Here is a 54775-nt window from a genome sequence, read left to right on the forward strand (position 1 = left end):
GGGCGAGGCCTGGGCATCGCCGCGCTCGCGCGCACGCTCGTCGCCGCGCGACGGGGCAGACTGTTCGTCACGCGGCCGCGGCGGCCGGGCAGCCTCACGCGCGGCCCATGCGGGTGGCGCCTCCGTTGACCCCGCCTTGGGGCGTGTCATCAGCCAGGCTGCGGCCACCGAGATCAGCAACGCCAGCGCCTCGTGGGAACGGGGCACGGCCACCGCCTGCCGGCGCGCCGGTCGCTGGGCGGGCCCTTCGTCACCTGCCAGGGCCGCTGCCACCGCGGCGGTGCTGGCCTGCGCCGTCATGTCGTCACCCTGCGCGCGCGCCTCGGCCTTCAGGCCGGTAACGGCGGCGGCCGGCGGCGGCGTGGGCGCGGGCGAGAACTGGCCGTGCCGCTCGGCCATCACGCGCGCCACGCTGGCGGCGAACAGCAGCACCGCGGCGGCAAAGTAGATCCACATCAGCAGCACCACCAGCGAACCCGCCGCGCCATAGGCCGACACCACCGCGGCCGTCGACAGGTACAGCGCCAGCGCGTACTTGCCGACGCCGAACAGCAGCGCGCCCACCGCTGCGCCGCGCAGCAGGTAGCGCAGGCTCGGCTGCGGCCCGGCGCTCATGCGCATCAGCGCCACGAACAGGCCGGTGGTGATGAGGAACGAGATGGCCTGGTTCAGCGTCGCCAGCACCAGCTTCATCTCGAAGCGGCTGCCGGCCCATTGCTCCAGCAGGCTCAGCAGGCTGGCGATCACGGTGGACACCAGCATCAGGAAACCGAAGGCCAGGATATAGGCCACGCCGCGCAGCCGCAGCGTGGCGGTGTGCCACCAGGCATCCACGGCGTCCACGCCGGTGCCCTGCGTCCACAGGCGCTCCAGCGCCGACTGCAATTCGGCGAACACGCCCGTCGCGCCCACCAGCAACAGCACGAAGGCCAGCAGCGAGGCGAACAGCCCCTTGCCGGGCTCCTGCGCGCTGGCGATCGCGGCCTTGATCACCTCGGCCCCCTGCTGTCCGACGACGCCGCCGATCTGCGTGATCAGGCTCGTTTCCAGCATCTGGCGGTCCAGCCACCAGCCGAGCACGGCCACGATGAGCACCAGCAGCGGCGCCAGGCTGAGGATGCCGTAGAACGACATGGCCGCGCTCATGCGCAGTCCGTCGGCGTCGGACCACAGCTCGAACGCGCGGTACAGCGGGTAGAACACCCTGAGCCTGCCCTGGAACAGCTTGGGAACCACCGGCGCGGTGGGCGCTGCGCCGGTGGCGGCGGCCACGGCCGTGGCGGTAGCGGCATCGACGGGGGCGGAATCGGCAGCGGTGGTGACCATGCGGCCAGTCTAGGCGCGCGCCCCGGCCCACCCAGCCAGCGGCCACCGGCACACGCTGTCAGCCGACGCCGACGCGGCGCGTTCAGCGCGCACAGGCCCCCAATGCACGGCAAGCCTGGGTCGACACATGCGGGCCAACCCCGAGGCCAGTGCGCGCAGCCCTGTGGCATTCTTCTTGCAAGCCCCATCGTCGGGCGCCCACGCGCACCCCTTCCACCCCTGACCGGAGAACACCCATGCCCCTGTCCCCCCGCCAGTGCCTTGGCGCCGCCGCCCTGCTGACCGCCGCTGCCGCCGCCCCGACCTGGGCACAGGGCAGCACGCCGATCAAGTTCCAGCTCGACTGGCGCTTCGAGGGGCCGGCAGCGCTGTTCCTGCAGCCGGTGGCCAAGGGCTACTTCAAGCAGGCCGGGCTGAACGTGACGGTGGACGCTGGCAACGGCTCGGGCGGGGCGGTGACGCGCGTGGCCTCGGGCGCCTACGACATGGGCTTTGCCGACCTGGCGGCGCTGATGGAGTTCCACGCCAACAACCCCGACGCGCCCAACAAGCCGGTGGCGGTGATGATGGTCTACAACAACACGCCGGCCGCGGTGTTCGCGCTCAAGAAGTCGGGCATCACGAAACCCGCCGACCTGGGCGGCAAGAAGCTCGGCGCGCCGGTGTTCGACGCCGGGCGGCGCGGCTTCCCGATCTTCGCCAAAGTCAACGGCGTGAAGGACGTGGCCTGGACGTCGATGGACCCGCCGCTGCGCGAAACCATGCTGGTGCGCGGCGACGTGGACGCCATCACCGGCTTCGGCTTCACCTCGCTGCTGAACCTGGAGGCGCGCGGCGTGAAGCCAGCCGACGTGGTGCTGATGCCCTACGCCGACCACGGCGTGAAGCTGTACGGCAACGCCATCATCGTGGGCCAGAAGCTGCTGAAGGAGAACCCGGGCGCGATCAAGGCCTTCCTCGGCGCCTTCGCCAGGGGCGCGAAGGAGGTGATGGCCAACCCGGCCGCCGCCATCGAGCACGTGAAGGCGCGCGACGGCATCGTCAACGTGCCGCTGGAGACGCGCCGCCTGCAACTGGCCATCGACAGCGTGATCGCCAGCCCCGATGCCCGCGCCGAGGGCTTTGGCCAGGTGGTGACCAGCCGCCTGTCGCTGATGGCCTCGCAGGTGTCCGACGCCTACGGCACCAAGACCCGCGTGAACCCCGAGGCGGTGTGGAACGGCAGCTTTCTGCCGGGCCGGGCCGAGCTGGACGTGCTGCCCGCGGCCAAGAAGTAAGCCCATGGCCGAGCTTGCCGGCGCGGCCGCGCCCTTCATCGACTTCCGCGATGTCTGGCTGGCCTACAACGACGAGCTGCTGGCACAACGGCAGTTCGCGGTGGAAGCCATCGACCTGCAGGTGGCGCAGGGCGAGTTCATCGCCATCGTCGGGCCTTCGGGCTGCGGAAAGTCGACCTTCATGAAGCTGGCCACGGGCCTGAAGCGCCCGTCGCGCGGCAGCATCGTCATCGACGGGCGCGAGGTCGATGGGCCGCTGAAGATCAGCGGCATGGCGTTCCAGGCGCCATCGCTGCTGCCCTGGCGCACCACGCTCGACAACGTGCTGCTGCCGCTGGAGATCGTCGAGCCGTATCGCTCCCAATTTCGCAGCAAGCGGGCCGAATACGCCGAGCGCGCCCGCGCCCTGCTGCGCCAGGTGGGCCTGGGCGGCTACGAGAGCAAGTACCCCTGGCAGCTGTCGGGCGGCATGCAGCAGCGCGCCAGCATCTGCCGCGCGCTGATCCACGAACCCAAGATGCTGCTGCTCGACGAACCCTTCGGCGCGCTCGACGCCTTCACCCGCGAAGAGCTGTGGTGCACGCTGCGCTACCTGTGGCAGGCGCAGCGCTTCAACGTCATCCTGGTCACGCACGACTTGCGCGAAAGCGTGTTCCTGGCCGACACCGTGTACGTCATGAGCAAAAGCCCCGGCCGCTTCGTGGTGCGGCGCACCATCGACCTGCCGCGCCCGCGCGACCTGGAAATCACCTACACCAAGCACTTCACCGAAACCGTGCACGAGCTGCGCGGACACATCGGCGCCATGCGCCAGCCCGGCGCGGAGGTGGCGCCATGAGCACCCCACGCCGCAAGCTGGTCGAGCGCGCCTCGCCCTTCGTGCTGATGGCCATCATCGCCCTGCTGTGGGAGTTGGTGTGCCGCGTGTTCGAGGTGTCCGAATTCGTGTTCCCCGCGCCCTCGGCCATCTGGGCGCGGCTGGTCGAGTTCCACACCGTCATCGCCGCCCACGCCTGGCGCACCTTCTGGGTCACCATGGTCGGCTTCGCGCTGGCCATCGTGGTCGGCGTGCTGCTGGGTTTCATCATCGGCAGTTCGCGCCTGGCCTACACCGCCATGTACCCGCTGATGACCGCCTTCAATGCCCTGCCGAAGGCCGCCTTCGTACCCATCCTGGTGGTGTGGTTCGGCATCGGCGTCGGCCCGGCGGTGCTGACGGCGTTCCTGATCTCGTTCTTCCCCATCACCGTCAACATCGCCACCGGCCTGGCCACGCTGGAGCCCGAGCTTGAAGACGTGCTGCGCGTGCTGGGCGCCAAGCGCTGGGACGTGCTGACCAAGATCGGCCTTCCGCGCTCCATGCCCTACTTCTTCGCCTCGCTCAAGGTGGCGATCACCCTGGCCTTTGTCGGCACCACCGTGTCCGAGATGATGGCCGCCAACGAAGGCATCGGCTACATGCTGGTCTCGGCCGGCGCCTCGATGCAAATGGCCCTGGCCTTCGCCGGCCTGCTGGTCGTCGGCGTGATGGCGATGCTGATGTACGAGCTGTTCAGCTTTATCGAGAAGCACACCACTGGCTGGGCGCACCGGGGGTCGCAGGCGGGGTGACATCACACCCTTGGCGTGACCCGCTCGCACTCGATGGCTTCCATCTGGCGCGCCGACGAGACGCGCCCATTTGTTGGCAGCATTTCGCTCATGCATACTCTTTTTCATGCCAACCCATGCCGATCTGGACGCCCGCTCGCTGGCACTGCACCGCCTGGTGGCTGAGCGCCTGCGCCAGGATCCGGCGGCATTCGAACATGCACGGGACACATTGGCACGCTGGCGCCAATCCGCCGATGCCCGCGTGCAGCCCTATCTTGCAGCGTGGGAGGCCATCATGGCCAAGGGGCTGCAGTCCACCATCGTCGTTATGCTGGAAGAGTCGGAACGTGCCGCCGCGCTCAGGCAGGCTTCACCCTTCGCGGGGTTGCTAAGCCATGCCGAGCGATTCGCGGCGCTGAAAGCATGGCGCCAGGAACATCCCCATGCGTCGGCATGAGCTGGAGCACCTGATCCGCGCGGCCGCCGCGGTGACGAACGAATACGAGATCGTGGTGATCGGCAGCCAGTCGATCCTGGGCGCGGTGGCCGATCCGCCTGCCGCGCTGCTGCAGTCGATGGAGGCGGACTGCTATCCGCTGAAGCAGCCGGAACTGGCCGATCTGATCGACGGTGCGATCGGCGAGCTGTCGCCCTTTCACGAACGGTTTGGTTACTACGCCCAGGGTGTGGGGCCAGAAACCGCCGTGCTGCCCGCTGGTTGGCAGGATCGGCTGGTGAAGCTGCAGAACGAAAACACCGACCTCAAGATCGGTTGGTGTCTGGAGCCGCACGACCTGGCCGCTGCCAAGCTGGTGGCGGGACGCGAGAAGGACGGGCCTTTCGTGCAGACCATGCTGCGGCATGGCCTGATCCAGCTGAACACACTGCTTGATCGCGTGCAGGCGCTGCCCGTGGACGCCAACGCCAAGGCGCGGTTGGCGCGACACGCTCAGGCGCTGGCCTGAGCCCGCCACATCACAACCCCAGGTTCGGCGCCAGCGCGCGCTCCACCTCGGCCAGCGGCACGCCGCTGCGTTCAGCCATGTCGGCGGCCTGGGTCTGGTCGATCTTGCCGACGCTGAAATACGTGCTGTCGGGGTGGCTGAAGTAGAAGCCGCTGACACTGGCCGCCGGTGACATGGCAAAGCTTTCGGTGACCGACATGCCGATGTCGGCGGCGCCCAGCAGTTCGAACAGCGGCTGCTTCACGCGGTGGTCGGGGCAGGCGGGGTAGCCGGGCGCGGGGCGGATGCCGACGTACTTTTCGGCGATCAAGTCCTCGTTCGACAAGCCCTCGCCCGCCGCATAACCCCACCAGTCGGTGCGCACGCGGTGGTGCAGCCATTCGGCGCCGGCCTCGGCCAGGCGGTCGGCCAGGGCTTTCAGCGTGATGGCGCTGTAGTCGTCGTGCGCGGCCATGAACTCGGCCACCTTCTTGTCCACGCCGATGCCGGCGGTGACGGCGAAGGCGCCGATGTGGTCTTTCAAGCCATTTTGGCCTTCGGCGCCCGTCTGGCCTGCGCTAACAGCTTCTGAATCAATAGCATTGCGCGGCGCGATGAAGTCGGCCAGGCAGCGGCTGGGGCGCATCTGGTCGTTGGCGTCTTCCTGCTTTTCGGTTTGCTGGCGCAGGCCGTACCAGGTCAGGGCCACGTCGCGACGCGATTCGTCGGCGTACAACTCGATGTCGTCGTCGCGCACGGTGTTGGCAGGCCAGAAGCCGACGATGGCGTGCGCCGTCAGCCAGCGGCCGTCGACGATTTTCTTCAGCATGGCCTGGGCGTCGTTGTACACGCGCGTGGCTTCCTCGCCCACCACCTCGTCGGTCAGGATGGCGGGGAATTTGCCGGCCAGGTCCCAGGTCTGGAAGAAGGGCGTCCAGTCGATGAAGGGCAGCAGCTCGGCCAGGTCGATGTTGCGGATGACGCGGCGGCCGATGAACTTGGGCTGTGGTGGCTGGTAGCCGGCCCAGTCGATGCGGGTCTTGTTGGCGCGCGCCTTCGCCAGCGGCCACAGCGGCACCTGCTTCTTGTTGGCGTGCTGGTGGCGCACGCGCTCGTAGTCGGCGCGCACGTCGGCCCAGTATTGCGCGGCCTGCTCGCCCAGCAGGCCCTGCGCCACGCCCACGCTGCGCGAGGCGTCGGGCACGTAGAGCACCGGACCATCGTAGTGCGGCGCGATCTTCACCGCCGTGTGCACGCGGCTGGTGGTGGCGCCGCCGATCAGCAGCGGGATGGCGTTGTCGCGGAAGTGCGCGTCCTTCTGCATCTCGCCGGCCACGTGCTGCATCTCTTCCAGGCTGGGCGTGATGAGGCCCGACAGGCCCACGATGTCGGCGCCTTCTTCCTTGGCCTTCTTCAGGATTTCATGGGCCGGCACCATCACGCCCATGTTCACCACCTCGAAGTTGTTGCACTGCAAGACGACGGTGACGATGTTCTTGCCGATGTCGTGCACATCGCCCTTGACGGTGGCGATGACGATCTTGCCCTTGGCCTTGACGTCGGCACCAGCGTCAGCCATGGCCTTCTTCTCGGCCTCGATGTAGGGCAGCAAATGCGCCACGGCCTGCTTCATCACGCGCGCACTTTTCACCACCTGCGGCAGGAACATCTTGCCGGCGCCGAACAGATCGCCCACCACGTTCATGCCGTCCATCAGCGGCCCTTCGATGACGTGCAGCGGGCGGCCGCCGCCCTGCACCACCATCTGCTGGTAGGCCTCTTCGGTGTCTTCGACGATGAACTCGGTGATGCCGTGCACCAGCGCGTGGCTCAGGCGCTCGTTCACGCCCACCGGCTTGTCCGGCGTGCCGCGCCATTCCAGCTTCTTGCTGTCGTCCTTGGCGGCGCCCTTGGCGGATTCGGCGATCTCCAGCAGGCGCTCGGCGGCGTCGGGGCGGCGGTTGAGCACCACGTCTTCCACGCGCTCGCGCAACTCGGGCTCCAGGTCGTCGTACACGCCCACCATGCCGGCGTTGACGATGCCCATGTCCATGCCGGCCTTGATGGCGTGGTACAGGAACACGGTGTGGATCGCCTCGCGCACCGGGTCGTTGCCGCGAAAGCTGAAAGACACGTTGCTCACGCCGCCCGACACCTTGGCGCCGGGCAGGTTCTGCTTGATCCAGCGCGTGGCCTCGATGAAGTCGACCGCGTAGTTGGCGTGCTCCTCGATGCCGGTGGCGATGGCGAAGATGTTGGGGTCGAAGATGATGTCTTCGGGCGGAAAGCCGACTTCATCGACCAGGATGCGGTAGGCGCGCTCGCAGATCTCGATCTTGCGCGCGTAGGTGTCGGCCTGGCCCTGCTCGTCGAAGGCCATCACCACCGTGGCGGCGCCGTAGCGCTTGATCAGGCGCGCCTGGCGTTTGAACTCGTCCACGCCCTCCTTCATGCTGATGGAGTTGACGATGCCCTTGCCCTGGATGCAGCGCAGGCCGGCCTCGATCACGCTCCACTTGCTGGAATCGACCATCACCGGCACGCGGGCGATGTCGGGCTCGGTCGCCATCAGGTTGAGGAACTTCACCATCGCGGCCTGGCCGTCGAGCATGCCCTCGTCCATGTTCACGTCGACGATTTGCGCGCCGTTTTCGACCTGCTGGCGCGCCACGGCCAGGGCCTCTTCGTACTGGCCGCCCAGGATCATCCGCGCGAAGGCCTTCGAGCCGGTGATGTTGGTGCGCTCGCCGATGTTGACGAACAGCGCGCCGGGACCGATGACCAGCGGCTCCAGGCCCGAGAGCTGGAGCGGCGGCGGAGAAGAAGAAAGAGAAGCTGCGGACACGGCACTCACCTGCAAATCAAGTTTCAGGTGAGCGTCGTTGCAACAAAAGACCCGCGCCATTGATTCGAGATCAATAGCATTCGGCGCAAGCCTGACGCCGCTTGTGGCGCGGTTTCTTCAAAAAACCGCGCCGCTGGCGCTGCAACGCTCCTTGGCAGCCGAAGGCGCGATTCTAGGCCGTGCCAAAGCCCCTTGCCGCGTCGCGCCGTTGGGCCGCGGCGTCAGTCGCCGCGCACCGCGCGCACCAGCCGCTCGGTGTTGGTGCGCATCATGCGCACGTAGGTTTCGGCGTCGGCGCCGGGCGCGCTGAGCGCGTCGGAGTACAGCTCGCCCGAGGGCTTGACGCCGGTCTCGCGCCCGATCTGCTCGATCAGGCGCGGGTCGGAGATGTTCTCGACGAACAGCGCCTTGATGCCTTCCTTGCGGATCTGCCGCACCAGCTGTGCCACGCCCTTGGCGGACGCTTCGCTCTCGGTGCTGACGCCCTGCGGCGACAGAAAGCGCACGCCGTAGGCCTGGCCGTAGTAGGCGTAGGCGGCGTGCGAGGTGATGACCTTGCGCTGCGCGGCGGGGATGGGCGCCCAGGCGGCGCGGATGTCGGCGTCGAGCGTTTTCAGCTCAGCGGTGTAGCGCTCGGCGTTGGCGCGGTAGGCGGGGCAGCCGGCGGCGTCGGCGGTGCACAGGCCGTCGGCAATGTTCTTCACGTAGGTGATGACGTTGGGCACGCTTTGCCAGGCGTGCGGGTCGTGGCGGCCGTGGTCGTGCTTGTGGCCATGGTCATGGTTGTGGCCGCGCGTGCCGGCGATGGGTTTGACGCCTTTCGTGGTGACCACCTGCGGACCCTTGTAGCCGGTGCTTTGCAGCAGGCGCGGCATCCAGCCTTCGTAGCCCAGGCCGTTGGAGACCACGAGTTGCGCCTGCCCGACCTGGCGCGCGTGCGCGGGCGTGGGCTGGAAGACGTGGCCATCGGCGCCCGGGCCGACCAGCGTGGTGACGGCGACGCGATCACCGCCCACCTGCTGCACCAGGTCACCCAGCAGGCTGAAGCTGGCGACCACGCGCAGCGGCTCGGCGGCGTGGGCGGGCAGGGTGAAGGCGACGAGCGCGGCGGCCAGGGCGGTGCGGCGGGTGAGGAATGACATCTTGAGTTACTCCTTTGTTGATAGCTGTGTGCGCTTGCCAGACAAGCGTTAGCGGTTGATTCTTCTTGAATTTCGATTGGCTGCGGTGGTCCGCCCATCCAACAGGTCGTCCTCCCGGCGAAAGCCGGGATCCGTGCTGCGCTTCGCTCGCATGAACGTGGCGTTCGCTGGCGCGGCGGTGTGGATTCCGGCTTTCGCCGGAATGACGAGGAAGAAAACGTTCACGCCCGCAGATGCCGCTGGCGCCCATGCTGCCCACTGCGCCAGGCGCCGTGGCGGCCGACGAGCAGCGAGACGAGGTACACCGCGCCCAGGTTGAGCACGATGGTGGGGCTGGTGGGCCAGTCGGCGTGGTAGCTGATCAGCAGCCCGGCCACGCAGGCCGCCAGCGCCAGCGCGGCGGCCAGCGCCATCAGCGCCGGCACGCCGCGCACCCACAGGCGCGCGGTGGCGGCGGGCAGCACCATGATGCCCACGGCCATCAGCGTGCCCAGCGCATGAAAGCCGGCCACCAGGCAGATGACCACCAGCACCAGAAAACCGTAGTGCGCCAGCGCACTGAAGCGGCTGACGCTGCGCAGGAACTGCGGATCCAGGCACTCCAGCACCAGCGGCCGGTACATCAGCGCCAGCGCCGCCAGCGTGGCGACGGCAATGCCCACCAGCAGCGTCAGCGCCGCGTCGTTGAGCGCCAGCACGGTGCCGAACAGCACGTGCAGCAGATCGACGCTGCTGCCGCGCGTGCTGACGATCAGCACGCCCAGCGCCAGGCTGAGCAGGTAGAAGGCGGCCAGGCTGGCGTCCTCGCGCAGCACGGTGGAGCGCGCCACCAGCCCCGAGCCCACGGCCACCAGCAGGCCGGCGGCCACGCCGCCCAGCGTCATCGCCGTCAGCGACAGACCCGACAGCAGGTAGCCGATGGCCGCGCCGGGCAGGATGGCGTGCGCCATGGCGTCGCCGGTCAGGCTCATGCGGCGCAGCAGCAGGAACACGCCGACCGGCGCGCAACTGAGCGACAGCGCGATGCACCCCACCAGCGCGCGGCGCATGAAGCCGAATTCGGTCAGCGGGCCGACGAGCAGCGCCCACAGGCCGGTGTCCATCGTCTCGGGCGTCATGGGTATTGCTCCCTCGCCCCTCTGGGGAGAGGGCTGGTGTGAGGGGCCGGCGCGTGACCATGCGCATGCGCGTGACCGCTCTCGTGAACATGTTCATGCCCATGAGGGAGGACATGCATGTGCCCGTCGTGCCCCGTGCCTGCACCCTCCACCTCGCACACCGGCGCCCGCTCGTCGAACGCCTCCGGCATCGCCCGCAGGCGCTGCAGGTTGGCCGGCGTCAGCACCCGCGCCGTCGGCCCCCAGCCGACCAGCTCGCGCGCCAGCATCAGCGTTTCGGGGAAAGCCTCGCGCACCTGGTGCAGGTCGTGTAGTACCGCCAGCACCGTCTTGCCCTCGCGCTGCCAGCCTTGCAGCAAGGCCAGCAAATCGGCGCAAGTGCGCTGATCAATGGCCGAAAAGGGCTCATCCAGCAGCAAGATGGGCGCATCCTGCAGCATCAGGCGCGCAAACAGCGTACGCTGCAACTGCCCGCCCGAGAGCGTGTCGATCGGCTGGCGCGCATAGCCCTCCAGCCCCACCGCCGCCAGAGCGTCGCGCACGCGCTCGCGCTGCGCGCGCGAAAAGCCGCCGAACGCGCCGGTTTCGTGCCACAGCCCCATGGCGGCGAACTCGCCCACCAGAATAGGAAAGCCGCGCTCCAGCGTGGCCTGCTGCGGCAGGTAGGCCACACGCTGGCCCGCAAGCCCGTCGATGCGCCCGCCGATGGGCTTGAGCAGCCCGGCCAGCGCCTTGATCAGCGTCGACTTGCCGGCGCCATTGGGCCCCACCACCGCCAGCAGCGCGCCGGGCTGGATCACGCCCGACAGGTGGTGCACCGCCGGATGGCCGTCGTAGCCCAGCGTCAGGTCGTGCAGGGCGACGGGCTGCGGCGCCGCCATCACGCGCCCCCGCCCTGCAGCGCCCAGCGCCACAGCAACAGCAGCACGGCGCTCAACACCGCCGCGACGCCCAGGCGCCAACCGGCGCCGCGCAGCAGCAGCGGGGGACGTTTGGACAGCGGCGGGGGCGGGGTCATGGGCGGCAATCGGAAGGCGGCGATAAAATGCAACTGACTTGCATCAAGCCGCCGAGTGCGCGATCATATCGCAAGTCAGTTGCATTAACGACCGCCCTGCAGCTTCATGCCCACGTTTGACCCCGCCGCCCTCAGCCAGCGCCTGCACCAGGCCGGGCTGCGCAGCACGCGCGCGGTGCTGGGCGTGGCCGAGCTGTTCGAGCAGGCCGCCACGCACTGGCAACCCACCCATGCCGACGTGGCGGCGCGGCTGGCGCAGGCGGGCGAGCCGGTGAACCCCGTCACGCTGTACCGCCTGCTGGACCGGCTGGTCGCCGCCGGCCTGCTGGCGCGCCACACGGCGCCGGGCGAGCGGGTGTGGCGCTTTCAGTGGCTGGGTGTGGCCGCATCGGCGCCTGAGTCCGCGCCCGCCGTGCCGCACTTCGAATGCGACGCCTGCCACACGCAGTTTCCGCTGCAGGCGGCCGACGCGCCCACGCAGGCGGTGGCCGATGCGCTGCGCCGCACGCTGGCCGAGCACGGGCACCAGGCGGCGCGGGTCGACTTGGCCGTGCACGGCACCTGCGCCGGCTGCCGTGAAGACGGCAGCGCCCATCACTCCTGATTCGATAGCTGCTTGCGCTTATCCACCGGGCGCTGGAGGCCGATTTGGCTTGCCACCCAAAAAGCGGGCGGCTGATGGTTGCCGCACCGCGGCGCCATGGCAGCCGGGTGGGAGCGGGCTTGCCCGCGATGCGGCCTCCCAGTCGAGGCGGCGCCTTATCGCGGCCACGGCCGCTCCCACAAGGGATGGCAGGCCTCTGCGCACCGCAACAGGACTTCGAGTGGCCAGTTCCATCAAACCGACGCCCGCCCTCACTGCTCCCCCAGCCAGCGCGCCTGAAGCCCCTCGGCGGCCAACCGTGCCAGCAGTTCGCGCACGTGCTCGGCATCGCGCGTCTGCAGCACCATCTCGATCTCGACGTTTTGCGCCGCCAGCAGCGTGAAGGCGCGCTGGTGGTGGATTTCCTGCACGTTGGCGCCGCATTCGGCCACCAATGCCGTGACGCGCGCCAGCGAGCCCGGCACGTCGCGCGCGCTGACGACGATGCGCGCCAGCCGGCCCGAGCGCACCATGCCGCGCCCGATGATGGCGGCCAGCAGCAGCGGGTCGATGTTGCCGCCCGACAGCACCAACCCCACCTGGCGGCCCTGAAACTGCTGCGGATGGCGCAGCAGCGCCGCCAGTGCGACGGCGCCCGCGCCTTCGGCCAGGGTCTTCTCGATCTCCAGCAGCATCACGATGGCCTGCTCCACGTCGCCCTCGTCCACGAGAAGCAGATCGTCCACGTGCTGACGGATCAGTGGCAGGCAGCGCGCGCCCGGCGCGCTGACCGCGATGCCCTCGGCAATGGTGCTGGCGCCCTGCGCGTGCGTGCTGCCGGTGACCGCGTTCACCGCGCCGGGAAAGCGCGCCGTCTGCACGCCCACCACGCGGATGCCGGGCTTGAGCGCCTTGGCCGCGGTGGCCACGCCGCTGATCAGCCCGCCGCCGCCGATAGGCACCACCAGCGTGTCCAGCGCGGGCTGCTCGGCCAGCATCTCCAGCGCCAGCGTGCCCTGGCCAGCCATGATGGCCTCGTCGTCGAACGGGTGCACGAAGCTCAGGCCCTGCTCGCGCGCCAGGGCCTGCGCATGCGCGCTGGCGGCGTCCAGCGTGTCGCCGTGCAGGATCACCTCGGCGCCGAAGCCCTGCGTGCGCGTCACCTTCACGCCGGGGGTGAAGCGCGGCATCACGATCACGGCGCGGATGCCCAGCCGCTGCGCATGAAAGGCCACGCCCTGCGCGTGGTTGCCGGCGCTCATGGCGATCACGCCGCGGGCACGCTCCTCCTTCGATAGCTGCGCGAGCTTGTTGCACGCGCCGCGCTCCTTGAACGAGGCGGTGAACTGCAGGTTCTCCATCTTCAGGAACACCTGCGCGCCCGTCACCTGCGACAGCGTGCGCGATTCGACGCAGGGGGTGTCGAGCACCTGGCCCTTCAGGCGGTCGGCGGCTTGCTGGATGTCGGTGAGTTGCAGCATCGGCGCATTGTGCGCCGCGCGGTCACTCTTTTATTAATAGTGGCTTGCGCACGCCACACCTTGATTTCAAGAGAAAATCATCTAAAACCAAGAATGGACGGGCGCGGGCAGCTATTGTTTTTTGCTTGACGATCAAGAAGTCTCAGATGACGTGCGGACCGCATCCGCGGTGTGGAAGCGGGCTTGCCCGTGATCAAGCCTAGGTTGCGGTGAGACGCCTCATCACTGGCAAGCCCGCTCCCACAACACTGTCTGAGACTTGTTGCCAACCAAGTATTTTTGATGCATCCACCAGCTACACCGCCGACGCCGGCAGCCCGAACAAGCGATCGAACACCCAGGTGAACACGAAGGTGTAGATCAGGAAGAACACCAGCAGCCCGATGTCGAGCAGCAGCGCCTGCCACAGGCTCACGCCCAGCCACCATGCGATGAACGGCACCAGCCACAGCAGCAGCCCGCCCTCGAAGCCGATGGCGTGCGCCACGCGCCGCGCCGGGCTGCGGCCGCGCACGGGCTGGCGCAGCTCCCAGCGCTCAAAGAACCAGTTGAACACCAGGTTCCACACCACCGCGATGGCCGAGCTGCCCACCGCCATGCCGCCCGAGCTGCCCCAGCCGTGGTCGGTGAACAGTCCCAGCGCCAGCGTGACCACGGCGATGGCGATCAGCTCGTACAGCGCGACGTAGAGGATGCGGCGGCGCGGGCCGCGCAGCAGGAACAGCAGGGGTGCCGGTGCGGACATGGCGACACTCTAGCAAGCCGATGCGACTCGCCTTGCCCGCGCCGCGACGGCGGGCGGGTGCATCCGGCGAGTGCCGGACTGCGTCATCGTGCGAGGGTCAGCGCCAGCGACCGCGTTGTTCAGCCGCACATCGGAATGCTGATTGGCACCAAAAATACTGCCAGGTTGCCATGAACACTACAGTTATAGCTATCGTATTTGCGGCATTCATCTTCAGGACTCGTTCAACACCCGCACGGCTCAGCGGCAGGGCGAGGCGCGGCAGGGCTTGCCGTCGGTCCAGCGCGCGCCTTCGAGCAGCGCGCCATCCAGATCGACGTTGACCAGCCTGGCGCCGGTGAAGTCGGCCTCGCGCAGGTCGGCGCCCGAGAGGTCGACATTGGTCAGCCGGCTGCCGCGAAAGCTTGCGCCGCGCAACTGCGCACCGGCCAGGTCGGTGTTGGCGATGCGCCGCTGGTCGAAGACGTGGCCGCGCAGGTCGCGGCCGGCCAGTTCAGCGTTGACCAAGTCGACGCCCAGGTCGACCGGGCGGTCGGGTACGCCGACGGTCACCGAGGACTCCGCGTCGCCGCGCACCACGCTGCGCCGCCCGGCAATGTTGGTTTCGGCCACGGCACCCTTGCCGACGGCGCGGTTGACGACCGAGCCTTCGATCACCACGCGTGAGGTGTTCTCACCGCCCACGCGGACCTCCGATCGCGCGCCGCCTTGGGCACCCGCGCCGGCGGCCAGCCCGGCAAGACACAATCCCAGCATCCACTTCATGGTTCATCTCCTTGGCGCACATGGCCTGTCTATTCCTGCGTTGATTCGGCCTCCACCGGTTCGGCGGCAGGTTCGGGCGCGGCCGGTGCAGCGGCCTGTGGCGGTGGCGGTTCGACGGGCGCCGGCACGGCGGCCTGTGCGGCCGAGGGCGCCGGTGCAACCGCGGGCTCTGCCATCGGCGCAGGCTCGACCGCGGGCTCGGCGGCGGGCTCCACTGGCGCACGGCGCAGCGCCGTGGTGGGCGCGCCGCCCATCAGCGCCAGTGAACGCGCGCTGGCGCGCTGCTCGGCCAGGCCTTCCAGTGGGTCTTCGTTGCGGCGCGGTCGGTCGCTGTTGAGCGCGCCACCGCCGGCCCGCCGGTCGGACTGGATGTTGACGCGCGCCGCCAGCTCGCGCATCCACGCCACGTCGTAGATCTGCGCCGGGTCGCGCGCGGGGCGACTGAAGATCAGCGCCAGGAACTCGCGCGCGCGCTGCGAGCCGCCGTCGGCCGCGCGCCGGTAGTGCTGGATCGCCTGAGCGAAGTCCTGCTGCACGCCCTCGCCGCGGTGGTAGCGCTGCGCCAGTTGCAGCATGGCGTCGGTGTCGCCGTCGTCGGCCTGCAGGCGCAGGCGCGACAGGTTGAGCGCGTCGCCGCCGCGCGTGAGGCGGCGCATGCGCTCCAGGTTCTCGCGCGCCACCGCGTTGCCCTGCAGGGCGGCGGTTTCGTACAGTGTGCGGGCGCCGGTCAGGTTGCCCTCCAGCTCCATCGCCACGCCCAGGTTGTTGGCGGCCATGGCGTCGCCGTCGCGCGCGGCCTGCTCCAGCAGTTGCAGCGATTCGACGCGCTTTTTCGCGCCCGAGATGCGCCCTTCGATCAGTGACGAGACGAAGGTCGCGCGCGCCAGCCCGGCGATGCGCGCCTCGTTGATCCATTCGCGCGCCTGCTCCACATCGCGCAGCCCGCCGATGCCGTTGGCCAGCAGCCAGCCATAGGCCACCATGCCGCGCGCGTCGCCGGCCGTGGCGGCCTGCTTCAGGCGCTGGCGCTCCAGGGCCGGCGCCATGGGCACGCCGCTGTTGCGGTGGTATTCCAGACCCTCGCGCAGGGCAGCCTCGGCGCCACTGTCGATGCCTGCCGATGCGCCGCCGCCAGCGCGTGCCTGCGTGTCGCTGCCGCGCGCGGCGCCTGCCTGGCCGGGGAACTTGATTTCCGCCAGCGCCGGGCCGGCGGTGCAGCTGACCACGGCCAGCCACAGCAGCGTGCGTGCAAGGTTCGAGGGGGTCATTTGCGACCTCCTCCCTTGGCGCCACCCTTGCTCCCAGGCGCGCCTTCGACCTGCCATTGCAATTCGCCAACCACGCCGGGCCGGAAGGCACCGAAGGTCGAGCGCACGGCGTCCATCGACTTCACGCCCTCGATCGGCTTCAGGTCGGCGCGGGTGAAGGTGGGCGGCAGCTGGCTCGTCAGCGGCTTGGGCGACAGCGCGCAGTACACCTGCTCGGCCCCGCCCTTCGACGCTTCGATCAGGAACGGATTGGCCCCGCTCATGTCCGGCACCGTCACCGCCCGCCCGCCCTGCGCCACGGCGGCGGGCTGCGCCGGGTTGGGGTAGATCTGGCTCACCACCGCGCCCGCGTCCTGGTAATAGCAGTAGAGGTAGCCGGTGCTGGGCGGCACCACCTTGACCACGATGGCCTCGCCGATCGCCAGCGTCTTGCTGTCGCGCTTGCCGACCAGCGTGACGTCGAGCGTGCCGGGCGGCGGCGCGTTCTCGGGCAGGCCCGGCGTATGGGGCTTGAGCGCGGCCTGGGCCGACACACCATCTCGCCGCAGCTTGCCATCTGCCGTCATGCCGACGTAGGCGCGCATCAGCTTGGCGTAGGTCTCGAAGTTGACCGTGCCGACGGGCGTCAGGTCGTTGGCGGCCTGGTAGCGGCTTACGACCTTGCGGAACGCCGGGCTGTCGAGGCCATTCACCTCGTCGCTCCATGCGCCCTGCGCATGCAGCACGCGCTGCGCCATCTGCCAGCGCTCGGGCACGCTCAGCTCTTCGTACCAATGGCGCACCTGGCGCAGGAATTCGGGGTGGTTCTGCTCGTAGTCGATGCAGTCCCAGTACGGCACGCGCGCCCATTTGCCCACCAGCTCGATCGCCGCCAGGTCGACCAGCAGACGGATCGCGCTGCCCGCGCCCTGGTTGTTGTCGGCCGCCACCTCGTACTGCAGGCCCAGGCGGTAGATGTGCTTGGGCAGGCCGGTGGCCTTGGCGCCGATCTCGACCGACTTGCCGCCCGTGGCCACCACGGCCTCGTTGGCCGAGTCGAGCCCCGAATACAGTGTGCGGGTGTTCATGTCCCCCAGGTGCAGATCGAGCCCGACCACGGTGCCCAGCAGGTCCCAGCTGTAGCCGGTATCGGTATTGGCGGTGGAGACCCCTATGGTGCGGCGCTTGCCGACCACCGATTTGTCGCCGAAGCTGATCGAGCCGGAGAGGTAGATCTGCGGCTTCTGCAACTCAACCTGGCCGCTGTTGAGCAGCAGGCCGGTGATGGCCTGAACAGTGTCCTGGCGCAGCGCGTCGATCTCGTAGTCCACCACCTTGAAGGCCTGGCTGGTACGCGACATGCGCGACAGCGCGGTGATCACCATGTCCTTGGTTGCGGTGGAAAACAGGCCCGACGGATCGGGGATCGATTTCACCGCCACCAGCGTGGTGGGCACCTGCTCTGCCGCCAGCATGCGGTCCATGCACGCCAGCCCTTCGCGCAGCACCGACACCGACTTGGTGGGCGACACCAGCGGTGCCTGCTCCACGGTGGCCTTGTCGATCACGTCGACGCGGTCGGTCAGCGTCGGATTGAGGCTGCAGCCCGACAGTGCGGCCAGCAGCAGCCAGGCCGGTCGATGCGCCAGCCCTGCCATGGTGTTTCGCATGATCCCCTCCCTGTGCAGCGCGGCGGCCGCCTGGTGTCGTTGTGTCTATTTGCAGACATTGATCACCGGCCCGCGCACGACGATCACCTGATCGCCCTTCCCGCCGGAGCCGTAGCGCTGGCCGACGCCCGGCTTCTGCGCCGGGTTCGAGCCGATGTTGGTGGTGCAGTTCTTCTGGCCGCCCATCTGGGCGTCCATCTGCTCGTCGACCTGGCGCTTGCCGTCCTCGCGCTCGATGCGCGAGCGCGCCATGGCGTTGCCGACCTTGGTGCGTGCAGCGGGGTCGATGGCGCGGCGCTCGGCGGGCGGCTTCTGCTGCGCATGCGCGGCCGGCGCAACCGCCCAGGCCAGGGCCAGCAGCAGGGCCGACGTCGCCAGCACGGCGGCGCGGTGGCATTCGGCTGTGGAGGTGGTCATGGTCGTCTCCTCGTGTGGCGGCGGCCGGCGGCGGCGGGGCCGCGCCGGCCGCTGTGGCTTCACTTCCCTTCGTTGGAGGCCAGGTTCTGCTCGGCCTTGCTCATCGGACCGACGGCGGCGTTCAGCACAGCGCCGTTCTTGACCGACACTTCCTGCGTGTTGTTGCCACCGATCTTCACGTTGCCCTTGTTCGAGGCCAGGTTCTGCTTGGCCTGCGCGCCGGGGCCGACGGCGGCGTTCAGCACGGCGCCGTTCTTGACCGTGACGGTCTGCTTGTTGTTGCCCCCGATCTTCACTTCGGCTTGCGCCGAAGCGCCGAGCAGCAGGCCGCAGGCGATCATGGCGACGGTCTTTTTCATGATGATTCCCCTTCCAAAGAGACTGTTTTGACAAAGGTGTGCCCCTGAAGCCCGTGGGCCGCAGACGGCACGCTCGTCCGACTGCCGCGATCGCGACGCGCCGAACCTGGGTAGGCGGCCTAGCGGCCGCCGATGTTGACGGTGCTGTTGACGCCCCGGCCACTGGCTCCGGTGACGATGGGGCCGTCGATGGAGACGACCTGCGAACGCGAGCCGGGCGATTGGCCGCCCGAAGCCACGTTCAGCTCGCTGCGCGCACCTTGGCTGGCCGCGTTGACCAGGGCGCCTTTCACGTCGACCTGCTGGCGGTTGCGGCCCTTCGGCGCTCCACCCTTGGTCGAGGCGACGTTCATGATCGCGTGGCCGCCGCCTACAGCCTGGTTCACCACGGCGCCATTAACATGCACGCTCTGGCTGTTCTGTGCCCCCGCGGTCCCTCCCCCGACCAGCAGGGTCACGCCAAGCAACCTCCCGATTTTTTTCATCCTGGCCTCCCATGTCTCGAGCTGTTCGTTTCTTGCGGGTCGACCAGCGTGTGCTTCACTTCGTCGATGCCTTGGTCGGCATGGTAGGAATGACCGTGTTTTTGGTCATCTCCCTGCGGACGTATGCCTGATGGAATAGCCGTGTCGATGATGCCGCGCTGCGCGCCCACTGAGCCCTTGCGATGACCGACACTCCCATCCTCCACGGCCCCGACCGGCCCGACCTGCTGCGCGGCGAAATCCTGGCCGACATCTTCGAGGCCACCGCGGCGCGCGTCCCCGACAAGACGGCGCTGGTCTTCGGCCCGCGCCACGTCACCTATGCCGAGCTGGACGCCGCCGCCGACCGCGTGGCCCACCGCCTGATCGAGGCGGGCGTGCAGGCCGGCGACATGGTGGGCCTGTGGCATCCGCGCGGCATCGAGCTGCTCACGCTACAGCTGGGCATCGCCAAGACCGGCGCCGCCTGGCTGCCGTTCGACGCCGACGTGCCCACCGACCGCATCGCCACCTGCCTGGAGGACGCGTCCGCCAAGGCGCTATTGATCGATGAGCAGCACGGCGAGCCGGCACGGCGACAGGAGGGCATCACGGCCCGCATCCTGACCGCCCAGGAACTGCTGGCACCGCTGCCCGAGGGCACCGCACTGCGCCGGCGCGAAGGCGCGCTGCCCAGCCACACCGCCTACGTCATCTACACCAGCGGCTCCACCGGCAAGCCCAAGGGCATTGCCATCACGCAGGGCAGCATCGCGCACTTCCTGCGCAGCGAGAACGCGCGCCTCGGCGTGCGCGAGGACGACAAGGTCTACCAGGGCTTTTCCGTCGCCTTCGACATGAGCTTCGAGGAGATCTGGATCAGCTACCTCGTCGGCGCCACGCTGTGGATCGCGCCCAAGGAGATCGCCGGCGACCCCGAGGCGCTGCCACGTGCGCTGATCGAGCACGACGTGACGGTGCTGCACGCCGTGCCCACGCTGCTGGCGCTGTTCGCGCAGGACGTGCCTGGCCTGCGCATCATCAACCTGGGCGGCGAGATGTGCCCGCAGACGCTGGTGGAGAAGTGGGCGCCGGGGCGGCAAATGTTCAACACCTACGGCCCGACCGAGGCCACGGTGTCGGCCTCGCTGGCCGAACTCAAGGCCGGCGAGCCGGTGACGATTGGCGAGGCGCTGCCCAACTACGGCCTGTTCGTCATCGAGGTGATCGACCCGGACAGCATCGTGAACGGCGTGGTGCCGCCGCTGAAAATTCTGCCCTTCGGCGAAACCGGCGAGCTGTGCATCACCGGCCCCGGCGTGGCCGCCGGCTATCTTGGAAGGCCCGAGCTGACGGCCGAGAAGTTCCTGCCCAACCCCTGGGCGCGCAACGAACAGGAAGCGCGCCTGTACCGCACAGGCGATCTGGCCAAGGTCGAATACAAGTCGGACGGCACGCCGCAGATGCAGTGCCTGGGCCGCGCCGACGACCAGGTGAAGATTCGCGGCTTCCGCGTCGAGCTGGGCGAGATCGAGGCCGTGCTGGCGGCGCAGCCCGGCGTGGGCACCACGGCGGTGCTGCTGCGCAAGGATGATGGCATCGACCAGCTCGTCGCCTTCTACGTGCCGACTGGTGAGCCCCCACGCTCCCCCGCTGCGCGTGGTGCGCTGCCCCCCGAGGGGGCCGCCGCCGGCTTGGGGCGGCCCGGCGCCGGCGGGGCGCCGGACATCAAGACCTTGCGCGCCGGCCTGGCCGAGAAGTTGCCGCCGTACATGGTGCCGGCGCGCTTCGAGGCGCTGCCCGCCATGCCGCGCCTGCCCAGCGGCAAGATCGACCGCAAGGTGCTGAAGGCGCAGCCGCTGGCCGCCGCCGCGCCGGCCGAGGGCAGCGACCTGCCCGAGACGCCGGCCGAGGAAGTGCTGTTCGCCGCGCTCGAAAAGCTGTTCCCCGGCCAGCCGATCCGCCGCGAGCTGGACTTCTTCAGCGACCTGGGCGGCCACTCGCTGTTCGCCGCGCGCATCACGTCCACGCTGCGGCAGGACCCGCGCTTCGCCCAGGCCACCGTGGCCGACATCTACAACCACCGCAGGATCGGCCTGATCACCGAGGCGCTGTCGGCCGGCATGATCGACACCGGGGCTGCGGCGGCCGAAAGGCCGTTCGTCATCCACAGCGCCTGGCGCCGCTGGCGCTGCGGCATCGCGCAGGGGCTGGCCATTCCGTTCCTGGTGCTGCTGACCATGGCGCAGTGGCTGGCGCCGTTCTTCGTCTACCACTTCCACACCGGCGACCCGGAGGACTCGATCGCCTACGCGGTGCTCATGTCGGCCCTGGCGTTCGTGGTGGCCATCGGGCTGAACTTCGTCATCGCCTGGGTTGGCCGGCGGCTCATCGGCGGCAGACTGAAGCCGGGCAGCTACCCGCTGTGGGGCATCGCCTATTACCGCTGGTGGCTGGCCGACCGGCTGGCCGAGACCGCGCCCACCTACATGATCAACGGCTCGCCGCTGTATGCGGCGTGGCTGCGCCTGCTCGGCGCGCGCGTGGGTACCGATGCGAACCTGGGCTCGGTGACCATCCGCGTGCCCGAGCTGGTGACCATCGGCGCCGGCGCCAGCATCGGCAACGCGGTCAATCTGGAGAATGCGCGCGTCGAAGGCGGCCTGCTGCACCTGGGCCGCATCGACGTCGGCGCCGAGGCCTGCGTCGGCTCCTACGTCGTCATCGAAGGCGACACCGCCATCGGCGAATACGGCCACCTGGAAGGCCAGTCGGCCCTCGCCAGCGGCCAGCATGTTCCGGCGCGCAAGGTCTGGCACGGTTCGCCAGCGCGCGAGCGGGGCGATTTCGACCCGGCCAGCCTGCCCCCGCGCCCGCCCGTCGGCAGCGGCCGCAAGGCCTGGGAGGGCGCCGTCTTCGTGCTCGGCGCGCTGGCCATCGCGGTGCTGTTCTTCATGCCGGTGTTCCCCACCTTCCTGCTGATCGACTGGCTCGACATGCCCGAGCTGTCGGTGCGCCCGCTGGTCGACGACGGCAGCGTGACCGCGCTGCAGGCGTTCGGCCTGCGGCTGGTGAAGTTCTTCCTGCTGGCGCTGCCGGCCAGCCTGGTGTTCATCTTCGCCACCGTGCTGCTGTCGGCGCTGATCCGCTGGGCCTTCCTGCCGAAGATGAAGGCCGGCAGTTGGCCGGTGCACAGCAACCGCTATCTGGCCAAGTGGCTGGTCAGCCAGATCCAGGAATCCAGCCTGGCGGTGCTGCACGGCATCTACGCCACGGTGTATTCGGCGCCGTGGTACCGGCTGCTGGGCGCCAAGGTGGGCAAGGAGACCGAGCTGTCCACCGCGCTCGGCGTGGTGCCCGACATGCTGACGCTGGGCGACGAGTGCTTCATCGCCGACGCCGTGATGCTGGGCGACGAGCACATCGACGGCGGCTGGATGACGGTGCAGCCCACCGTGGTGTCGCGCCGCAGCTTCGTCGGCAACGGTGCCTACGTGCCCGACGGCACCACCGTGCCCGAGAACGTGCTGATCGGCGTGATGAGCGCGGTGCCGCGCAACGCCACCATGCAGGACGGCGACACCTGGCTCGGCTCGCCGCCGCTGCACCTGCCGGCGCGCGAGGTGGTGACGGGCTTTCCCGAGCACCTGACCTTCGCGCCCTCGCCCTGGCGCAAGCTGGCGCGCGGGCTGGTGGAAGCCTTCCGCATCGCCGCGCCGCACGCGCTGGTCATCGCCGTGGGCTACGCCATCGTGCTGGACGCCATGCCGCTGGCGGAGGCCGACCGCTGGGGCCTGGTGGCGCTGGACCTGGCCGTGGGCGGCGTGCTGTTCGGCTTCGCCACGCTGCTGTTCGTGGCGCTGTTCAAGTGGCTCGCCGTGGGCCGATACCGCCAGCGTTCGGTGCCGATGTGGACGCCCTTCGTCTGGCTGTCGGAGGCGGCGACCAACCTGTACGAAGGCATCGCCGTGCCCTGGTTCCTGCGCTACCTGCGCGGCACGCCCTGGCTGGGCGACGCCTTCAACCTGCTGGGCGCCAAGGTCGGCCGCGGCGTGTACCTGGACACCACCGACATGACCGAGTTCGACTGCGTGCACATCGGCGACCACAGCGAGCTGAACGCCCTGTGCTGCCCGCAGACGCACCTGTTCGAGGACCGCGTGATGAAGATCGACCACGTGAAGATCGGCAGCCGCGTCACGCTGGGCCCGCGCTGCACCGTGCTGTATGGCGCGCAGGTGGGCGACGGCGCGCAGCTGGGGCCGCTGACGCTGGTGATGAAGGGCGAGAGCATTCCGCCGCGCACGCGCTGGCACGGCCTGCCGGCTTCGCCGTGGCGATGAGGGGCGCGGTGGCGCCCCGGCTTGGTGGAACGGGCCTTGGCCGCGATGCGGCGCCTGCCGCGCGCGGGCCGGTGATCGCGGGCAAGGCCGCTTCCGCCAAGTCCGGCCCGGCCTGTCTGCTTGCAGCGGCGGAGTGCGCGGCGCCGTGACCGCGTCGGTCGCCTGCCGCATCGACGCCCCATCGGCGCCTGACGGCCTGCGCGTGCTCGCGCTGCCCGTGCCCGCGCAACCGGGGCCTCCCGAGGCCACGCGCAACGCCGCGCGACAGCAGGCGCGCGCGGCGCTGGCGGCCGCGCTGGCCGAAGTGCTGCGCTGCGCGCCCGAGGCGCTCGACATCGGCAACCAGCGTGGCCAGCCGCCGCGCGCACGCTGGCGCGGCCCGGTCACGCCGCCCGCCGGGCTCGATCACGTCGGGTTGTCGGTCAGCCACGAGCGCGGCCTGTGCCTGCTGGCGCTGCTCCCGGGTGGCGCCGTGGGCGTCGACGTGGTGGCGCACGACACTGCGCCGGCGCCCGAAGAAATGCATCGCCTGGCCAGGCTGTATTTAGAGCCAAAAACGGCTGCAGCGCTTGACTGGCAAGCGCCAGAAACTATTGTTTCAATAGCTTTCATGCGCGCCTGGGCTGGGCACGAGGCGGCGCTCAAATGCCTCGGTCAGCCGCTGATCGAATGGCACCCGGCGCTGGAAGAGCGTCTGCGCGCGCTGCGCACCGCCCGCGTCGAACTGCCCGCCTGGGCCGCCGGCCACACGGCGGCCGTGGCCTGGCGCAACCGCCATGGATGGGAAAGCTGTCGGCTTGAAGATGCGCTGAATTCTTGAACGCAGAGAACGCCAAGACTTCGCAAAAGACGCAGAACAAGAGGGTGAAAACCTTGTGTGACTTCAGCTTTCACAAGCGATGGTGGCTATCTTCCTTGCTTGATGAACGGCAGATGATGCTTCTGCGTCTTTTTGCGCTGCCTTGGCAATTTCTGCGTTCAAAGGTTTTCAGGTTGCTTCTTTCAAGTCAATAAGCTCGCCCCCATGTCCGCCCTCACCCGCCGCCAACTCATCGGCCTGGTCGTCCTCACGCTGATGTGGGGGCTGAACTGGCCGGTGATGAAGCTGTCGCTGCGCGAGATCGAACCGCTGCACTTTCGCGCCGTCACCATGGCGCTGGGCGCGCTGGCCCTGGCGTTGTTCTTTCGCGCGCGCGGCGTGCGCATGCTGCCGCACGGCACCGCCGAATGGCGCGACGTGGGCGTGCTGGGCCTGCCCAACATCCTGGGCTGGCATGGGCTATCGATCATCGGACTGACGCAGTTGCCCGCCGGGCGCGCGGCCATCCTCGGCTTCACCATGCCGGTGTGGACGGTGCTGCTGGGCGTGCTGTTCTACCGCGAGCGCCTGACGGCGCGGCTGGTGCTGGCCACGGCGGCGGTGCTGGCCGCCATCGCGCTGCTGCTGTGGGACGAGTTCGCGCGGCTGGCCGGCAGCCCGGCCGGCATCGTATGGATGCAGGGCGCCGCGCTGTGCTGGGCGCTGGGCACCATCTGGATGCGGCGCGCCCGGCTGACGCTGCCGCCCGAGGCGCTGGTGGTGTGGATGATGGCCTGGTCGGCGGCGGTGATCGCCGTGCTGGCCGTGGCCCTGGAGCCGCCGCAGACCTGGCACTTCAGCGCCGGCGTGTGGGTGAGCTTGGCGTGGGCGGTGCTGATCAACTACGGCGCCGCGCAGGTGATCTGGTTCGGCCTGGCGCGCGCGCTGCCGCCGGCCACCAGCGCCATGAGCGTGCTGGCGGTGCCGCTGATCGGCACCCTGAGCGCGCCGCTGATCGTGGGCGAATGGCCGCGCTGGCAGGACCTGGCGGCGATGGTGTGCGTGGTGGTGGCGATTGGGGCGGTGCTGCTGCGGCGGGATTGAAGCGGGTCAACATCCGGATCGTGCGTCCAGGTTGGGATGGTTGCCGGTGCATGCACATCAATGATTTGAGAATGAAAATTCATCGACATCATTACGTGACCATCACCAGAAACTTTCAATTTTTGGGCTTGACCGGGCGACCCGTGGGGCTTGGCAAAGTGGCCAGCACACGGTCCAGAGCGACCCCTGGCCTGACTCCGCAGGCTTGGCACCAGTCGACGAACAGCAGCACATCGACGTAGGCCTCTCCGCGTTCAATCTTGGACACGTAGGACTGGCCGACCTCCAGTTGCTGCGCCAACAGGGCTTGCGATAGCCCAGCCTTCTTGCGACAAGCCGTCATCGCCGCCTGCAGGGCCTGGTAGCGCGGGTGATGGACGGAGACGGGCACGCGCCGATGCTGAATTCCTAATCGGAATAGTCCATTTACGACTTTTACGCTACGATCATCTGGGCTGACGCCCACCATGATCAATTCGGAGAAGGAAGGACATATGAGCAAGAAACTGGCAGTGGTCGCGCTGCTGTGCACAGTGCTGACCGCCTGCGGCGGCAGCGGAGACGACGACACCCCCGTTCCGGAGCCCACGCCGCAGGCGAGCCCGGAGGGCTTCTGGGTCGGCCATGCCTCGACCGGCACGGATGTCTTTGTTGCTGTGCTGGAGGACGGCCAAAGCTGGGGCATCTATGCGTCGGGTGGCTACATCGTTGGCGCTTTGACCGGCACCACCAGCTTCAGGGGTGACCAGCTTTCGGGTTCGGGCCGGGACTTCAATCTGCCGGCCCGCAGCGTCAGCGACGCCAGCTACGCCGGCACTTTCAGTGCCCGAAACCAGATCGACGTCCGCCTCTCCAACGGATCGACATTCACCGGCCGCTACGACGACAGCTACGATCAGCCGGCGTCACTGGCGACCCTCGTGGGTTTCTTTTCGGGCGAGGGCGTCACTGGCACGACCTTCCCGCAGGCCTACGGGGTCAGCATTGGTGTCGACGGTCTGATCACCCTACCCAGCACCCAGGGCTGCGGCGGGGCCGGCTGGGTGTTGCCACGTGCATCGGGCAAGAACGTCTACGATGTGACGATCACTTTTCAGGGCAGCACCTGCGCGCTGGGCCACGGCACCACGGTAAGGGGCATTGCCGTGTATGACACTGCCCAGCGCAGTCTGTGGGCTTTGGCCCTGAACAGTGCCAAGAGCGACGGCTTCATCTACGTTGCCCGTAAGGACTAAGTCGGCGTCCTGAACGCCAAGTGCAGTGGCGCGGGCTTCCCATGGCCCGGCCCACTGCCGCGCTTGTCGCCAAGACAAAAGCGCAGGGGTTATGCCGCCGCGCGGTAGAACCCCGCCGGCTGCACGCCGCGCGTCTTCAGCGGCCCCACGGCCTGGGCGATGGCGCCGATGTGATCCGGCGTGGTGCCGCAGCAGCCGCCCACGATGTTGACCAGCCCCTCGGCGGCGAACTCGTGGATCAGCCGGCTCGTCACCTCGGGCGTTTCGTCGAAGCCGGTGTCGCTCATCGGGTTGGGCAGGCCGGCGTTGGGGTAGCAGCTGATGAAGGTGTCGGGCGCGACGCGGTTCAGCTCCTGGATGTAGGGGCGCATCAGCGTGGCGCCCAGCGCGCAGTTCAGGCCGATCGACAACGGCTGCGCGTGGCGCACGCTGTACCAGAAGGCGGTCACCGTCTGGCCGCTCAGCACGCGGCCCGAGGCATCGGTCACCGTGCCGCTGATCATGATCGGCAGGCGCTCGCCGCTTTTCTCGAAGAACTCGTCGATGGCGAACAACGCGGCCTTGGCGTTGAGCGTGTCGAAGATGGTCTCGACCAGCAGCACGTCGGCGCCGCCTTCCACCAGGCCCTCGACCTGTTCGTAGTACGCGGCGCGCAGTGCCTCGAAATCGACATTGCGCGCGCCGGGGTCGTTCACGTCGGGGCTGATGCTGGCCGTCTTGGGCGTGGGGCCGAGCGCGCCAGCGACGAAGCGCGGGTGCTCGGGCGTCGAATACTTGTCGCAGGCGGCGCGTGCCAGCTTCGCCGATTCGACGTTCATCTCGCGCGCCAGGTGCGCCATGTCGTAGTCGGCCTGCGCGATGCTGGTGGCGCCGAAGGTGTTGGTCTCGATCAGGTCGGCGCCGGCGGCCAGGTACTTCTCGTGGATGTCGCGGATCACGTCAGGGCGCGTGAGCGACAGCAGCTCGTTGTTGCCCTTCACGTCGCGGTGGAAGTCGGCGAAGCGCTCGCCGCGGTACTGCGCCTCGGTCAGCTTGAAGCGCTGGATCATGGTGCCCATGGCGCCGTCGAGGATGACGAGGCGTTGTCGCAGGATGTCGGGCAGCGCAGCGGCGCGCGTGTAGGCGATGGGTTGCATGGGCCGCGATTCTAGGCAGCGGGGCATGCGCCCGCCCGCAACGAGGACAATCGGGTGTTTTGCTTTTCGCCCCGTGACCGCCCCGACCGCCCCCCTCGCCATCCTGAACGAGACCTTCGGCTACGCCGCCTTCCGCGGCCAGCAGCAGGCCATCGTCGAGCACGTCACCGCCGGTGGCGATGCGCTGGTGCTGATGCCCACCGGCGGGGGCAAGAGCCTGTGCTATCAGATCCCCGCCATCGCGCGGCAGCGCGCGGGGCATGGCGTGACGCTGGTCATCTCGCCGCTGATCGCGCTGATGCACGACCAGGTCGGCGCGCTGCACGAGGCCGGCGTGGCGGCGGCCTTCCTCAACTCCACGCAGGGCTGGGAGCAGACCGAGGACATCGAACGCCGCCTGCTGGCCGGCCAGCTGACGCTGCTGTACGCCGCGCCCGAGCGCGTGGGCACGCCGCGCTTTCTGGGCCTGCTGGACACGCTGCACGCGCACGGGCAGCTCAGCCTGTTCGCCATCGACGAGGCGCACTGCGTGAGCCAGTGGGGACACGACTTCCGGCCCGAATACCGCCAGCTGACGGTGCTGCACGAGCGCTGGCCGAGCGTGCCGCGCGTGGCGCTGACGGCCACCGCCGACGACGTGACGCGCGCCGACATCGTGGAACGCCTGCAGTTGCAGGCGGCCGAACCCTTCGTCAGCAGCTTCGACCGGCCGAACATCCGGTACACGATCGTCGAGAAGAAGGACGCCACGCGCCAGCTGCTGCAGTTCATCCAGCAGCAGCACGAAGGCGAGGCCGGCATCGTGTACTGCCAGAGCCGCAAGCGCTGCGAGGAACTGGCCGCCACGCTGTGCGCGCAGGGCATCAGCGCGCTGCCCTACCACGCCGGCCTGCCCGCCGACGAGCGCCAGCGCAACCAGGACCGCTTTCTGCGCGAGGACGGCATCGTGATGTGCGCCACCATCGCCTTCGGCATGGGCATCGACAAGCCGGATGTGCGCTTCGTCGCCCACGTCGACATGCCCAAGAACATCGAAGGCTATTACCAGGAGACCGGCCGCGCCGGCCGCGATGGCGATGCGGCCGACGCCTGGATGGCCTACGGCCTGCAGGACGTGGTGAACCAGCGCCGCATGATCGACGAGAGCCCGGCCGAGGAAGACTTCAAGCAGGTGATGCGCGGCAAGCTCGATGCCCTGCTGGCCCTGGCCGAGGCCACCGACTGCCGCCGCGCGCGGCTGCTGGGCTACTTCGGCGAGCGCATGGATGCTATCGATTCAGAAGCTGCTTGCGCTGACCAGGCGGGCGCTGAAGGCCAATTTGATTCAAAACCCCGCTATACCGCCACCTTCTGCGGCAACTGCGACAACTGCCTGAACCCGCCCGAGGTCTGGGACGCCACCGATGCGGCGCGCAAGCTGCTGTCCACCATCTACCGCGTGCAGCAGCAAAGCGGCCTGAGCTTCGGCGCCGGGCACATAATGGACATCGTGCGCGGCAAATCGACCGACAAGTTGGCGCAGTTCGGGCATGAGCGCGTGTCCACCTTCGGCATCGGCGCCGAGTTCAGCGAGGCGCAGCTGCGCGGCGTGCTGCGCCAGCTGATCGCCGTGGGTGCGCTGCAGGTCGATGCGCAGGCCTACAACACCCTCAAGCTGTTGCCCGACGCGCGCCCCATCCTGCGCGGCGAGCAGCCGGTGCGCCTGCGCGCCGCCAGCGCCGCCCCGGCGCGCGAGCGCGTGCGCAAGCCGCGCCGCGCCGATACGCCACCGCCCGCGGCGGCCGACCTGGACAGCGCCGCGCAGGCCCGTTTCACCGCCCTGAAAGCCTGGCGCGGCGAGGTGGCGCGCGAGCACAACCTGCCCGCCTACGTGATCTTCCACGACGCCACCCTGGCGGCGATCGCCGCGCGCGACCCGCAGGCGCTGGACGACTTGCAAGGCATCAGCGGCATTGGCGCCACCAAGCTCGAGCGCTATGGCGACGAGGTGCTGCGGGTGAGCCGGAGCGCCGCGTGAACCGAAAGTGGCCCATCACGGCAAATTGGCCAATTTCCCCAAACAAGGGATAATGGCCCCATTCGCCCGTGAAGGAGGTTCCCATGGCCCACGCCCTGCGTCTTGACAGCTTCGCCCAATTGCCCCGCACGCCCGCGTCCGACGTCAAGCGCCTGGGCTGGCGCGGCGTGATGCGCACCGTGGGGCGCGAAGGCAAGGTGCTGGTCACCAACCACGACCAGCCCGAGGCCGTGATCCTCTCCACCGACGAATACCAGCGCCTGATGCAGGCCGCCGAAGGCGCGCAGGCGCAGCAGGACGCCGCCCTCGACACCCTGCGCCGCCGCTTCGACGCGCGGCTGGCCGCGCTGGCCGAGGACGATGCGGCCGACCGGCTGCGCGCCGTGCTGGGCGCGCCGGCCGCGCTGCAAGGCCAGGTCAAGGCCGGCGACAGCCATTGAGGCCGAAATCAAGCGATAGCGATTTGGCGCCGTTCTTGAGTATCAAAAAAGAAGCTGCTTGCGCCCGATGAACAGGCGCTGAAGGCTTTTTTAGTACCTGAAAAAATTCAGCAAGTCCCTCCTTTGGCTGCCACCCCATGCCCACCCGCCCCGTCCTCTACGTGCTGGCTGGCGTCAACGGCGCCGGCAAGAGCAGCATCGGCGGCCACCTGCTCACGCGCGCCGGCCTGGCCTGGTTCAACCCCGACCGCTTTGCGCGCGAACTCATCGCCGCCACCGGCATGGACCAGACTGCCGCCAACGCCGCTGCCTGGCAGGAAGGCATGCGCCGGCTCGACGAAGCCGTGGCCGCCGGCCGCAGCTTTGCCTTCGAAACCACGCTGGGCGGCCGCAGCGTCGCGGCGCGGCTGCAGGGCGCGGCCAGCACGCACGACGTGCTGGTGTGGTTCTGCGGCCTGGCCTCGCCCGAGCTGCACCTGGCCCGCGTGCAGGCGCGCGTGGCGGCGGGCGGGCACGACATCCCCGAAGCGAAGATCCGCGAGCGCTGGAACGCCTCCGTCGCCAACCTGATTGCCCTGCTGCCGCACCTGGCCGAAGTGCGCCTGTTCGACAACTCCGCCAGCGTGCCGCCGGGCGAGGCCGTGCCCGACCCGGTGCCGGTGGCGGTGATTCAGCGCGGCCGGCTGGCCTGGCCCGCGCCGGACGCCCCCGCGCAACTGGCCGCCACGCCCGACTGGGCCAAGCCGGTGCTGGAGGCGGCGCTTCAGCTTTAGTGCACGAACCCCATCGACCGCTGCTCGCGCACCTCGGGCTTGATGCGGTGCTCGGCCTCGAGCTGCTCCAGGAACTCCTCGACCGTGAACTCGGCCGCCAGGATGTCGGTCTGGCGCTTGACGGCGGCGAAGTCGCCGGGCGCCAACTGCTCCAGCTTGGCCAGGCGACGGCGCACCTCATCGGTCAGCGCGTTGGCGTCGCCCTTCAGCGCCTCGGTGACGAACATGCGCTCGCGCTGCTCGGCGGTGAGCGGCTTGAACTTGATCTTGAAGGTGAAGCGCCGCAGCGCCGCCTGGTCGATGCGGTCGAGCAGGTTGGTGGTGCAGATGAACACGCCGTGGTGGCGCTCCATCTGCTGCAGCATCTCGTTGACCTCGGTCACCTCGTAGCTGCGCTGCGCGCCGCGGCGGTCCAGCAAAAAGCTGTCGGCCTCGTCCAGCAGCAGCACGGCTTTCTCCTGCGTGGCCTCCTCGAACATGGCAGCCATGTTCTGCTCGGTCTCGCCCACGTACTTGCTCACCAGGTCGCTGGCCTGCTTGATGATGAGCGGCTGGTCCATCTGCTGCGCGATGTATTCGCCCAGCGCGGTCTTGCCGGTGCCGGGCGCGCCGTAGAAGCACAGCGCGCCGTGGCCGCGCGCCTTCAGCGCCTCGACGATGCGCGGGATTTCGAAGCGGCTTTCGACGTTCAGCATGCCGAGGTCGTAGGTGGTGACCTGGCGGAGGCCCTTGCTCGTGCCGGTATCGGCCTTGCGGCCGAGCGCGGCGTCGGAGTTCTTCAGCTGGCGCTCGATCAGGGCCTCGAAGGCTTCGCCACCGGGCACCTCGCCCACGTGGGCCAGGTCGGCAAAGCGCACGGCGGTGCGGATCTGCGCCGGCGTCAGGCCCTTGCGCTCGGTCAGCTTGGCGACGAATTCGTCGCTCACGGCAACATCGGCCAGGCTCTTGCGGATGAGCTGTTCGCGCGCGCCGGGCGGGGGCGACTTCAGCTCCAGGTGATAGGCGAAGCGGCGGCGGAAGGCCGGGTCGATCTGCTCGATGCGGTTGGTGACCCAGATGGTGGGCACCGGGTTGCTTTCCAGGATCTGGTTGACCCAGGCCTTGCCGCTCACGCTGTGGCCCATGCCGGCGGGCATGGCCTGCTGCTCGGCGCGCGCCATCAGGCCGGCGGCATCGACGCTGATGGGCGGGAACACGTCTTCCACCTCGTCGAACAGCAGCGCCGCCTCCTGCGAGCCCTTCAGGAACACCTGCGCGATCTGCATCGAGCGGTAGCGGTCGCGGCCCGACAGGCTGTTGCCGTCGCGGTCGGCGTATTCGACCTCGAACAGGTCCAGCCCCGCCTCGGCGGCGACCACCTTGGCCAGTTCGGTCTTGCCGGTGCCGGGTGGGCCGTACAGCAGCACGTTGACGCCCTGCGCCTTGGTGGCCTGCGCCTTGCGCAGCAGGTGAACCAGCACCTGCACGTCGTCGCCGACGAATTCGAAATCGCTGCTCTTCAGCTCGCTGCGGGCGGCCGGGCGCGTGAACACGGCCATCAGCTCGGCGCGGTCGCGGTATTCGCGCATCAGCACCGGCGGCAGCTTCTCGCTGACCTTCATCAGGTCGGCCAGGTCGGTGATGCTGTGCTCGGAGATCAGGTTCTCGACCAGGCCGATGCGCTCCAGCCGGCCGCCGGCGCGCAGGGCCTCGCCCACCTCGGCCGCGGTCACGCCGGCAATGGTGGCGATGGCGGCGTAGGCCTCGGGGGCGTTGTTGACCTTGAACTCGACCAGGATGCTGCGCAGATCGCGCTGGTAGCGCGCCAGGGTGCCGTACAGCAGCAGCGCGCGCTCGGCCTTGTTGAGCTGCAACAGGTTCGACAGCGCGTCGATGTTCTTCTCGACCAGGGTGGACTGCTTCTTGAGCGCGTGGTTAAGCCACTGCCCGGTGCTGGCCAGCAGCGCCAGCAGGTCCTTGGGCGAGTCCTTGGCGTACTCGTCCAGGTAGAAGAACAGCGTGCCTTCTTCATACGGGCCGCGCCAGATGCCGTGGCGTTCCAGGAATTCGGCATTCGACAGCGCCTCGTGGCCGCGCCAGAACTCGTTGTCCTTGCAGCGGCGGGTGAGGAATTCGCGCAGGCGCAGCAGCACCGGTTCGGGCCACAGCAGGTGGCGGCCGGCCAGCGCCATCAGGCCGTTGATGTCGCGCCGCACGTTGAACTTGCTGCCCTGCTGCGCGGCCAGTGTCAGCACGAAATGCGAACACATCAGATCCAGCACCGGCGCCGTGGCCAAGCCAGGCGTGGCCAGCATGCCCGCCTGTTCACGCACCGTGATCGTCCGTTTCGCCATCAGCAGCCTCCCTGGGGTTGCGCCAACACAAATGTCACCTTAACGCAATCGCGTTCGGGGTGGAAGACAGCGCCACGGCCCTCCGGGTTCCCTGTGTGGCGCCGTGGGCACAACTATTGCGCACTTTGGCCGGCTGCGGGCGGGCGCATCGGTGCACATTGGGGTCGCGTCCTACAGGTCGCGCGGTTGACGCTGTCACGCTACCGGGCGATCATGTTGTGACCAAAGTTGTCAAATCATGCGAGGAGTGTCGGAATGAACGACTGGAACACGATGTGGATGTCGCTGCAGAACTCAATGGGCGTCCACATCCCGCAGGTGCTGGGAGCCCTGGCGATCTTCATCATTGGCTGGTTCGTGGCCGCGCTGGTCAAGGCCGGCACGCGCAAGGCGCTGGGTGCGCTGCGGCTCAACCAGCGCTTTTCCGGCACCACCGGCAAGCCGGTGGACATCGAGGGCGTGGTGGCGCTGGTGCTGTTCTGGGTGGTCATGCTGCTCACGCTGGCGGCCATGTTCAATGCCCTCAACCTGGCCATGGTGTCCGGCTCGTTCGCCGCGCTGACCACGCAGCTGTTTGAATACGCGCCGCGCCTGCTGGGCGCCGTGCTGCTGGCGCTGCTGGCTTGGCTGGTGGCCACGCTGGTGCGCGGCCTGGTGCAGAAGGTGCTCGACCGCACCTCGTTCGACGAGAAGCTGTCCGAGCACGCCAACATCTCGCCGATCAGCGAGAGCCTGTCGAACGCGCTGTTCTGGCTGGTGATCCTGCTGTTCGTGCCGGCCATCCTGGGCACGCTGCAGATGGACGGCCTGCTCTCGCCGCTGCGCGACATGACGACCCGGGCGGTGGACATCCTGCCCAACATCGTCGCCGCGCTGGTGATAGGCGGCGTGGGCTGGATCGTGGCCACCGTGCTGCGCAACCTGACGACCAACCTGCTGCGCTCGGCCGGCGCCGACCAGATCGGCAACAAGGCCGGGCTGGCGGGCACGGTGCAGATTTCCGGCCTGGCCGGCCTGCTGGTGTTCATCGTGGTGTTCGTGCCGGCGCTGATCGCCGCGCTGGACGCGCTGCGCATCGAGGCCATCTCGCGCCCCGCCACCGAGATGCTGGCCATGCTGCTGGACGCCGTGCCGCGCATCATCGCGGCCGGGCTGATCCTGCTGATCACCTGGCTGGTGGCCTCGTTCGCCACGCGCCTGCTGTCCAGCCTGCTGAGCAACGTCGGCTTCGACACCCTGCCGGCCAAGCTGAACATGCAGCATGCCTTCGTGCGCACGCAGCCGTCGGTGCTGGTGGGGCGCATCGCACTGCTGTTCGCCATGCTGTTCGCCATCGTCGAAGCCGGCAACCAGCTGGGCTTCCATCGCTTCAGCGACATGATCATGACCTTCATCGAGTTCGCCGGCGACGTGCTGCTGGGCTCGGCCATCCTGATCATCGGCTTCATGCTGGCCAACGTGGCCTACGAGGCCATCACCCGCGCCAGCGGCGAAGCCCGCGGCACCATGCTGGCGCGCATCGCACGCCTGGCCATCCTGGGCATCGTGCTGGCCATGGGCCTGCGCGCCATGGGCATTGCCGACGACATCGTCAACCTGGCCTTCGGCCTGACGCTGGGCGCCGTGGCGGTGGCCGTGGCGCTGGCCTTCGGCCTGGGTGGGCGCGAGGCGGCGGGCCGCCTGGCCTCGCGCTGGGCCGACCGGCTGTGCAAGGACAAGCCGGCCGATCTGCCGCCCGCCACCGGCGCCGTGCCGCCCACGCCGGGCAACCCCCTGCCGCCGACCAACGACCTGCCCTGATGCACGCACCCACCGCAGCGGCACCCGACGCCGCTGCCCTGCAATCCGCCTTGGCCGAGCTGTTTGCCCCCTGGGTGCAGGCGCTCGGCCTGCGCGTGGAGTGCGTGGGCGAGCGCAGCGTGGTGCTGCGCCTGCCCGTCACGCCGGCGCTGGCACGCCAGGGCGGCATGCTGTGCGGCCAGGCCATGATGGCCGCCGCTGACACCGCCATGGTGCTGGCGCTGATGCGCCATTTCGGCCAGTTCCGGCCCTGCACCACGGTGCAGCTGAACACCAGCTTCCTCAAGCCGCTGTCGGGCCAGGATGCGCTGGTCGAGGCGCGGGTGCTGCGGGCCGGCAAGAGCCTGGCGTTCGGCGAGATCGACCTGCGCGGCGCCCGCGACGGCCAGAGCGTGTGCCGCGCCAGTACCACCTACGCCCTGCTGTAGCTTGCGGCTGTCGCTAGAATGACTGATTCCTTACGTTGAAGAGGCCTTCCATGTCCGCGCCAGCCCACGACGACACCGTTCACCACGATCCGGTCGAAGACATCACCAAGCACATTCCGGTGGTGATTCCGCTGGCCGGCGCCATCATGATCTTCCTGCTGGCCTTCATCGCGGTGAAGATGGCCTGAACCCGTTTCAGGCATCAAATCAGGCTCCAGCGCCCGCCCCATCTGCGCGGGCAGCTATCAAATAAATAGTGATTTGCTGACGCCCGCTGGTCGCTTGCTGCGTCGCGGCGTCCGTCAGCGGGGTGTCGGCCCGATTTCATAAAATCGTCACCTTGCGCCGGGCGTTCCGCCACACCTTTGTGCATCCGCTGGCCCGGCCAGTGCTTTCAGCGCCTCGGCCATCCTGAGAAGTCCGCTTTCCCAAGGCACGGGCCTTCGGAAAGAGCGATTTTCAAAACTTAGGAGCAATGCCCGTGAACGCACCCCTGACCCCCGGGATGGTCAAGGACCTGAACGTCCCCGACTACGTCAAGAACGCCAAGCTGATCGCCTGGGTCGGCGAGATGGTGGCGCTGTGCAAGCCCGACAGCGTGGTCTGGTGCGACGGCAGCCAGGCCGAGTACGACCGCCTGTGCCAGCAGCTGGTCGACGCCGGCACCTTCAAGAAGCTGAACCCGGCCAAGCGCCCCGGCTCCTTCCTGGCCTGGTCCGACCCGTCCGACGTGGCGCGCGTCGAAGACCGCACCTTCATCTGCAGCGAACGCCAGGAAGACGCCGGCCCCACCAACAACTGGACGCCGCCGGCCGAGATGCGCGAACGGCTGCAGCCGCTGTTCGACGGCTGCATGCGCGGCCGCACCATGTACGTCATCCCCTTCAGCATGGGCCCGCTGGGCAGCCCCATCGCCCACATCGGCGTGGAACTCTCCGACAGCGCCTATGTCGCCGTCAACATGAAGCTGATGACGCGCATGGGCCGTGGCGCCATCGAGGTGCTGGGCGAGAACGGCGAGTTCGTGCCCTGCGTGCACACCGTGGGCGCGCCGCTGGCCGAAGGCGAAAAAGACACCACCAGCTGGCCCTGCAACCCGGATGTGAAGTACATCGTCCACTACCCCGAGACGCGCGAAATCTGGAGCTACGGCTCGGGCTACGGCGGCAACGCGCTGCTGGGCAAGAAGTGCTTCGCGCTGCGCATCGCCTCCAAGATGGGCCAGGACCAGGGCTGGCTGGCCGAGCACATGCTGATCCTGGGCGTGACCAACCCCGAGGGCCAGAAGTACCACGTCGCCGCCGCCTTCCCCAGCGCCTGCGGCAAGACCAACTTCTCGATGCTGGTGCCGCCCAAGGCCTTCGAGGGCTGGAAGGTCACCACCATCGGCGACGACATCGCCTGGATCAAGCCACGCGACGGCAAGCTGTACGCCATCAACCCCGAGGCGGGCTACTTCGGCGTTGCCCCCGGCACCAACATGCAGACCAACCCCAACTGCATGCTGAGCCTGAATGAAAACGTCATCTTCACCAACGTGGCCCTCACCGACGACGGCGACGTGTGGTGGGAAGGCATGGAAAAAGACGCTGGCGCCACCCTGCCCGCGCACCTGATCGACTGGCAGGGCAAGGACTGGACGCCCGAGGACGGCAAGGCTGGCCGCAAGGCGGCGCACCCCAACGCCCGCTTCACCGTCGCCGCCACCAACAACCCTGCGCTCGATTCGGCCTGGGACGACCCGGCCGGCGTGCCCATCGACGCCTTCATCTTCGGCGGCCGCCGCAGCACCACCGTGCCGCTGGTCACCGAGGCGCGCGATTGGACCGAGGGCGTGTACATGGCCGCCACCATGGGCTCTGAGACCACCGCCGCCGCCTTCGGCGCGCAGGGCGTGGTGCGGCGCGACCCGTTCGCCATGCTGCCTTTCTGCGGCTACAACATGGCCGACTACTTCGGCCACTGGCTGAAGATGGGCGAACAGCTCAAGGCGCAGGGCGCCAGGCTGCCGGCCATCTACTGCGTCAACTGGTTCCGCAAGAATGCCGAGGGCAAGTTCGTCTGGCCCGGCTACGGCGAGAACATGCGCGTGCTCAAGTGGATCATCGACCGCGCCGAAAACCGCGCTGCCGGCCAGCAGACCATGTTCGGCGTGGCGCCGGCCTATGGCGAGATCAACTGGAACGGCCTGGCCTTCAGCCCCGAGCAGTTCGCCAACGTGACCAGCATCGACCAGAACGCCTGGGCAGAGGAGTTCGCCCTGCACGACGAACTGTTCGCGCAACTGGCCCAGGGCCTGCCCGCGCAGATGACCGAGACCAAGAAAGCGATGGAAGCGCGTCTGGCCGCAGTCTGAGGCTGACGCACCCCGCGCCCCAGCCCCGCCGCGTGCGGGGCTTTTTTGTGGACTGCCACAGCAGCCCACGCGTGCGACACTCGGCCCAGCCCATGCACATCCAGCTCCTGTCCGACCTGCACCTCGAAGAGAACAGCGCCTTTCAGCCCCAACGCGCGCCGGGCGCCGACGTGCTGGTGCTGGCGGGCGACATCGGCTCGTACCAGGGCGGCTCGGCCTTGTCGGCGCTGGGCGACGAGGACTTCGGGCTGGGCCGCTTCGCCGACTGGCCGGTGCCGGTGATCGTGGTGCCGGGCAACCACGAGTACGACACGCTCGATTTCGACGCCACGCACGCGCGCCTGCGCGCCACCTGCGAGCGGCTGGGGCTGATCTGGCTGGAGCGCGAGACGATCGTGCTGCACGGCGTGCGCTTCGTCGGCACCACGCTGTGGGCCGACTTCGACGCGCTGGCGCCGCGCGGGCCCACGGCCAGCCTGGCCGATCAGCTGCAGGCGCGGCACAAGGCGTTTCGCGCCGCCGACTATTACCTGCGCATCGCCGCCACCACGCGCGGCGGCGCGCCGTTCCTGGCCGAGCAGATCCGCGAACACGCGCTGGTGTGCCAGGCCTGGCTGCGCGCCGCGCTGGCCGAGCCGTTCGACGGCCCGACGGTCGTCGTCACGCACTTCGCGCCCAGCCTGCGCAGCGCCGATCCGCGCTATGGCCTGCGGCCGGGCACGGCGGGCTTCTGCAATGCGCTGGATGATCTGCTGCCGCTGGCCGACCTGTGGCTGCACGGGCACCTGCATTGCGCCATCGACTGGCGCGACGACAGCGGCCGCTGCCGCGTGGTGGCCAACCCGCTGGGTTACGAGAAGAAGGGCGAGCAGGCCGCGTTCGCGCCGCAACTCGCCATCGCGCTGGAGCGCGCGCCCGCGCCGCCGCCGATGCCCGATGGCCCGCGCGACGCCGCCGCCTGAAGCCTTAGACTTGAAGCATTCCCCCACCTTCCACAAGGAGACCACCGATGAAGATTCTTCTGGCCGTTGATGGCAGCTCGTACACCAAGAAGATGCTGGCCTATGTGACCACGCACCTGGAGATGTTCTCGGGTGACAACGAGTTCACCGCCCTCACCGTGCAGGGCGCGCTGCCGCCGCGGGCCCGCGCTGCGGTGGGCAAGGAAGTGGTGGACCAGTACTACGCCGAAGAGGCCGCCAAGGTGCTGGACCCGGTGGTCAAGTTCCTCGGCCGGCACGACCTGAAGGTCAAGAGCCTGGCCAAGGTCGGCAACGCCGGCGAGACCATCGCCAAGACGGCCGAGAGCGGCAAGTTCGACATGATCATCATGGGCTCGCGCGGCCACGGCGCGCTGGGCAGCCTGGTGATGGGCTCGGTGGCCACGCGCGTGCTGGCCAACTGCCAGACGCCGGTGCTGCTGGTGCGCTGAGCGGGGCACGCCGCCGCCGGCGCGCCCGCCGGCGGCGCGGCCCGGGTCGCCTTCATGGTGCGGCCCACCCTATACTCCCCCACCACCTCTCCGTTAGCGCCCGTCAATTGGGCGCTGGAGACGTATACTCCCAATAAGTATATCCAAAGCTTGGTGGCGGCAGGTCCTGAAGCCGCGTCAGGCGGCGCCCCACGGTTGCCTGCTCAATGCAGCCACGCCCTGGCGTGGCGCAGAAACTCCAGCAGCAGCTCGTCGAACTCGTCCGGCCGCTCCAGGTGCGGCAGGTGGCCGGCATCGGCCAGGCTCACGCAGCGCGCGCCGCTCACCGCGGCGGCCATGCCCTGCAGCACGGCGGGCGGGGCCACCGTGTCTTGCGCGCCCGCCACCAGCAGCGTGGGCACGTGGATGTGGCCCAGCGCCGCGCGGCGGTCGAAGCCGCTGAGCGCCTGCAGCGCGCGCCGCCACGTCGCCGCATGCACCTGCGTGAGCACGTGCCGTGCCAGCTGCACGCCGGCCGGCAGGGCGCGCGGGCTGACCAGCTGCGGCAGCAGCGCCTCGGCGATGGCCGTCATGTCGCGCCCTTCGTCGAGCCAGCCCAGGCCCTGCGCCGCGTGGCGGCTGTAGGCATCGCCCGGCGCCACGGCCGCCGCCGTGGCCACCAGCACCAGCTGGCGCACCAGGTCGGGCCGGCGCAGCGCCACCTCCTGCGCCACCATGCCGCCCAGGCCGTGGCCGACCAGGGCAACCGGCTCGGCGCCGCCTTCCGGCGCCAGCGCCTCGATCAGCGCGATGCAGCTTTCGGCCAGGCCCTTGAAGCCGTACGGCTCGATCGGCGGGCTGAGGCCGTAGCCAGGCATGTTCCAGGCCACCGCGCGAAAGCCCAGGCTGGCCAGCGTCTCGACCTGCGGCGCGAAGGAGCGGAAGCCGCCGCCGGCGCCGTGCAGCAGCACGACCAGCGGGCCGGCGCCCAGGGAGCTGTAGGTGGGAACACGCGCCATGCGGCCATGTTACGGCTACCCGGGCGACAGCAGGGCCGTGGCCCGCTCGCTATCATGGCCGGCTGCCCCGCCGCCCGCCGATGAACCTGCCCCTTCGCGCCACCGCCCCCGCCTTCTCCGCGCTCGAATTCCGCGCCGCGCTGGGCATGTTCGCGACCGGCGTCACCGTGGTCACGGCGCGCACGGCGACGGGCGAGCTGGTGGGGCTGACGGCCAATTCGTTCAACTCGGTCTCGCTCGATCCGCCGCTGGTGCTGTGGAGCCTGAGCCAGCGCTCGATGTCGCTGGAAGCCTTCGCCACCGGCACGCACTACGCCATCAACGTGCTCGCCGCCGAGCAGCAGGAGCTGGCCCTGCGCTTTGCCGCCCCGGTGGGCGACCGCTGGACCGGCACCGCGTGGCGCCCCGGCGTGACCGGCGCGCCGCTGATCGACGGCGCGGTGGCGCATTTCGAATGCTTCAACCGCAGCCGCTATGAAGAGGGCGACCACGTGATCTTCGTCGGCCAGGTGGAGCATTGCGACCACCGGCCGGGCGCCGCGCCGCTGCTGTTTCACGGCGGCCGCTTCTACACCGAGCACCCGCTGTGACCGGGCGCCAGGAACACCTCGACGGCCGCGCCGTCGTCATCCTGCTGGCCTGCTGCGCCTTCTGGGGCGTGCAGCAGGTGCTGGTGAAGGCCACGCTGCCCGAGCTGGCGCCGGTGTTCCAGGCGGCGGTGCGCTTCGTCGGCGCCACGCTGCTGCTGGGGCTGTGGTGCGCGTGGCGCGGCGTGCGGCTGTTCGCGCGCGACGGCACGCTGTGGCCGGGGCTGCTGGCGGGGCTGCTGTTCGCGGCCGAGTTCGCGGCCATCTACATCGGCCTGCAATACACCACGGCCTCGCGGCTGACGGTGTTTCTCTACACCTCGCCGTTCTGGGTGGCGCTGCTGCTGCCGCTGTTCGTGCCGGCCGAGCGGCTGCACCGCATCCAGTGGATTGGCCTGGCCTGCGCCTTCGCGGCGGTGGTGTTCGCTCTGCGCGAAGGCTTCACGGCTGGCGGGGCCGGCATCACCTGGCGCGGCGACCTGCTGGGGCTGGCCGCCGGCGCGCTGTGGGGACTGACCACGGTGGTGATCCGCTCCACCGCGCTGGTGCGCGCGGCGCCGTCGAAGATGCTGTTCTACCAGGTGGGCGTGAGCGCCGTCACGCTGCCGCTGCTGTCGCTGGCGCTGGGCGAGGCGTGGAACTGGCGGTGGAGCGCCTTCGCCACGGTGTCGATGACGGCGCAGACGGTGGTGGGCGCCTTCGCCAGCTACCTGGTGTGGATGTGGCTGCTGGCGCACTACCCGGCCACGCGCATCTCGGCCTTCGTGTTCCTCACGCCGCTGTTCGCGTTGCTGGCGGGGGCGCTGTGGCTGGGCGAGCCGGTGACGGCATCGCTGCTGCTGGCGCTGGCGCTGGTGGCGGTGGGCATCGTGCTGGTGAACCGGCGCGTGCCGGGCAAGGCGCGGGTGTGAGGGCAGCGGAAGGCTTCAAGCCAAATCGGCCTGCAGCTCCCGTCCCATAAGCGCCAGCAGCTATTAAATTCATAGTTTTTTTGTAGGAGCGGGCTTGCCCGCGATCAGCGCTGATCGCGGGCAAGCCCGCTCCCACAGAAGCACAGGCGCTCAGGCCGCCGGCGCCACCGCCGCGCCCTGCACGCCATGGCGCTTCATCGCTTCGGCCACGAAGCCGCTCGCCTTCATCTCTTCGACGAACGCCGCCAGCGCGGCCTGCGCCGTCTCGCCACGCCCGGCGGGCAGGCCCATGGCCTGCTGGATCACCATGAAGCGCCCGGGCAGCAGGCGCAGCCCGCCCAGGCGTGCGGCGTCGGCCTCCAGTTGCTGCTTCACGCCGGCCGCCACGTCGGCGTTCCGCGCCATGAACGTGGGCACCACGTCGGGCGAGCTGGGCGCGCGCTCGATGCTGGCGCTTTTCAGCTCGCGCGACAGGAACAGGTCGTAGGCACTGCCCTGGCCCACCACCACGCGGCGGCCGGGCACGTCGACCTCGGCGTTGTCGGCGAGCGGCGAATCCTGCCGCACCAGATACGCGCCCTCGATCAGCACGTAGGGCGCGGTGAAACGGATGCCCTCGCCGCGCAGCGGGTCGATGGCGAAGAAGCCGATGTCGGCCTGCTCGCCGCGCACCGCCTCGACCGAGGCCTGCGCCTTCTCGAACACCACCAGCTCGCAGCCCACGCCCAAGCGCTCGGCGAAGGCGCGCGCCAGGTCGATCGACACGCCCGCCGGCTCGCCGGCCGCGTTGCGCCCGGCCAGGATGGGGTTGCCCAGGTTGATGGAAGCGCGCAGCACGCCGGCGGGGGTGAAGGCTTGGACGATCTCGGTCGGGAGCGGGGTGGACATGGTGCGAAACGATGCGAAGCCGATGAAAACGACAAGTCTACGGTGCCCGCACGTCCACCGCCGGCGTTGCAAATGGGACAATGGCCCGCATCTGAGGCGGCAATGACGGCGCGTGCATTCGCCACGCGATCCCCCACCCACCCGAGAAGCGCATGCAGTTCAAGGACTACTACCAGATCCTCGGCGTCGACAAGAGCGCCACGCAGGACGACATCAAGAAGGCCTTCCGCAAGCTGGCGCGCAAGTACCACCCCGACGTCAGCAAGGAGGCTGATTCCGCCGCCCGCATGGCCGAGGTGAACGAGGCCAACACCGTGCTGAGCGATCCCGAGAAGCGCGCCGCCTACGACACCGTGGGCGCGCAGGCCTGGGCCGCCGGCGCGCGCTCGGGCGACGACGTGCGGCCGCCGCCCGGCTGGAACACCGGCTACGAGTTCCGCGACGGCGGCGCGGGCGGGGGCGAGGCGTTCCGCCAGCATTTCGGCGGCGACAACCAGGACTTCAGCGAGTTCTTCGAGCAGATGTTCGGCCGCGCGCGAGCAAGCGGCGGCGCTGGTCCGCGTAGCCGCGCGGGTGGCGGCACGCAGGCGCAGATGCGCGGCGAGGACCACCACGCCCGCATCGAGCTGGAGCTGATCGACGCCTACCGCGGCGCCGAGCGCAGCATCAACCTGCGCGGCGCCAAGGTGGATGCGCAGGGCCACGTGGTGCCTGAGGAGCGCACGCTGCAGGTGAAGATTCCGCAAGGCGTGAAGGAAGGCCAGATGATACGCCTGGCCGGCCAGGGCAGCCCCGGCTTCGGCGGCGGGCCGGCGGGCGACCTGTTCCTGGAAGTGCAGTTCCGCCCAGACGCACGCTGGCGCATCGACGGCCGCGACGTGACGCAGAAGCTGCGCGTGACGCCGTGGGAGGCCGCCACCGGCGGCGCCGTCCACGTCACCACGCCCGACGGCAAGACGGTGGAAGTGACCGTGCCCAGCGGTTCCGGCGGCGGGCGCAAGCTGCGGCTGAAGGGGCGCGGCATTCCGTCGTCGGCCACGCCGGGCGACCTGTTCCTGGAGCTGGAGATCGCCGTGCCCGGCGCCGTCACGCCCGAGCAGAAGGCCGCCTGGGAAGCGCTGGCCAAGGCCTACCCCGGGTTCGACCCGCGCCGCGTTTGATTGGGAGAGCACACCGACATGAGCCCGATGCCCATTTCCGTTCCTGCCGAGCTGGTCGAACTGCTGGACGACGCCGCGCTGACGCTGCAGCAGCTGGCGCAGGCTTGCCATATGCCGCCTGAGTGGGTGCTCACCCGCGTGGAAGCCGGCGTGCTGCAGCCGCTGGCCGGCGGCGGCGCGGCCGAATGGCGCTTTGCCGGCGCCACGCTGACGCGCGCGCGCCGTATCGCCGAGCTGGAACACACCTACGACGCCGACCCGCAACTGGCCGCGCTGGCGGCCGACCTGATGGAAGAAGTGGCGCGGCTGCGGCGTCAGCTCAGGCTGCTGGATTAAGTGTCAAATCGGCCTTCAGCGATTGTGCTGCAAGCGCTGACAGCTATCTTTAATATAGCGTTCGGCTTCAGAAGCCGATGCCCACGCCCACCCCGCCGCGGCTGTGGCGGCCGCCGATGACGCCGCCGATCGACAGGTTGACGCCCACCGGCGCCACGTAGGCCGGCGCCGGCCGCACGTAGACCGGTGCCGGGTACGCGGGATACGCGGGTGGCGGATAGGCCTGCCGGTACACCGGCGCCGGGTACGGCTGGGCGGGGTATGGCGGCGGATAGCCCTGGGCCGGATAAGGGCTGGGATAGCCGCCATACGCCACTGGCGGCGCCGTGACCACGCCCGACTGCTCGCCCGCGGCCGGGTAGGCCGGCAGCGGATAACCCGCCACCGGCGGCGGGTTCACCGGGTAGCTTTGCACCGCGCCGTAGCCACCCTGGTTGTAGTACGGATCGCCAGGCACCTGGATCCAGGCGCCGGGGGCTTGCGCGGTGCGGGTCTGGTACTGGCGACCACCCATTTCGTAGGTCACGTCGTAGCCCGTCACGCGGTTCTCGTAGCGCGTGCCGCACTGGCCGGGGTAGCCGCCGTAATAGCCACCCTGTGAAGCCTCGGCCGCGTTGCCCAGCATGGCACCGCCCAGCGCGCCCAGAATGGCCCCGGCGATATGGCCCGAGCCCTTGCCCATCTGGCTGCCGATCAGCCCGCCCATCACCGCGCCCACGCCGGCACCACCGCCCGAGGTGCGGCCGCCGTAGCTGCCGGGCGCACAGTCGGACACCGGCACCGGCTCCCAGACCGGGGTGGACGACAGCACGCGGGCGTTGACCACGCCCTGCGCGGCAGCACCGCCCGCGGCGAGCACGGCCAGCCCCAGCTCCAGCGTGGTGCGGGTAAGGACAGCAGAGGGATGCATATCGAGTTCCTTCAAGGCGCGCACCGTGGCGCCCTTCCAACAGGTTCAACGCCCGGGCCCCAGCGGCGGCAGACCATCTTTACACGCGCGTCACCAGGCCGTGGACTTGTCACAGGTCAACGAACGCGGCTTCTATGTCATTTTGCATAGTAAAAATGACCTACGCCCAGCGATAATCCCGCACCTGCCCTTCCACGCCATGAAACCAGCGATGCGAAGCCATGTGGACGATGTCCAGGCACTGGGTTTCAGGGTTCAGATGACCAGGGAAGGGTCTTCAATGACGGGTTCATCCTTGTCGCCAGAATCTGCGGCGCCCATGGCCGATGTCCGTGTGGTCGTGGTCGACGACCAGCTGGACGCCGCCGACATGCTGGCCGCGGCGCTCGAGCTGGACGGCTACCAGGTGCAGACGGCCACCAGCGGCGAGCGCGCGCTGTCGCTGATCGAGCAATTTCGCCCCCACATGGTGCTGCTGGACGTGGCCATGCCCGGCATGGACGGCCATGAACTGACGCGCGAGCTGCGCCAGCGCTACGGCGACGCCATGGTGCTGATCGCCATCAGCGGCAGCGACCCGGACGACGCGCGCGTCAGCCAGACCTTCGACAGCGTCGACCACTACTTCCGCAAGCCGGTCGATCTGGCGGCGCTGCGCCGCCTGCTGTCGCTCTGACGCCCGACGCCGGCGACACCGCACACCGCCGCTCAGCCGCGCTGCGCTGTCCCGTTGACCGGGATGCCGGCGATCAGCGCGTGCAGCTGGGCCGGCTCCACCGGCTTGACCAGGTAATGGGCGAAGCCGGACACCTGCGCGCGCTCGCGGTCGCTGTCCTGCCCGTAGCCTGACAGGGCAATCAGCACACAGCCCTCACCCAGGCGCGCGCGCAGGCGCCGCCCCAGCTCATGGCCGTCCATGTCCGGCAGGCCGACGTCCAGCACCGCCACCTGGGGCTGAAAGCGCTCGGCCACGCTCAGCGCCTGCTCGGGCGTGTAGGCCACGCGCAGCTCGTTGCCCTGCAGGGCCAGCGATTCGGCCAGCAGATCGACCGCATCGCGGTTGTCATCGACCAGCAGCACGCGCCGGCTCTGCGCCGCCGCCTGCTCGCCCTGGGGCCAGGCCCCTTCGGCCAGCGCCGGCTGTTCGCGCAGCGGCAGGCGCACCACGAAGCGGCTGCCCTGGTCGCGCCCGGCGCTGTGCGCCTCGACCTCGCCGCCATGCAGCACCACCAGGTTCTTGACCAGCGCCAGGCCCAGGCCCAGCCCGCCCTGCGACCGGTCGATGCCCTGCTTCTGGCCCTGGTAGAACACGTCGAACACGTCGGGCAGCAGCTCGGGGGCGATGCCCGTGCCGTTGTCGGCCACCTCGATCACCAGCGCCTGCCCCTCGCGGCGCCCCGACAGGCGGATGTGCCCGCCGGGCGGCGTGTAGCGCACGGCGTTGGTCAGCAGGTTGGTGATCACCTGCACCAGCCGCGCCGAGTCGCCCCACCACAGCACGGGCGACGACGGCAGGCTGACGTCGAGCCGGTGCCCGCGCTGCTCCACCAGCGGCTGCACCATCTCGGCCGCGCGCTGCAGCAGCACGGCCGCGCGCGCCAGCGTGGGCTCCAGCCGGATGCGGCCGCGCGCGATGCGCGACACGTCCAGCAGGTCGTCGACCAGCCGCGTCATGTGCTTGACCTGGCGTTCGATGACCGCGCGCTCGCGCTCGGCGCCGGCGCCCTTGCGCTCCATCACGTGCAGCGCGCTGACGATGGGCGCCAGCGGGTTGCGCAGCTCGTGCCCCAGCATGGCCAGGAACTCGTCCTTGGCGCGGGCCGCGTCGTGCGCGCGCTCCAGCAGCTGCTGCCGCTCGGCATGGCTGCGGTCCAGGCTGGCGCGGGCCAGCACGCGGTGGGTCACGTCGATGGCCACGGCCATCAGCCCGGTCACCTGCTGCTGCAGGTCGCGCATGGGCTCCAGGTTGAACTCGAAGTAGCGGTCGCTCAGCGCGCCGTCGATGGTCAGCGGGATCAGGCTCTCGGGGCTGGCGTAGCGCTCGCCCGTGCGGTAGACCTGCTGCAGGATGCCGGGCAGCGGCGTGTCGGCCAGCTCGGGAAACGCCTCGCGGTAGGTCTTGCCGATCAGCTGGTCCGGGCTGCGGTCGGTGACGCGGCAGTACAGCGGGTTGACCAGGGTGAAGGTCTGCTCGGGGCCCGACAGGATGGCGATGGCCACCGGGGCCTGGCGCAGCAGGTTGTCGCGCTCCTCGAAGGCGCGCGCGCGGGCGCGGGCCGATTCGCCGCGGTCGATGGCGGCGCCCACGTCGTCGGCGATCTGCTGCAGGAACTGCAGGTAGGCCTGGTCCAGCGGCACGCGCGGGTTCAGGCCGAAGCCCATGCATTGCAGCCCCGCTTCGCCGGCATGGCGCATCGGCAGCAGCACCAGGTCGGTCACCGGCTCGGGGTGCTCGGGCGTGGTCAGGCGCAGCCTGCCCGGCAGCACCACGTGCCGGCCCTGCATCAGCGTGTCGAACAGCGCCTGCTGCCCCGCCAGCGCGGTCGGCAGCACGGGCTCGCCCGCCGGCCACTGGTACTCGCCGATGCCCACGCAATCCACCACCTGGGGCGCGTCGGCCGCGTGGGGCCAGCGCAGGTAGGCCGCGCACGGCACGTCGCGGCTGGCGGCCTGCAGCGACTGCAAGGCGGCGGAGAACAGGTCGGGCTTGTCCGGCGACAGGCGCGCCAGCGCATCGTTCACTTGGTGCAGCGCGGCCTGGCGGCGTGAAGCCACCATGCGCGCGGTGGTTTCGGTGGCCACCACCAGCACGCCGCCCACCTGCCCGTCCTCCAGCAACACGGGGGTGAAGCTGTAGTTCCAGTACACGTCCACGGTGCGGCCGTCGCGCAGGCCGGGGATGAGCTGGTCTTCGTCCCAGGTGGCGGCGCCGCCCTGCATGATGTGGCGCAGCTTGGGGCCGATCACCGGCCAGATGTCGCTCCAGGCCTGCTCGCCCGGCTGGCCCATGGCGCCGGGAAACTGCCGCGTGTCCAGGCTCGGGATGAAGGCGGTGTTGAAGAAGTGCGTGAGCTGCGGGCCCCAGTACAGCAGCATGGGGTTGCGCGATCGCAGCATCGTCCCGAGCACGGTGCGCAGCGGGGCCGGCCATTGCGCGATCGGCCCCAGCGGCGTGGCCACCCAGTCGATGGCGCGCACCAGGCGGCTGGCCACGTCGTCGCCCGACAGAAACGGAAATTCAAGCGAAATTGCCCGATCATCGGCTTGCATACGGCGCTGGCAGCTACTTAATCAATAGCGGCAATGCGCTGCTTGGCAAAATCCTCGTACCACGCCAGGCAGGCCGGGTTGGCCATGGCCTCCCGGTTGACCACCTTCTCCAGCGGCTGGCCGAGCAGCAGCTTCTTGATCGGCAGCTCCTGCTTCTTGCCCGACAGGGTGCGCGGAATCTCGGTGACGTGGAAGATGGCGTCGGGCACGAAGCGCGGGCTCAAGGACTGGCGGATGGCCTCGTTGATGCGCTTCGTCAGCGCCTCGTCCAGCACCACGCCGGGGCGCAGCACCACGAACAGCGGCATGTAGCTTTGCTTGCCCAGGTATTCGAGGTCGATCACCATCGAATCGAGCACCTCGGGGATGCCCTCGACCGCGCTGTAGATCTCGCTGGTGCCCATGCGCAGGCCGTGGCGGTTGATGGTGGCGTCGCTGCGGCCGTAGATCACGCACCACTCGCCCTCGCCGTTCTCATCGCCCACGCGCAGCCAGTCGCCGTGGCGCCACACGCTGCCCGCGCTCTTGTCCAGATCGCCGCCGCCGGGCTTGCGGCCGTGGCCGGGCGGGTACATCTCGAAGTAGCTGGCGCGGTAGCGCGCGCCGTCGGGGTCGTTCACCAGGTACTGCGGCATCGACGGAATGGGCTGCGTGCACACCAGCTCGCCGACCTGGCCGACGACCGGCTCGCCGGCGTCGTTCCACGCCTCCACCGCCGCGCCCAGCATGCGGCACTGCATCACGCCGGGGGCCTGCGGCAGCTCGCGGTGGCCGCCGATGAAGGCGCCGCAGAAGTCGGTGCCGCCGCTGATGTTGCACCACCAGATATCAGCTTGCAGTGGCCCGCTGGCGATGCGGCGGAACTGCTCGGTGCCCCAGGCCTGCACGTCGGGCGCCAGCGGCGAGCCGGTGGTGCCCAGCGCCCAGATGCGCGACAGGTCGCCGCATTGCGCCAGGTCGACGCCGGCCTTCATGCAATTGGCGTAGAACGCCGCGCCGGCGCCGAAGAACGTGACCTGGTGCCGCGCGGCGAAGCGCCACAGCACCGTCCAGTCGGGCGCCTCCTTGCTGCCGCCGGGGCTGCCGTCGAAGATGACGCAGGTGGTGCCCGACAGCAGCCCGGCAATCTGCGCGTTCCACATCACCCAGCCGGTGGAGCTGTACCAGTGGAAGCGCTCGCCCAGCGTCTCGGGCGCGTAGCTGCAGCCCACGTCGTTGTGCAGGCTGGCCAGCATCAGCATCACCAGGATCATGCCGCCATGCGCGTGCACGATGGGCTTGGGCAGGCCGGTGGTGCCGCTGGAATACACCACCCACAGCGGATGGTCGAACGGCAGCCACATCGGTTCGAAGGCGGCAGTTTCAGCATCATTTCGGGCTGTAGCGCCTGCCCAGTCTGCGCTGTCAGCTACTGAAACCGTAGTATCGAGATTGCGCTGCACGATCAGGTGCTGCACGCTGGGCAGCGCCGCCCGCAGTTCCTGCACCACGGCCAGGCGGTCGATGTCGCGCCCGGCCCAGGTCACGCCGTCGACGGCGATCAGCACCTTGGGTTCGATCTGTTTGAAGCGATCCAGCACCGCGTTCGTGCCCATGTCGGGCGCGCACACGCTCCACACGGCGCCGATGCTGGCGGTGGCCAGGAAGGCGACGATGGTCTCGGGGATGTTCGGCATGTAGGCCGCCACCCGGTCGCCCGGCTGCACGCCCTGCGCTTTCAGGTGCAGCGCCAGCGAAGCGACCTGGCGCTTCAGCTCGGGCCAGCTTAAGGTCCGCACCTGTCCCTTCTCGTTCTCGCTGATGATGGCCGGCAGCCCCGCGGCGTGCGCCGGCTGCACGTGGCGGAACACCTGCTGCGCGTAGTTGGTCTGCGCACCGGGGAACCACACGGCCCCAGGCATGACGTTCTTCGCCAGCACCGCCGTGTGCGGCGTGGGCGACTGGATGTCGAAGTAGTCCCAGATGCTCTGCCAGAAGGCGTCGAGATCGGTGGTCGACCAGCGCCACAGCGCGTGGTAGTCGTCGAAGGCGAGGCCGCGCGTGTCGCGCAGCCAGTCCTGGTAGCGGCGGATGTGGGGAACGCGGGCGGTGAGGGCGGGGGTGTTCATGCACCGTATCTTGGCACCATCCGGTGGCCGCGCGCATCCGGCTTCACCCGGGCGCGGTCGCGCCGGCGACGTCGCGCCCGGTCAGCGTCTCAGCACATTCCACACCAGTTCCAGCCCCGCCACCCACAGGGCATCCACCGTGGTGTCGCCGATGCCGGTGCCGCCCTGGCGCCAGCGGTCCTGCTGCTCTTCCCGCCGGGCACGCTCGCGGTCGCGCTCGATGGTCACCAGCGCGTCGGCCAGGTCGGCCGGTTGGGGGCCCTCGGTGCTGCGCTGTGCCTTCTGGCCATAGTTGGCCAGGGCCTGTTCCACCGCCTTGGGATCGAGCAGCGAGAAGGCGGCACGGCAGTAGGGGCAGGCGCTGTGCTCGCGCAAATCGACCGGCGCGCCGCAGCTGTTGCAGTGGATCACCTTCAGGCGCTCGGCCAGGTCGGCGATCTCGGGCTTGGTGAGCTGGCGCACGAAGCCCTTCTCGATCATGAACGACGAGAAGGTGGAGAAGCGCCCATGCCGCTGCGGGCAACGCCAGGTGAAGTAGCGCCCGTGCTTGACCACGTCGCTGCCTTCGGTCAGCCGGCGGCGGCAGCGCGGGCAGGCCATGTCGCGCACCAGCGGGGCCTGCGGGTCGTCGCGGTGTTCGTGCAGTTGGCGGAACAGGTCGACCACGCCGCCGGGTGCCATGCGCAGGTTCTCGTTGCCGTCGAACCAGAGGCCGTGGCAGGCGTGGCACAGGTCCAGTTCCAGGGTGGTGCCGTTGTGCCCGGCCACGTGGTGCACCTCCATCGGGGCGCGGCAGGACGGGCAGGCGGTGGTGCTGGGGGCAAGACGTTGGGGCATGGTGCGCAAATGCTAGCGCGGCGCCAGGGCATGTCGTGACCGGCGGCTCAACGACAATCGTGGTCCCATGCCACGTTTTCACGTTCCCGTCCCGCTCGCCGCAGGCGCCGCGCTGGCGCTGCCGCCCGGTGCCGCGCGCCATGTGCAGGTGCTGCGGCTGCAGCCGGGCGATGGCATCACGCTGTTCAACGGCGAGGGCGGCGAGTGGTCGGCCACCGTCACGCGCATGGGGCGCAGCGACGTGGATGTGGCGGTTCAAACGCACACCCCGGTCGAGCGCGAGGCCGCGCGCGCCGTGCACCTGGCCGTCGGCCTGATGGCGGCCGAGCGCATGGACTGGCTGGTCGAGAAGGCCACCGAGCTGGGCGCCGCCAGCCTGACGCCGCTGCTGATGGCGCGCAGCAGCCTGCGCCTGTCGGGCGAGCGGGCCACGAAGAAGCGCGCGCACTGGCAGGCGGTGGCCGCGGCTTCTTGTGAACAAAATGGCCGCAATCGTTTGCTGGACGTGCGCGATCAGCTCACTTTTCAGGAGCATCTGATGCAGCCTGCGGACGTCGCCGGCACGCGCTGGGTGTTGTCGCTCGCGCCGGAAGCCGAATCGCTGCGCGCCCGTGCCGCGGCGCTGGCACCGCAGGCCGCCGTGCACCTGCTGTCCGGCCCCGAGGGCGGCCTGAGCCCCGACGAGGACGCCGCCGCGCGCGCCGCCGGCTGGCTGCCGATCGACCTCGGCCCGCGCGTGCTGCGCGCCGAAACCGCGCCGCTGGCCGCGCTGGCCTGCCTGAGCCTGCCATGAACCGCCACCTGCTGCTGCTCACCCTGGTGCAGGGCCTGTTCCTCACCAACAACGTCACATTCATCGCCATCAACGGCCTGGTGGGCCTGCAGCTGGCGCCGTTCGGCTGGATGGCGACGCTGCCGGTGATGGGCTACGTGGTGGGCGGCGCGCTGGCCACGCCGCTGGTGGCGCGCGCGCAGACGCGCTTCGGGCGCAAGGGCTCGTTCCAGATCGGGCTGGCCGTGGCCCTGGGTTCGGCGCTGCTGGCGGCCTTCGCGGCGTGGACGCGCCAGTTCTGGCTGCTGGTGGCGGCCACCATGATTGCCGGCTATTACAGCGCCAACGGGCAGCTGTACCGCTTCGCCGCGGCCGAGCTGGCCGCCCCGACCTGGCGCGAGAAGGCGGTGTCGCTGGTGCTGGCCGGCGGGCTGCTGGGCGCCATCGTCGGCCCCAACCTGGCGGCCTGGACGCGCGCCGTGCTGCCCGTGCCCTTCGTCGGCGCCTACCTGGCGCTGGCGGTGGTGGCGGTGCTGGCCATGGGGGTGATGGCGTTCATCGACTTTCCACCCGCACCGGCCAAGGCGCCCGGCAGCAGCGCCGGGCGGCCGCTGGGCCAGATCATGCGGCAGCCGGTGTTCGTCGTCGCCACCGTGGGCGCGGCGCTGGGCTATGGGGTGATGAACCTGCTGATGGCGGCCACGCCGCTGGCCATGCAGGTGTGCGGCTTCGACTTCGAATCGACGGCGCTGGTGCTGCAGTGGCACGTCATCGGCATGTTCGCGCCGGGTTTCTTCACCGGGCACCTGATCAAGCGCTTCGGCGTGCTGCCCGTCATGGGCGCGGGCGTGGTGCTGAACGTGGTGTGCGTGGCCATCGCGCTGTCGGGCGTGGACCTGCACCAGTTCCTGATCGCGCTGTTCGCGCTCGGCGTGGGCTGGAACTTCCTGTTCACCGGCAGCACCACGCTGGCGCTGACGGCCTACCGCCCGGAGGAGAAGGACCGCGCGCAGGCGGCGATCAACTTCTGCGTCTTCGCCACCATGGCGTTCACCTCGTTCGCCTCGGGCGCGCTGGTGACCACGCAGGGCTGGATGTGGCTGAACCTGGGTTCGCTGCCCGCGCTGGCGCTGGTGGGCGGCGCGCTGGCCTGGCTGGGCTGGCGCGGTCGCCAGACGGCGCTGCGCGCGGCCGACTGAGCAACGTCAGCGGCACTCCGGGCCGGGTGGCGGCAGCAGGCTCGTCCAGGGCAGCTCCGGCGGCGCGGAGGGCACGCTGATGTGGATCGCGTCCGCCAGCGGCGGCGGTACGGCGGCCCGGGCCGACGCGGCGCGGCTGCGGCCCGTCGAGGGTTTGTCTGATCGCGCTGCCAGCACGGGATCGCGCCGGATCTCCGCGTCGGCGGCCACACGCACCAGGCGCACGGCGGCCGTCGACAGCCGGCTGGCGCTGCGGGGTTCGCCACGCGCGAAGTCCACCGTCCAGGCCGCGTTGTAGGCATTGACGAACGGGGTTTCGGTCCAGAACGGCAGCACCGGCGTGGCCGGGAACTGCGTCTGGTTGATGGCCGGCCGCTCGCAGCCCGACTCGACCAGCCAGCGCAGCTCGTGCACGCGGGGCAGGCGCCAGCTGGTCTGCCCCGCGTTGCGCGTGCCCGGCGCACTGGCGTTGACGGCGACGACACGCGCCTGCGCCGCCGCGGCGGTCAGCACCAGCGGCTGGCCGACGCACCTGGTGCCGACCCAGTTCTGCCCCTCGGCGCAGCGCTTCCACACCGTCTGACTGGGCACGTGCCGCACCATCCCGCCGCCCGCGTCGACGAACGGGCCCTGCGGCAGATGCGGCAGGCCGCCACCGACACAACTGGCCCAGGCCAGGGCATGGCCGCCCAGCGCCACCCCGCCCAGCACGGCGCGCACGGCGCCCGGCCACCCACTTGCTTCGTTCCTGTTGTTCATCGTGCCCTCCTTGGCTGCACCCTCCCCCCGACTGGGATGACGGCAACCCGCACGCGCCGCACCGCTACTGGTGCGCCACTGTTTTCAGGCAATGTAAATCTTTGTCAGCCCGCGCGGTATCACGCGAACGGGGTAACCCGTTCGACCGGCGTTCTAGAAGTGCGACGGCGCGCCGCCGGGCATCGGCTCGCTGGCCTCGCCCAGCACGATGGGCGGAAAGCGCGACACCAGCCAGTCGTGCAGCGCCTCGAACACGGGCGCGCTTTCGAGCTCGTTGAACAGCTCGTGGTAATGCATGGGAAAGTCCTGCGCCGTCACCCATTCAGCGGGCGCCGCGCTGGCAAAGGCGCGGCTGCCGGCGGCCCGCACCAGCCGGTCCTGCCCGGCGTAGAGCAGCAGCGTGGGCACCTTCCAGCGCGGTGCGCGCTTGATCACCGCCGGCCCCGCCGTGGCGATGAAGTGCGCCAGCCGGGCGCTGATGCGGTCGTGCACCAGCGGGTCGTCGCGGTAGGCATCCACCACGGCGTGGTCGTGCGACAGAAAGCGCGCGTCCACCCCGTTGGCCACGCGGGCCTGCGGTGCCACGCGGTACAGCGAGGCGGTCAGCGCCTTCTGCACCACGGTCATGCCCACGTCCAGCGAGGGTGACGACAGCACCAGCGCATCCACCCGCCGCAGCTTGAGCGACACCAGCCGCGCGGCCACCAGGCCGCCCAGCGAATGCCCCAGCAGGATCAGCGGCAGGCGGTCGTCCATGCGGATGCGGGTGTCGTCGATGACGGCGGCCAGGTCGGTCAGCAGTTGGTCGTCGGTCGGCAGTTCGCCGCGAATGCCGGCCGATTCGCCATGG

51 protein-coding genes and 1 pseudogene (2 of these 52 running past the window's edge) are annotated in these 54775 nt (G+C 69.5%); 26 read left to right on the forward strand and 26 right to left on the reverse strand.

The window, feature by feature from the left end; all coding sequences use genetic code 11:
• Window positions 1-1326, reverse strand: the 5' portion of a protein-coding gene (locus tag ACFSCU_RS00265; protein ID WP_180550484.1) for a YhjD/YihY/BrkB family envelope integrity protein. 276 nt of this gene lie to the left of the window's left edge; only the first 1326 of its 1602 coding nucleotides appear in the window; it begins with the start codon at window positions 1324-1326; its stop codon lies beyond the left edge, outside the window.
• 236 nt (window positions 1327-1562) lie between these two features.
• On the opposite strand from ACFSCU_RS00265, the gene ACFSCU_RS00270 reads away from it, so the two are divergent.
• The 5 genes from ACFSCU_RS00270 to ACFSCU_RS00290 all read left to right on the forward strand — a co-directional run bounded on the left by ACFSCU_RS00270 (window position 1563) and on the right by ACFSCU_RS00290 (window position 5161).
• Window positions 1563-2603 (forward strand): ABC transporter substrate-binding protein, encoded by a 1041-nt coding sequence (locus ACFSCU_RS00270; protein WP_377559463.1) that lies wholly within the window; start codon window positions 1563-1565, stop codon window positions 2601-2603.
• 4 nt (window positions 2604-2607) lie between these two features.
• Window positions 2608-3441, forward strand: coding sequence for an ABC transporter ATP-binding protein (locus tag ACFSCU_RS00275; protein ID WP_377559464.1), 834 nt, complete (start codon window positions 2608-2610; stop codon window positions 3439-3441).
• On the forward strand, window positions 3438-4214 hold the full coding sequence (locus ACFSCU_RS00280) for an ABC transporter permease (RefSeq protein WP_377559465.1): 777 nt from the start codon (window positions 3438-3440) through the stop codon (window positions 4212-4214). The genes ACFSCU_RS00275 and ACFSCU_RS00280 overlap by 4 nt, the downstream gene beginning before the upstream one ends.
• A gap of 106 nt (window positions 4215-4320) precedes the next feature.
• Window positions 4321-4653 carry a hypothetical protein gene (locus ACFSCU_RS00285; RefSeq protein ID WP_180550483.1) on the forward strand — a complete coding sequence of 111 codons (333 nt, stop codon included), beginning with the start codon at window positions 4321-4323 and terminating at the stop codon, window positions 4651-4653.
• Complete coding sequence (locus ACFSCU_RS00290) at window positions 4640-5161, forward strand: DUF6036 family nucleotidyltransferase (RefSeq protein WP_180550482.1); 522 nt, start codon at window positions 4640-4642, stop codon at window positions 5159-5161. The genes ACFSCU_RS00285 and ACFSCU_RS00290 overlap by 14 nt, the downstream gene beginning before the upstream one ends.
• Before the next feature lie 10 nt (window positions 5162-5171).
• Here the strand turns inward: ACFSCU_RS00290 and metH are convergent, their stop codons facing one another.
• The 6 genes from metH to ACFSCU_RS00320 all read right to left on the reverse strand — a co-directional run bounded on the left by metH (window position 5172) and on the right by ACFSCU_RS00320 (window position 11263).
• Complete coding sequence (gene metH, locus ACFSCU_RS00295; RefSeq protein WP_377559466.1) at window positions 5172-8045, reverse strand: methionine synthase; 2874 nt, start codon at window positions 8043-8045, stop codon at window positions 5172-5174.
• A 161-nt stretch (window positions 8046-8206) separates the two neighbouring features.
• A complete protein-coding gene (locus ACFSCU_RS00300) occupies window positions 8207-9127 on the reverse strand; it encodes a metal ABC transporter solute-binding protein, Zn/Mn family (RefSeq protein WP_377559468.1) in 921 nt (306 codons plus the stop codon).
• 48 nt (window positions 9128-9175) lie between these two features.
• Complete coding sequence (locus tag ACFSCU_RS00305; RefSeq protein ID WP_180550481.1) at window positions 9176-9352, reverse strand: hypothetical protein; 177 nt, start codon at window positions 9350-9352, stop codon at window positions 9176-9178.
• Window positions 9349-10245, reverse strand: a complete 897-nt coding sequence (locus tag ACFSCU_RS00310) for a metal ABC transporter permease (protein ID WP_257645755.1) — start codon at window positions 10243-10245, stop codon at window positions 9349-9351. Before ACFSCU_RS00310 ends, ACFSCU_RS00305 begins: the two co-directional genes overlap by 4 nt.
• On the reverse strand, window positions 10242-11126 hold the full coding sequence (locus ACFSCU_RS00315; RefSeq protein WP_377559470.1) for a metal ABC transporter ATP-binding protein: 885 nt from the start codon (window positions 11124-11126) through the stop codon (window positions 10242-10244). Before ACFSCU_RS00315 ends, ACFSCU_RS00310 begins: the two co-directional genes overlap by 4 nt.
• Window positions 11126-11263, reverse strand: coding sequence for a hypothetical protein (locus ACFSCU_RS00320; protein ID WP_333707320.1), 138 nt, complete (start codon window positions 11261-11263; stop codon window positions 11126-11128). Before ACFSCU_RS00320 ends, ACFSCU_RS00315 begins: the two co-directional genes overlap by 1 nt.
• Before the next feature lie 106 nt (window positions 11264-11369).
• Between ACFSCU_RS00320 and ACFSCU_RS00325 the strand changes: the two genes are divergently transcribed.
• Entirely contained in the window at window positions 11370-11867 is a 498-nt protein-coding gene (locus ACFSCU_RS00325; RefSeq protein ID WP_333707321.1) for a Fur family transcriptional regulator, read from the forward strand.
• 251 nt (window positions 11868-12118) lie between these two features.
• Here the strand turns inward: ACFSCU_RS00325 and ACFSCU_RS00330 are convergent.
• The 8 genes and pseudogenes from ACFSCU_RS00330 to ACFSCU_RS00365 all read right to left on the reverse strand — a co-directional run.
• Window positions 12119-13330 (reverse strand): annotated as a pseudogene (locus ACFSCU_RS00330) (threonine ammonia-lyase); the annotation flags it as partial.
• A 292-nt stretch (window positions 13331-13622) separates the two neighbouring features.
• Window positions 13623-14072: a PACE efflux transporter gene (locus ACFSCU_RS00335; protein ID WP_377559472.1), complete on the reverse strand. Its 450-nt coding sequence runs from the start codon at window positions 14070-14072 to the stop codon at window positions 13623-13625.
• A 240-nt stretch (window positions 14073-14312) separates the two neighbouring features.
• Window positions 14313-14837, reverse strand: a complete 525-nt coding sequence (locus tag ACFSCU_RS00340) for a pentapeptide repeat-containing protein (protein WP_180550479.1) — start codon at window positions 14835-14837, stop codon at window positions 14313-14315.
• A 29-nt stretch (window positions 14838-14866) separates the two neighbouring features.
• Window positions 14867-16105 (reverse strand): tetratricopeptide repeat protein, encoded by a 1239-nt coding sequence (locus tag ACFSCU_RS00345; RefSeq protein ID WP_377559473.1) that lies wholly within the window; start codon window positions 16103-16105, stop codon window positions 14867-14869.
• Window positions 16102-17754 carry a DUF4384 domain-containing protein gene (locus ACFSCU_RS00350; RefSeq protein ID WP_180550477.1) on the reverse strand — a complete coding sequence of 551 codons (1653 nt, stop codon included), beginning with the start codon at window positions 17752-17754 and terminating at the stop codon, window positions 16102-16104. The genes ACFSCU_RS00345 and ACFSCU_RS00350 overlap by 4 nt, the downstream gene beginning before the upstream one ends.
• A 45-nt stretch (window positions 17755-17799) precedes the next feature.
• Complete coding sequence (locus tag ACFSCU_RS00355; RefSeq protein ID WP_180550476.1) at window positions 17800-18171, reverse strand: hypothetical protein; 372 nt, start codon at window positions 18169-18171, stop codon at window positions 17800-17802.
• A gap of 59 nt (window positions 18172-18230) precedes the next feature.
• On the reverse strand, window positions 18231-18530 hold the full coding sequence (locus tag ACFSCU_RS00360) for a hypothetical protein (RefSeq protein WP_180550475.1): 300 nt from the start codon (window positions 18528-18530) through the stop codon (window positions 18231-18233).
• Window positions 18531-18649: 119 nt separating this feature from the next.
• A complete protein-coding gene (locus ACFSCU_RS00365; RefSeq protein WP_377559474.1) occupies window positions 18650-18988 on the reverse strand; it encodes a hypothetical protein in 339 nt (112 codons plus the stop codon).
• A 209-nt stretch (window positions 18989-19197) separates the two neighbouring features.
• On the opposite strand from ACFSCU_RS00365, the gene ACFSCU_RS00370 reads away from it, so the two are divergent.
• The 3 genes from ACFSCU_RS00370 to ACFSCU_RS00380 all read left to right on the forward strand — a co-directional run bounded on the left by ACFSCU_RS00370 (window position 19198) and on the right by ACFSCU_RS00380 (window position 25240).
• Window positions 19198-23337 carry a Pls/PosA family non-ribosomal peptide synthetase gene (locus tag ACFSCU_RS00370; RefSeq protein WP_377559475.1) on the forward strand — a complete coding sequence of 1380 codons (4140 nt, stop codon included), beginning with the start codon at window positions 19198-19200 and terminating at the stop codon, window positions 23335-23337.
• A gap of 145 nt (window positions 23338-23482) precedes the next feature.
• The gene (locus ACFSCU_RS00375; protein ID WP_180550472.1) at window positions 23483-24157 is read left to right on the forward strand and encodes a 4'-phosphopantetheinyl transferase family protein; all 675 of its coding nucleotides are present in this window, start codon (window positions 23483-23485) and stop codon (window positions 24155-24157) included.
• A gap of 204 nt (window positions 24158-24361) precedes the next feature.
• The gene (locus ACFSCU_RS00380) at window positions 24362-25240 is read left to right on the forward strand and encodes a DMT family transporter (RefSeq protein WP_377559476.1); all 879 of its coding nucleotides are present in this window, start codon (window positions 24362-24364) and stop codon (window positions 25238-25240) included.
• 115 nt (window positions 25241-25355) lie between these two features.
• On the opposite strand, the gene ACFSCU_RS00385 is transcribed toward ACFSCU_RS00380, so the two are convergent.
• Window positions 25356-25583: a helix-turn-helix domain-containing protein gene (locus tag ACFSCU_RS00385; RefSeq protein ID WP_377559740.1), complete on the reverse strand. Its 228-nt coding sequence runs from the start codon at window positions 25581-25583 to the stop codon at window positions 25356-25358.
• Between the two features lie 151 nt (window positions 25584-25734).
• Here ACFSCU_RS00385 and ACFSCU_RS00390 point away from each other — a divergent pair, with 151 nt between their 5' ends.
• Window positions 25735-26475, forward strand: coding sequence for a hypothetical protein (locus ACFSCU_RS00390; RefSeq protein ID WP_180550470.1), 741 nt, complete (start codon window positions 25735-25737; stop codon window positions 26473-26475).
• 89 nt (window positions 26476-26564) lie between these two features.
• On the opposite strand, the gene ACFSCU_RS00395 is transcribed toward ACFSCU_RS00390, so the two are convergent.
• The gene (locus tag ACFSCU_RS00395) at window positions 26565-27611 is read right to left on the reverse strand and encodes a homocysteine S-methyltransferase family protein (RefSeq protein ID WP_180550469.1); all 1047 of its coding nucleotides are present in this window, start codon (window positions 27609-27611) and stop codon (window positions 26565-26567) included.
• A gap of 73 nt (window positions 27612-27684) precedes the next feature.
• On the opposite strand from ACFSCU_RS00395, the gene ACFSCU_RS00400 reads away from it, so the two are divergent.
• The 3 genes from ACFSCU_RS00400 (at window position 27685) to ACFSCU_RS00410 (ending at window position 30841) form a co-directional block, all read left to right on the forward strand.
• Entirely contained in the window at window positions 27685-29628 is a 1944-nt protein-coding gene (locus tag ACFSCU_RS00400; RefSeq protein WP_377559478.1) for a RecQ family ATP-dependent DNA helicase, read from the forward strand.
• A gap of 83 nt (window positions 29629-29711) precedes the next feature.
• On the forward strand, window positions 29712-30068 hold the full coding sequence (locus ACFSCU_RS00405) for a type II toxin-antitoxin system Phd/YefM family antitoxin (RefSeq protein ID WP_180550468.1): 357 nt from the start codon (window positions 29712-29714) through the stop codon (window positions 30066-30068).
• 137 nt (window positions 30069-30205) lie between these two features.
• Window positions 30206-30841, forward strand: a complete 636-nt coding sequence (locus ACFSCU_RS00410) for an AAA family ATPase (protein ID WP_180550467.1) — start codon at window positions 30206-30208, stop codon at window positions 30839-30841.
• Here the strand turns inward: ACFSCU_RS00410 and ACFSCU_RS00415 are convergent.
• The gene (locus ACFSCU_RS00415; RefSeq protein ID WP_377559480.1) at window positions 30838-33174 is read right to left on the reverse strand and encodes an ATP-binding protein; all 2337 of its coding nucleotides are present in this window, start codon (window positions 33172-33174) and stop codon (window positions 30838-30840) included. The genes ACFSCU_RS00410 and ACFSCU_RS00415 overlap by 4 nt on opposite strands.
• Window positions 33175-33429: 255 nt before the next feature.
• On the opposite strand from ACFSCU_RS00415, the gene ACFSCU_RS00420 reads away from it, so the two are divergent.
• The 6 genes from ACFSCU_RS00420 (at window position 33430) to ACFSCU_RS00445 (ending at window position 39190) form a co-directional block, all read left to right on the forward strand.
• Window positions 33430-34974 carry a mechanosensitive ion channel gene (locus tag ACFSCU_RS00420; RefSeq protein ID WP_333706098.1) on the forward strand — a complete coding sequence of 515 codons (1545 nt, stop codon included), beginning with the start codon at window positions 33430-33432 and terminating at the stop codon, window positions 34972-34974.
• Window positions 34974-35402 carry a PaaI family thioesterase gene (locus tag ACFSCU_RS00425; protein ID WP_377559481.1) on the forward strand — a complete coding sequence of 143 codons (429 nt, stop codon included), beginning with the start codon at window positions 34974-34976 and terminating at the stop codon, window positions 35400-35402. Before ACFSCU_RS00420 ends, ACFSCU_RS00425 begins: the two co-directional genes overlap by 1 nt.
• A gap of 50 nt (window positions 35403-35452) precedes the next feature.
• Window positions 35453-35590: a hypothetical protein gene (locus tag ACFSCU_RS00430; RefSeq protein WP_180550466.1), complete on the forward strand. Its 138-nt coding sequence runs from the start codon at window positions 35453-35455 to the stop codon at window positions 35588-35590.
• A gap of 317 nt (window positions 35591-35907) precedes the next feature.
• On the forward strand, window positions 35908-37758 hold the full coding sequence (locus ACFSCU_RS00435; RefSeq protein ID WP_377559742.1) for a phosphoenolpyruvate carboxykinase (GTP): 1851 nt from the start codon (window positions 35908-35910) through the stop codon (window positions 37756-37758).
• A 92-nt stretch (window positions 37759-37850) separates the two neighbouring features.
• Window positions 37851-38720 carry a metallophosphoesterase gene (locus ACFSCU_RS00440; RefSeq protein ID WP_180550465.1) on the forward strand — a complete coding sequence of 290 codons (870 nt, stop codon included), beginning with the start codon at window positions 37851-37853 and terminating at the stop codon, window positions 38718-38720.
• A 47-nt stretch (window positions 38721-38767) separates the two neighbouring features.
• Window positions 38768-39190 (forward strand): universal stress protein, encoded by a 423-nt coding sequence (locus ACFSCU_RS00445; protein ID WP_377559482.1) that lies wholly within the window; start codon window positions 38768-38770, stop codon window positions 39188-39190.
• 203 nt (window positions 39191-39393) lie between these two features.
• On the opposite strand, the gene ACFSCU_RS00450 is transcribed toward ACFSCU_RS00445, so the two are convergent.
• A complete protein-coding gene (locus ACFSCU_RS00450) occupies window positions 39394-40188 on the reverse strand; it encodes an alpha/beta fold hydrolase (RefSeq protein ID WP_377559484.1) in 795 nt (264 codons plus the stop codon).
• An 80-nt stretch (window positions 40189-40268) separates the two neighbouring features.
• Here ACFSCU_RS00450 and ACFSCU_RS00455 point away from each other — a divergent pair, with 80 nt between their 5' ends.
• Both ACFSCU_RS00455 and ACFSCU_RS00460 read left to right on the forward strand, forming a co-directional pair.
• Entirely contained in the window at window positions 40269-40778 is a 510-nt protein-coding gene (locus tag ACFSCU_RS00455) for a flavin reductase family protein (RefSeq protein ID WP_180550464.1), read from the forward strand.
• Window positions 40775-41686 carry a DMT family transporter gene (locus ACFSCU_RS00460; RefSeq protein ID WP_180550463.1) on the forward strand — a complete coding sequence of 304 codons (912 nt, stop codon included), beginning with the start codon at window positions 40775-40777 and terminating at the stop codon, window positions 41684-41686. The genes ACFSCU_RS00455 and ACFSCU_RS00460 overlap by 4 nt, the downstream gene beginning before the upstream one ends.
• Before the next feature lie 150 nt (window positions 41687-41836).
• Here ACFSCU_RS00460 and ACFSCU_RS00465 read toward each other — a convergent pair whose 3' ends face one another.
• Window positions 41837-42574: an ABC transporter substrate-binding protein gene (locus ACFSCU_RS00465; protein WP_180550462.1), complete on the reverse strand. Its 738-nt coding sequence runs from the start codon at window positions 42572-42574 to the stop codon at window positions 41837-41839.
• 152 nt (window positions 42575-42726) lie between these two features.
• Here ACFSCU_RS00465 and ACFSCU_RS00470 point away from each other — a divergent pair, with 152 nt between their 5' ends.
• A complete protein-coding gene (locus tag ACFSCU_RS00470) occupies window positions 42727-43734 on the forward strand; it encodes a DnaJ C-terminal domain-containing protein (RefSeq protein WP_377559485.1) in 1008 nt (335 codons plus the stop codon).
• An 18-nt stretch (window positions 43735-43752) separates the two neighbouring features.
• Window positions 43753-44070, forward strand: a complete 318-nt coding sequence (locus ACFSCU_RS00475; protein WP_180550461.1) for a chaperone modulator CbpM — start codon at window positions 43753-43755, stop codon at window positions 44068-44070.
• Between the two features lie 67 nt (window positions 44071-44137).
• Here ACFSCU_RS00475 and ACFSCU_RS00480 read toward each other — a convergent pair whose 3' ends face one another.
• Window positions 44138-44980 carry a glycine zipper 2TM domain-containing protein gene (locus ACFSCU_RS00480; RefSeq protein WP_180550460.1) on the reverse strand — a complete coding sequence of 281 codons (843 nt, stop codon included), beginning with the start codon at window positions 44978-44980 and terminating at the stop codon, window positions 44138-44140.
• A gap of 319 nt (window positions 44981-45299) precedes the next feature.
• Between ACFSCU_RS00480 and ACFSCU_RS00485 the strand changes: the two genes are divergently transcribed.
• Complete coding sequence (locus ACFSCU_RS00485; RefSeq protein WP_180550459.1) at window positions 45300-45656, forward strand: response regulator; 357 nt, start codon at window positions 45300-45302, stop codon at window positions 45654-45656.
• A gap of 32 nt (window positions 45657-45688) precedes the next feature.
• On the opposite strand, the gene ACFSCU_RS00490 is transcribed toward ACFSCU_RS00485, so the two are convergent.
• The 3 genes from ACFSCU_RS00490 to ACFSCU_RS00500 all read right to left on the reverse strand — a co-directional run bounded on the left by ACFSCU_RS00490 (window position 45689) and on the right by ACFSCU_RS00500 (window position 51195).
• Window positions 45689-48250: a hybrid sensor histidine kinase/response regulator gene (locus ACFSCU_RS00490; protein WP_377559487.1), complete on the reverse strand. Its 2562-nt coding sequence runs from the start codon at window positions 48248-48250 to the stop codon at window positions 45689-45691.
• A 17-nt stretch (window positions 48251-48267) separates the two neighbouring features.
• Window positions 48268-50358, reverse strand: a complete 2091-nt coding sequence (locus ACFSCU_RS00495) for an acetoacetate--CoA ligase (protein WP_377559488.1) — start codon at window positions 50356-50358, stop codon at window positions 48268-48270.
• A gap of 81 nt (window positions 50359-50439) precedes the next feature.
• The gene (locus tag ACFSCU_RS00500; protein ID WP_180550456.1) at window positions 50440-51195 is read right to left on the reverse strand and encodes a TFIIB-type zinc ribbon-containing protein; all 756 of its coding nucleotides are present in this window, start codon (window positions 51193-51195) and stop codon (window positions 50440-50442) included.
• Between the two features lie 67 nt (window positions 51196-51262).
• Between ACFSCU_RS00500 and ACFSCU_RS00505 the strand changes: the two genes are divergently transcribed.
• Together ACFSCU_RS00505 and ACFSCU_RS00510 are read left to right on the forward strand one after the other, a co-directional pair.
• The gene (locus tag ACFSCU_RS00505) at window positions 51263-51988 is read left to right on the forward strand and encodes a 16S rRNA (uracil(1498)-N(3))-methyltransferase (protein ID WP_377559489.1); all 726 of its coding nucleotides are present in this window, start codon (window positions 51263-51265) and stop codon (window positions 51986-51988) included.
• On the forward strand, window positions 51985-53166 hold the full coding sequence (locus tag ACFSCU_RS00510) for an MFS transporter (protein ID WP_180550455.1): 1182 nt from the start codon (window positions 51985-51987) through the stop codon (window positions 53164-53166). Before ACFSCU_RS00505 ends, ACFSCU_RS00510 begins: the two co-directional genes overlap by 4 nt.
• A 6-nt stretch (window positions 53167-53172) precedes the next feature.
• Here the strand turns inward: ACFSCU_RS00510 and ACFSCU_RS00515 are convergent, their stop codons facing one another.
• The gene (locus ACFSCU_RS00515; RefSeq protein ID WP_180550454.1) at window positions 53173-53925 is read right to left on the reverse strand and encodes an Lcl C-terminal domain-containing protein; all 753 of its coding nucleotides are present in this window, start codon (window positions 53923-53925) and stop codon (window positions 53173-53175) included.
• Window positions 53926-54078: 153 nt separating this feature from the next.
• On the reverse strand, window positions 54079-54775 hold the 3' portion of the coding sequence (locus tag ACFSCU_RS00520) for an alpha/beta hydrolase (RefSeq protein ID WP_180550453.1). Its footprint extends 206 nt past the window's final position; the window shows 697 of its 903 coding nt (coding positions 207-903); the start codon falls outside the window, past its right edge; the stop codon is at window positions 54079-54081.

Source organism: Ottowia beijingensis (assembly GCF_042680925.1).
Taxonomy (GTDB): Bacteria; Pseudomonadota; Gammaproteobacteria; order Burkholderiales; family Burkholderiaceae_C; genus Ottowia; species Ottowia beijingensis.

What these genes read in the sequence shown, in the direction of transcription:
- ACFSCU_RS00270 (WP_377559463.1), top strand. Translation starts at nt 1,563, where the DNA reads ATGCCCCTGTCCCCCCGCCAGTGCCTTGGCGCCGCCGCCCTGCTGACC.
- ACFSCU_RS00275 (WP_377559464.1), top strand. Translation starts at nt 2,608, where the DNA reads ATGGCCGAGCTTGCCGGCGCGGCCGCGCCCTTCATCGACTTCCGCGAT.
- ACFSCU_RS00280 (WP_377559465.1), top strand. Translation starts at nt 3,438, where the DNA reads ATGAGCACCCCACGCCGCAAGCTGGTCGAGCGCGCCTCGCCCTTCGTG.
- ACFSCU_RS00285 (WP_180550483.1), top strand. Translation starts at nt 4,321, where the DNA reads ATGCCAACCCATGCCGATCTGGACGCCCGCTCGCTGGCACTGCACCGC.
- ACFSCU_RS00290 (WP_180550482.1), top strand. Translation starts at nt 4,640, where the DNA reads ATGCGTCGGCATGAGCTGGAGCACCTGATCCGCGCGGCCGCCGCGGTG.
- metH (WP_377559466.1), bottom strand. Translation starts at nt 8,045, where the DNA reads ATGGCGCGGGTCTTTTGTTGCAACGACGCTCACCTGAAACTTGATTTG.
- ACFSCU_RS00300 (WP_377559468.1), bottom strand. Translation starts at nt 9,127, where the DNA reads ATGTCATTCCTCACCCGCCGCACCGCCCTGGCCGCCGCGCTCGTCGCC.
- ACFSCU_RS00310 (WP_257645755.1), bottom strand. Translation starts at nt 10,245, where the DNA reads ATGACGCCCGAGACGATGGACACCGGCCTGTGGGCGCTGCTCGTCGGC.
- ACFSCU_RS00315 (WP_377559470.1), bottom strand. Translation starts at nt 11,126, where the DNA reads ATGGCGGCGCCGCAGCCCGTCGCCCTGCACGACCTGACGCTGGGCTAC.
- ACFSCU_RS00320 (WP_333707320.1), bottom strand. Translation starts at nt 11,263, where the DNA reads ATGACCCCGCCCCCGCCGCTGTCCAAACGTCCCCCGCTGCTGCTGCGC.
- ACFSCU_RS00325 (WP_333707321.1), top strand. Translation starts at nt 11,370, where the DNA reads ATGCCCACGTTTGACCCCGCCGCCCTCAGCCAGCGCCTGCACCAGGCC.
- ACFSCU_RS00335 (WP_377559472.1), bottom strand. Translation starts at nt 14,072, where the DNA reads ATGTCCGCACCGGCACCCCTGCTGTTCCTGCTGCGCGGCCCGCGCCGC.
- ACFSCU_RS00340 (WP_180550479.1), bottom strand. Translation starts at nt 14,837, where the DNA reads ATGAAGTGGATGCTGGGATTGTGTCTTGCCGGGCTGGCCGCCGGCGCG.
- ACFSCU_RS00345 (WP_377559473.1), bottom strand. Translation starts at nt 16,105, where the DNA reads ATGACCCCCTCGAACCTTGCACGCACGCTGCTGTGGCTGGCCGTGGTC.
- ACFSCU_RS00350 (WP_180550477.1), bottom strand. Translation starts at nt 17,754, where the DNA reads ATGCGAAACACCATGGCAGGGCTGGCGCATCGACCGGCCTGGCTGCTG.
- ACFSCU_RS00355 (WP_180550476.1), bottom strand. Translation starts at nt 18,171, where the DNA reads ATGACCACCTCCACAGCCGAATGCCACCGCGCCGCCGTGCTGGCGACG.
- ACFSCU_RS00360 (WP_180550475.1), bottom strand. Translation starts at nt 18,530, where the DNA reads ATGAAAAAGACCGTCGCCATGATCGCCTGCGGCCTGCTGCTCGGCGCT.
- ACFSCU_RS00370 (WP_377559475.1), top strand. Translation starts at nt 19,198, where the DNA reads ATGACCGACACTCCCATCCTCCACGGCCCCGACCGGCCCGACCTGCTG.
- ACFSCU_RS00380 (WP_377559476.1), top strand. Translation starts at nt 24,362, where the DNA reads ATGTCCGCCCTCACCCGCCGCCAACTCATCGGCCTGGTCGTCCTCACG.
- ACFSCU_RS00385 (WP_377559740.1), bottom strand. Translation starts at nt 25,583, where the DNA reads ATGACGGCTTGTCGCAAGAAGGCTGGGCTATCGCAAGCCCTGTTGGCG.
- ACFSCU_RS00390 (WP_180550470.1), top strand. Translation starts at nt 25,735, where the DNA reads ATGAGCAAGAAACTGGCAGTGGTCGCGCTGCTGTGCACAGTGCTGACC.
- ACFSCU_RS00395 (WP_180550469.1), bottom strand. Translation starts at nt 27,611, where the DNA reads ATGCAACCCATCGCCTACACGCGCGCCGCTGCGCTGCCCGACATCCTG.
- ACFSCU_RS00405 (WP_180550468.1), top strand. Translation starts at nt 29,712, where the DNA reads ATGGCCCACGCCCTGCGTCTTGACAGCTTCGCCCAATTGCCCCGCACG.
- ACFSCU_RS00410 (WP_180550467.1), top strand. Translation starts at nt 30,206, where the DNA reads ATGCCCACCCGCCCCGTCCTCTACGTGCTGGCTGGCGTCAACGGCGCC.
- ACFSCU_RS00415 (WP_377559480.1), bottom strand. Translation starts at nt 33,174, where the DNA reads ATGGCGAAACGGACGATCACGGTGCGTGAACAGGCGGGCATGCTGGCC.
- ACFSCU_RS00420 (WP_333706098.1), top strand. Translation starts at nt 33,430, where the DNA reads ATGAACGACTGGAACACGATGTGGATGTCGCTGCAGAACTCAATGGGC.
- ACFSCU_RS00425 (WP_377559481.1), top strand. Translation starts at nt 34,974, where the DNA reads ATGCACGCACCCACCGCAGCGGCACCCGACGCCGCTGCCCTGCAATCC.
- ACFSCU_RS00430 (WP_180550466.1), top strand. Translation starts at nt 35,453, where the DNA reads ATGTCCGCGCCAGCCCACGACGACACCGTTCACCACGATCCGGTCGAA.
- ACFSCU_RS00435 (WP_377559742.1), top strand. Translation starts at nt 35,908, where the DNA reads ATGGTCAAGGACCTGAACGTCCCCGACTACGTCAAGAACGCCAAGCTG.
- ACFSCU_RS00440 (WP_180550465.1), top strand. Translation starts at nt 37,851, where the DNA reads ATGCACATCCAGCTCCTGTCCGACCTGCACCTCGAAGAGAACAGCGCC.
- ACFSCU_RS00445 (WP_377559482.1), top strand. Translation starts at nt 38,768, where the DNA reads ATGAAGATTCTTCTGGCCGTTGATGGCAGCTCGTACACCAAGAAGATG.
- ACFSCU_RS00450 (WP_377559484.1), bottom strand. Translation starts at nt 40,188, where the DNA reads ATGGCGCGTGTTCCCACCTACAGCTCCCTGGGCGCCGGCCCGCTGGTC.
- ACFSCU_RS00455 (WP_180550464.1), top strand. Translation starts at nt 40,269, where the DNA reads ATGAACCTGCCCCTTCGCGCCACCGCCCCCGCCTTCTCCGCGCTCGAA.
- ACFSCU_RS00465 (WP_180550462.1), bottom strand. Translation starts at nt 42,574, where the DNA reads ATGTCCACCCCGCTCCCGACCGAGATCGTCCAAGCCTTCACCCCCGCC.
- ACFSCU_RS00470 (WP_377559485.1), top strand. Translation starts at nt 42,727, where the DNA reads ATGCAGTTCAAGGACTACTACCAGATCCTCGGCGTCGACAAGAGCGCC.
- ACFSCU_RS00475 (WP_180550461.1), top strand. Translation starts at nt 43,753, where the DNA reads ATGAGCCCGATGCCCATTTCCGTTCCTGCCGAGCTGGTCGAACTGCTG.
- ACFSCU_RS00480 (WP_180550460.1), bottom strand. Translation starts at nt 44,980, where the DNA reads ATGCATCCCTCTGCTGTCCTTACCCGCACCACGCTGGAGCTGGGGCTG.
- ACFSCU_RS00485 (WP_180550459.1), top strand. Translation starts at nt 45,300, where the DNA reads ATGGCCGATGTCCGTGTGGTCGTGGTCGACGACCAGCTGGACGCCGCC.
- ACFSCU_RS00490 (WP_377559487.1), bottom strand. Translation starts at nt 48,250, where the DNA reads ATGCAAGCCGATGATCGGGCAATTTCGCTTGAATTTCCGTTTCTGTCG.
- ACFSCU_RS00495 (WP_377559488.1), bottom strand. Translation starts at nt 50,358, where the DNA reads ATGAACACCCCCGCCCTCACCGCCCGCGTTCCCCACATCCGCCGCTAC.
- ACFSCU_RS00500 (WP_180550456.1), bottom strand. Translation starts at nt 51,195, where the DNA reads ATGCCCCAACGTCTTGCCCCCAGCACCACCGCCTGCCCGTCCTGCCGC.
- ACFSCU_RS00505 (WP_377559489.1), top strand. Translation starts at nt 51,263, where the DNA reads ATGCCACGTTTTCACGTTCCCGTCCCGCTCGCCGCAGGCGCCGCGCTG.
- ACFSCU_RS00510 (WP_180550455.1), top strand. Translation starts at nt 51,985, where the DNA reads ATGAACCGCCACCTGCTGCTGCTCACCCTGGTGCAGGGCCTGTTCCTC.
- ACFSCU_RS00515 (WP_180550454.1), bottom strand. Translation starts at nt 53,925, where the DNA reads ATGAACAACAGGAACGAAGCAAGTGGGTGGCCGGGCGCCGTGCGCGCC.